Source organism: Streptomyces sp. NPDC049585, from assembly GCF_040675615.1.
GTDB classification, from domain to species: domain Bacteria; phylum Actinomycetota; class Actinomycetes; order Streptomycetales; family Streptomycetaceae; genus Streptomyces; species Streptomyces luteosporeus.
Map to the genome: position 1 here is coordinate 71,377 of NZ_JBFAPE010000006.1, position 57,671 is coordinate 129,047.

Consider the following 57,671-nt stretch of genomic DNA (forward strand, 5'->3'; position numbering starts at 1 on the left):
ACGACCCGGGCCCGGCCGCGGCTGGGGGTCCGGGGGTCAGCCCCCGGGAGATTGCAGCATCGTGGCGGGGGTGGAGCGCTCGGGGATCGACGACTGACGACCCGGGCCCGGCCGCGGCTGGGGGTCCGGGGGTCAGCCCCCGGGAGATTGCAGCATCGTGGCGGGGGTGGAGCGCTCGGGGATCGACGACTGAACGCGCGGCCTGTTCTGGGGGCCGCGGTGGCCGTGGGCGTGGCCGCCGCGCAGCAGGGCCGCGCCCAGGGGCGTGAGGGTGTGCATCACCGCGCTGCCGTTGCGCAGCGTCAGCACCAGGCCCGCCTCCCGCAGCACGCCGGCGTGCTGGCTCGCCGAGGCCGCCGACACCCCGACCCTGCGGGCCAGTTCGCTGGTGGTGCAGCCACCGCCGATCGAGCCCAGCACCGCCGAGCGGGTGTGGCCGACGAGCTTGCCGAGCGACTTGGGCGCGGCCGGCACCACCGGCGCCGTCTCCGACATGGTGCGCGCCGGGTAGACCAGCACGGGGGTCAGCTCCGGGTTCTGCAGCGCCACGGGGGTGCGGCGGCAGAAGAAGGAGGGCAGGAGCAGCAGCCCGCGGCCGCCCAGGTGCAGGTCGCGGTCGACGGGGTAGTCGACCTCCAGCACGGGCGCGTTCCAGCGCATCGTCGGCGGCAGCGAGGACAGCAGCGCGTCCGCGCCGCCGTCGAGCAGGGCCCGGCCGCGCACGGCGCGGTCGGCCTCGATCTGGGCCTGGATGTGCGACCAGTAGGGTGCGATGGCCGCGTCGTGGTACGCGTGGAGCGCGGCGATCAGCTTGCCGAAGGCGCGGGTGTCGCCGTCGGCGAGCGATCGTATCCAAGCCGGCAGGGTCCGCACGGTGGACAACCGCGACAACTCGTCGTGCACCCGCTCGGCCGGTGTGGCCCGCAGCGCCTGTATGCCGCAGTCGAGTCCCGCTAACCCTTCCGGAGGCGTCAGGAAGTCGGGGAAATATCCGCGGGGAGGTACCAGCGGCGCCAGTAGCCGAGTTTCACCATTCAACCGAGCCCGGGTTTCCGACCGCCAATCTCCGAAGATCGACTCGCCTTGTTTGTCCCGGAGCCGGTGCAGGCTCAATACGGTTTCCCAGAGCACGTCCGGGTCGCCGGCCAGGCGCAACCGGGCCAGATCGAGTCCAGTGAAATGGACACGCAGCACCAAACCCCCACATGAGACATCCGCGGCCACCCCCCGCTCACTGAGTATGCACACCGATACGAGGTGTTACCACGCCCTTTTGGCCACAGTTGAAAGGACTCGCGGCGAACATCGCACAAGCGAAATGCTATTCACGCACTCAGGGCCGCACCGCTCGTTCCCGTGGGGGGTGGCGAGCGAATAAGCGGACGCTGAGTACGCGAGTTGCCGCCCGAGCCGATGCGGGCGGCAACAACTCCCGGTGGGGGAGTAAAGAGGGGCGGCGCTCCCGCACGGGCGCCGCCCCTTCGCCATGCGCCGGGGCGCATCGCGCCCGTTACGAGGGGGTTTCGCCCCCCGTCGTGGCAAGCACAGGAGGGGCAGCCCCCCGCACGGGTGCTGCCCCTCCTCCCTACCGGAGCCGTCGGGGTCTGAGGGTCGAGGTCATCCCACACCGGCTCCGGAGCTTCAACTGCCCCGCACTCAGCGGCTGTCGCTGCCGCCCGCCGTGCCGTTCAGGGCCGCCGCCCGTCCCGCCTCCAGGCGGGCCACCGGGATCCGGAAGGGCGAGCAGGAGACGTAGTCCAGCCCCACCTCGTGGAAGAAGTGGACCGAGTCCGGGTCGCCGCCGTGCTCACCGCACACGCCCAGCTTCAGGTCGGGCCGCGTGGCCCGGCCGGCCTGGACGGCCGCCCGCACCAGCGAGCCGACACCGTCGCGGTCGATGGTCTCGAAGGGGCTGACGCCGAAGATGCCCTTCTCCAGGTACGCCGTGAAGAAGCTGGCCTCCACGTCGTCGCGGGAGAAGCCCCACACCGTCTGGGTGAGGTCGTTCGTGCCGAAGGAGAAGAACTCGGCGGCCTCGGCGATCTGACCGGCCGTCAGTGCGGCGCGCGGCAGCTCGATCATCGTGCCGAGCGGCAGCTTCAGGCCCGCGCCGCTGGCGGCCTCGACCTCGGCGATGACGCGCTCGGCCTCCTCGCGCACGATCTCCAGCTCCTGGACGGTGCCCACCAGCGGGATCATGATCTCGGCGCGCGGGTCGCCCTTGGCCGCCACCCGCTCGGCCGCGGCCTCGGCGATGGCGCGCACCTGCATGGCGAACAGACCGGGGATGACCAGGCCCAGGCGCACACCGCGCAGGCCGAGCATCGGGTTCTGCTCGTGCAGCTTGTGCACGGCCTGCAGCAGGCGCAGCTCGTTCTCGTGCGGCTCCTGCCGCGCCTCGGCGAGGGCGACGCGCACGGACAGGTCGGTGATGTCCGGCAGGAACTCGTGCAGCGGCGGGTCGAGCAGTCGGACGGTGACCGGCAGCCCGTCCATCGCCTCGAACAGCTCGACGAAGTCGGCCTTCTGCAGCGGCAGCAGGGCACTGAGTGCCTCGTCGCGCTCGGTGTCGGTGTCGGCGAGGATGAGTCGCTCCACAAGTTCACGGCGCTCGCCGAGGAACATGTGCTCGGTGCGGCACAGGCCGATGCCCTGGGCGCCGAACCGCCGGGCGCGCGCGGCGTCCTCGGCGTTGTCGGCGTTCGCCCGCACCCGCAGGCGGCGCATCCGGTCGGCGTACGCCATCATCCGGTGCACGGCCTGCACCAGTTCGTCGGCGTCGTCGGCGCCGGCGTGCATGCGGCCCTCGAAGTACTCCACGACGGGGGACGGCACGACCGGCACCTCGCCGAGGTAGACCTTGCCGCTGGAGCCGTCGATGGAGACGACGTCGCCCTCCTGGACGACCACGCCGCCCGGCGCGGTCATCCGGCGCTGCTTGGTGTCGACCTCCAGCTCCTCGGCGCCGCAGACGCAGGTCTTGCCCATGCCGCGGGCCACGACGGCCGCGTGCGAGGTCTTGCCGCCGCGGGAGGTCAGGATGCCCTCGGAGGCGATCATGCCGTCGAGGTCGTCGGGGTTGGTCTCGCGGCGGATGAGGATGACCTTCTCGCCCGAGCGCGACCACTTCACGGCGGTGTAGGAGTCGAAGACGGCCCGGCCGACCGCGGCGCCCGGCGAGGCGGCGATGCCCCGGCCGAGCAGCTCGGCCTTCGCCTTCTCGTCGAAGCGCGGGAACATCAGCTGCGCGAGCTGGGCGCCGGTCACCCGCTGCAGGGCCTCGGCCTCGTCGATCAGGCCCTGGTCCACCAGCTGGGTGGCGATGCGGAAGGCGGCGCCGGCGGTGCGCTTGCCGACGCGGGTCTGCAGCATCCACAGCTTGCCGCGCTCGATGGTGAACTCGATGTCGCACAGGTCCTTGTAGTGCGTTTCGAGGGTCTCCATGATCTGCATCAGCTGGTCGTAGGAGGCCTTGTCGATGCGCTCGAGCTCGGCCAGCGGCATCGTGTTGCGGATGCCGGCGACGACGTCCTCGCCCTGGGCGTTCTGCAGGTAGTCGCCGTAGACGCCCTGGTGGCCGCTGGCGGGGTCGCGGGTGAAGGCGACGCCGGTGCCGGAGTCGGGGCCGAGGTTGCCGAAGACCATGGAGCAGATGTTCACGGCCGTGCCCAGGTCGCCGGGGATGCGCTCCTGGCGGCGGTAGAGCTTGGCGCGGTCGCCGTTCCAGGACTCGAAGACCGCCCTTATGGCGAGGTCCATCTGCTCGCGCGGGTCCTGCGGGAACTCGCGGCCGGTCTCCTTGGCGACGATGCCCTTGAACTGCTCGACCAGGCCCTTGAGGTCCTGGGCGCCCAGCTCGACGTCGGTGGCCACGCCCTTGGCCCGCTTGGCCTCCTCCAGCGCCTCCTCGAAGAGGTCGCCGTCGACGCCGAGGACGGTCTTGCCGAACATCTGGATGAGGCGGCGGTAGGAGTCCCACGCGAAGCGCTCGTCGCCGGCCTGGTCGGCGAGGCCGGTCACGGAGGCGTCGGACAGGCCGATGTTCAGGACGGTGTCCATCATGCCGGGCATGGAGAACTTGGCGCCGGAACGCACCGAGACGAGCAACGGGTTGTCGGGCTGGCCGAGCTTCTTGCCCATGCGCTCTTCCAGGGCCGTCAGGTGGGCGCTGACCTCGTCGCGCATCGACGGCGGCTCCTGGCCCCCGTCGAGGTAGACCTTGCAGGCCTCGGTGGTGATGGTGAAGCCGGGCGGCACGGGCAGACCCAGGTTCGTCATCTCGGCGAGGTTGGCCCCCTTACCGCCGAGCAGGTCCTTGAGGTCCTTGTTGCCCTCGGTGAAGGCGTAGACGAACTTCTGGCGATCTTCGGTTACCGGCACGGGAATCGACTCCTCACTCGGGGCCTCCCGGGGACGCTGGGGGGAGGGCTGCCCTGACGGCGGGGAGCGTACCCAGATCGAAGGCGTCTAGGGAGGTCTACTCCGCCAACCTGTGGGCGTAAGCACCCGTCAGCCAGCAGATCGAAAGTCTTCCGCTCATCTGAGGTTTCAACCCGCTTCCTTCACTTCCTGAAGAGAAGATGACCGAAAACAATCGCCCCATCACACAGAGTCGAGAAAATCCGCCGTTCGGCGGAGCATGGCGTCGACTCTTGAAGGGAAAAAGGGTGGCACGCAGTGCCACCCCTACGAGAGATGCACCCCCGATCGGCGCGCTCATCTGAGCGCATCATGTATCAGAGGTGGCGAGAATCACTCGCCGTCCACCCCGGTTTCACCCGCCCGAAGTGTCGAGTTCCGCCTCCGCGCCGACGGTTGCACAGTCGTACGGGTCGTCCAGCCACCCGTCCGGAAGCACCACGCGATTACGTCCGGAAGTACGACCCCGGGGCCCGTCGGCACCGGCGGGCCAGGGCTGGTCCAGGTCGAGCTCGCTCAAAAGAGCGTCCAGTTCGTCCAGAGATGAGGCGATTGCCAGCTTCTTCCGGAGCTCCGAACCGACCGCGAAGCCCTTCGTGTACCAGGCCACGTGCTTGCGGAAGTCGATGACGCCGCGCTCCTCGTCCTCCAGCCACTCCGCGAGCAGCTGGGCGTGGCGCACCATCACCCGCGCCACCTCCCGCAGCGCAGGGCGCGCGCTCTGCTGCGTACCGCCCGTCTCGAAGGCGGCGACCAGGTCGGCGAACAGCCACGGCCGGCCCAGGCAGCCGCGCCCGACGACCACGCCGTCGCAGCCGGTCTCGCGCACCATGCGCACGGCGTCCTCCGCCGACCAGATGTCGCCGTTGCCCAGCACCGGGATCTCCGGCACGGCCTCCTTCAGCCGGGCGATCGCCTCCCAGTCGGCGGTGCCGCCGTAGTGCTGGGCGGCGGTGCGCCCGTGCAGGGCGATGGCGGTGACGCCCTCCTCCACGGCGATGCGGCCCGCATCCAGGTAGGTGATGTGGTCGTCGTCGATGCCCTTGCGCATCTTCATCGTCACCGGCAGGGCCCCGGCGTTGCCCACGGCCTCCCGCAGGATCGAGCGCAGCAGGTTGCGCTTGTACGGCAGGGCCGAGCCGCCGCCCTTGCGGGTGACCTTGGGGACGGGGCAGCCGAAGTTGAGGTCGATGTGGTCGGCCAGGTCCTCGTCCACGATCATGCGGACGGCCTTGCCGACGGTGACCGGGTCCACGCCGTAGAGCTGGATCGAACGGGGCTTCTCGGTGTCGTCGAAGTGGACCAGCCGCATCGTCTTGGCATCCCGCTCGACGAGCGCGCGGGTGGTGATCATCTCGCTGACGAAGAGCCCCTTGCCCCCGGAGAACTCACGGCAGAGGGTGCGGAAGGGCGCGTTGGTGATCCCCGCCATGGGGGCCAGGACCACCGGCGGCTGCACCGAGTGCGGACCGATCTGGAGCGTCATGGAGGGAGCTTCCTCGAAGTGGTGCGGAGGGTCGGGCTGACCGTTAATTGTCCCTCATTCGGCGCAGACCCCCCGTGGGTCGCCCGTCCCGGCCTCCTCGGCGAGCACCAGGGCGTGCAGGCGCCGCAGCCCCTCCCGGCTGTCCTCGTCGGCGGGCGTGAAGGCGATCAGCCGGGTGCCGGGGGTGGGCCCGGTCCACAGGCTGGTGTGGTTCAGCCGCAGCAGCCCCACCCGGGCGTGCTGCAGGATCGCCTGCCGCTGGTCGTCGACGGGCACGATCTCGTGCCGCGCCCACAGCTCGCCGAATTCGGGCGAGGCGTCCAGCAGCCGCTTGAGCAGGCACTTCCAGGCCGGCTCGGCGATGTGCTCGGCCATGGCGGCGCGGAACTTCGCGGCCATGGCCCGCCGCGCCTCCGCCCCGTTGAGCGCGGAGGCGCGCCAGACGGGATCGGTGAAGTGCAGCCACAGACAGTTGCGGTTCTCGGGCGGCAGGGCGTCGAGGTCGCTCATCAGCCGGCCGTAGCAGCGGTTGTGGGCCAGGATGTCGTAGCGCGCGTTCTGCACCGTGGCGGGCAGCGGCTCCAGCTGCTCCAGCATCTCGCGCAGCGCCGGGGTGATGCCGGCGCTGTCCGTGCCGGGCAGCGGGTCGACGGCGTTGGCCAGGGCGAAGAGGTGGCCGCGCTCGCCGCGGTCGAGCATCAGCGCGCGGGCGAGGGAGTCGAGCACCTGGGTGGAGACCTGGATGTCCCGGGCCTGCTCCAGCCACGTGTACCAGGTGACGCCGACGGCGGCGAGCTGGGCCACCTCCTCCCGGCGCAGCCCGGGCGTACGGCGGCGCGGGCCGCGCGGCAGCCCCACCTGCTCGGGCGTGATGCGCTCCCTGCGGGAGCGCAGGAAGGCCGCCAGCTCCCGGCGGCGTACGTCGTCCGCCGTAGGCACGGTTACCGCGGAGGGCTCGAACGTCATCGTCGTCATGCCCCCAGGGTGCGGCCCGCAACAGGCTGTTTCCAGGTACTGCAGGTACCAGGATAAGAACAATCTGGTACCAGGCTCCGACCGCTGCCATCGTCGTATCCGTGAGTGAACCCCGGATATCGTCGACAGCCCCCGTCACCGACCCCTCCCCCGCCCCGGCGCCCGCCGTCTCCCCGCCGCAGGCGGCCCCGGCCGACGCCGTCCTCACCCCGCTGGGCCTGGCGACCGTCCTGCTCGGAGCCGCCCTGCCGTTCCTGGACTTCTTCATCGTCAACGTCGCGCTGCCGACGATCGACCACGACCTGCACGCCGGCCCGGCGCTGCTGGAGATGGTGGTCGGCGGCTACGGCATCGCCTACGCGGTGCTGCTCGTGCTCGGCGGGCGGCTCGGCGACATGGTGGGCCGGCGGCGGCTGTTCGGCTGGGGCACGGCGGCCTTCGGCGTGACCTCCGTGGCCTGCGGCCTGGCGCCGGACGCCTGGACGCTGGTGGCCGCCCGGGTCGCCCAGGGCGCGGCGTCGGCGCTGATGCTGCCGCAGGTCCTCGCCACCATCCAGGCCACCACCAGCGGCCAGCGGCGCACCCGCGCGATGAGCCTGTACAGCGGCACGGCCGGCGTGGTCAGCGCGGTCGGGCAGGTGCTCGGCGGCGTCCTGGTCTCCGTCGACGTGGCCGGCACCGGCTGGCGCTCGATCTTCCTGATCAACGCCCCGATCGCCGCCGTGGCCCTGCTGCTGACGGCGCGGGCCGTCCCGGAGACCCGCTCGCAGCGGCCCACCGGCGTCGACGGCTGGGGCACGGTCCTGCTGTCGGTGACGCTCATCGCGCTGCTGGTGCCGCTGACCGAGGGCCGCGCGGCGGGCTGGCCGCTGTGGTCCTGGCTGCTGCTGGCCCTCTTCCCGGTGGCCGCCGTGGCGTTCGTCGTGGTGGAGGTCCGCCAGGAGCGGGCGGGGCGCACCCCGCTGGTGCCGCCGTCGCTGCTGCGGGTGCACGCGGTGCGCAGCGGACTGACGCTGATCACCCCCTTCTCCATCGGGTGGGGCGGCTTCATGTTCGTCCTCGCGGTGGCCCTGCAGGAGGGCCTGCGGCTGGGTCCGCTGGCGGCGGGGCTGGCGCTGGTGCCGATGTGCGTGACGTTCCTGGCCGGCTCCCTGGCCGGGCCGCGGCTGGCCGCCCGGTACGGCAGGGGTCTGGCGACGGGCGGCGCGCTGCTGCAGGGCGCCGGCCTGCTGATCGTGGCCGCGACCTTCTGGTACGGCTGGGACGGGCTCGGCCCCCTCGGCCTCGCGCCGGGGCTGGCCGTGCAGGGTCTGGGCCAGGGCCTGCTGATGCCGCTGACGATGCGGCTCGTGCTCAGCGAGGTGCCGGTGGACCGGGCGGGCGTCGGCAGCGGCGTCCTGGTCACCACGCAGCAGGCGTTCATGGCGCTGGGTGTGGCGACGATGGGCTCGCTGTTCCTGTCGCTGACGCCGTCGAACGGCATGCGGCAGGCGCTGGCGATCACCCTGGGCGTCCAGCTCGTGCTGGTGGTCGTGTCGGTGCTGCTGACGCTGCGCCTGCCCCGGTCGGTGCGCTGAGGGACCGAAGCCGGGCACTCACTCGATGGACTGACAGATATTGAAATCCGTCAGTCCATGTGTGACGCTGTACGGGTCCCCCTCCCCTGCCCGACCGAAGGAACCTCCCGTGCTGCACCGCACCCTCGGCACCACCGGCCCCCGGGTATCCGCGCTCGGCCTCGGCTGCATGGGCATGTCCGCCCTCTACGGCGACGCCGACCGCGCCGAGTCGATCGCCACGATCCACGCCGCCCTCGACGCCGGCATCACCCTGCTGGACACCGGCGACTTCTACGCCATGGGTCACAACGAGCTGCTGATCGGCGAAGCCCTGCGCACCGCCCCCGGCCATGCCCGCGAGCAGGCCCTGACCAGCGTGAAGTTCGGCGCCCTGCGCGGCCCGGACGGCGCCTGGCTCGGCTACGACGGCCGCCCCGCCGCGGTGAAGACCTTCGCCGCCTACTCGCTCCAGCGCCTGGGCACCGACCACATCGACGTCTACCGGCTCGCCCGCGTCGACCCCGCCGTGCCGATCGAGGAGACCGTCGGCGCCGTCGCCGAGCTCGTCCAGGCCGGGTACGTGCGCCACATCGGCCTGTCGGAGGCGGGCGCCGAGACCGTGCGCCGCGCGGCCGCCGTCGCGCCCATCGCCGACCTCCAGATCGAGTACTCGCTGCTCTCCCGCGACATCGAGCAGCAGATCCTGCCCACCTGCCGCGAGCTCGGCATCGGCATCACCGCCTACGGCGTGCTCTCCCGCGGTCTGATCAGCGGCCACTACTCCCGCGACCGGCAGCTGGCCGCGAACGACTTCCGCAGCATGAGCCCCCGCTTCCAGGGCGAGAACCTCCAGCACAACCTCGACCTCGTCGACGCCCTGCGCAAGGTCGCCGACGAGCGGGGCGCGAGCGTGGCGCAGATCGCCATCGCCTGGGTCCTCTCCCGCGGCGCGGACATCGTGCCCCTGATCGGTGCCCGCAGCCGCAACCGCCTCGCCGAGGCGCTGGGCGCGCTGGAGGTCACCCTGAGCGAGGCCGACATCGCCGCCATCGAGGAGGCCGTCCCACCCGGCGCCGCCGCCGGCTCCCGCTACCCCGAGTCCCAGATGGCGTACCTGGACAGCGAGCGGTAGCCCGCGGGCGGTCGCGCCGCTGCCGGTACGGTCGTAGGACCACCCGCTCCCCGGAAGGGACCCGCACCCAGATGCCGCCCGAGACGCTGACCCCCGACCGCATCCTCGAGGCCACGGAGGACGTGCTGCGCCGCTACGGCCCGGCCAAGGCCACCGTGGTCGACGTGGCCCGCGCGCTCGGCGTCAGCCACGGCAGCGTCTACCGCCACTTCGCCAGCAAGGCCGCCCTGCGGGAGGCGGTCACCGACCGCTGGCTCGACCAGTCGCACGCCGAGCTGTCCGCCCTCGCCGGCGCGGAGGGCCCGGCCGGGCCCCGCCTGCGCGACTGGCTCACGGCCCTCTTCGCCGCCAAGCGGCGCAAGGCCGGCGACGACCCCGAGCTGTTCGCGACGTACATGGTGCTGGCCGGCGAGAACAGCACCACCGTGGAGCGGCACATAGGGACGATGATCGAGCAGCTGGAGCAGATCATCGACAGCGGCGTGCGCCGGGGCGAGTTCGCCGTCGGCGACCCCGCGGCCACGGCCCGTGCCGTCTGGGACGCCAGCGGCCGCTTCCACGACCCGGCGTACGCGGCGCACTGGTCGGCGCCGGACATCGACGACGCCTTCGAGGCGGTGTGCGACCTGGTGCTGCGCGGCCTGCACGCCGGTGGCTGAGCCTCGCGAGGAAAAGCCCGAGGGCCCGGCTCACCGCGGTGCGGTGGAGCCGGGCCCTCGGGCGTTGTCAGGCGTTCGGTCGCGTCAGCAGCCGATGAGGCGGGCGGCCAGGTAGCCCTCGATCTGGTCGAGGGAGACGCGCTCCTGCTTCATCGTGTCGCGCTCGCGCACGGTGACCGCGTTGTCCTCGAGGGTGTCGAAGTCGACGGTCACGCAGAACGGCGTACCGATCTCGTCCTGGCGGCGGTAGCGGCGGCCGATGGCGCCGGCGTCGTCGAACTCGATGTTCCAGTGCTTGCGCAGGTCGGCCGCGAGGCCCTTGGCCTTCGGCGAGAGCTCCGGGTTGCGGGACAGCGGCAGGACCGCGACCTTGACCGGGGACAGGCGCGGGTCGAGGCGCAGCACGACGCGCTTCTCCAGCTTGCCCTTGGCGTTGGGGGCCTCGTCCTCGACGTAGGCGTCGAGGAGGAAGGCGAGCATGGTGCGGCCGACACCGGCGGCGGGCTCGATGACGTAGGGGGTCCAGCGCTCGCCGGCCTCCTGGTCGAAGAACGACAGGTCCTGGCCGGAGGCCTTGGAGTGGGCGCCGAGGTCGTAGTCGGTGCGGTTGGCGACGCCCTCGAGCTCGCCCCACTCGTTGCCGCCGAACTGGAAGCGGTACTCGATGTCAGCGGTGCGCTTGGAGTAGTGGGAGAGCTTCTCCTTCGGGTGCTCGTACCACCGCATGTTCTCCTCGCGCAGGCCCAGGCCGGTGTACCAGTTCCAGCGCTGCTGCATCCAGTACTCCTGCCACTGCTCGTCCTCGCCCGGCTTGACGAAGAACTCCATCTCCATCTGCTCGAACTCGCGGGTGCGGAAGATGAAGTTGCCCGGAGTGATCTCGTTGCGGAAGGACTTGCCCATCTGGGCGATGCCGAACGGGGGCTTCTTCCGGGAGGTCTGCTGGACCTGGGCGAAGTTGGTGAAGATGCCCTGCGCCGTCTCGGGGCGCAGGTAGGCGACCGAGCCGCTGTCCTGGGTCGGGCCGAGGTGGGTGGAGAGCAGGCCGGAGAACTGCTTGGGCTCGGTGAACTGGCCCTTGTTGCCGCAGTTCGAGCAGTTGACGTCGGCCAGGCCGTTCTCGGGCAGGCGGCCGTGCTTGGCCTCGTACGCCTCCTCCAGGTGGTCGGCGCGGAAGCGCTTGTGGCAGGAGGTGCACTCGGTCAGCGGGTCGGTGAAGGTGGCGACGTGGCCGGAGGCCACCCACACCTCGGAGGCCAGGATCACCGACGAGTCGATGCCGACGACGTCCTCGCGGGAGGTGACCATGTAGCGCCACCACTGGCGCTTGATGTTCTCCTTGAGCTCGACGCCGAGCGGCCCGTAATCCCAGGCGGCGCGCTGGCCGCCGTAGATCTCACTGCACGGATAGACGAAGCCACGGCGCTTGCTCAGGCTGACGATGGTGTCGATCTTGTCGGCGGCCACGGTGCTCTCTTCATTGCGACGACGAACAGCGAATGATTCAGGTTACCGGCGCTGTACCCCCTCTCATCAAATCGGCTCTGGCCTTGGCTTGACCGCACGCGCGGCCCACCCTGCAGTTGACAATCGTTTCCATTTTTGTTGAAAATGAGTGTCATGAACGTACGCCCGATTCGTCCGGCCCCGGGCCGGCGCCGAATATCCGTCGCCGCCGTCGCCCTCGCCGCGACGCTCGGCCTCGTGAGCCTCACCGCCTGCTCCGCCGTCACCGGCGGCGACGGCAAGAAGAACGGGAAACTGCAGGTCATAGCGTCGTTCTACCCGATGGAATTCCTGGCGCAGCAGGTCGGCGGCCGGCATGTCGACGTCACGGGGCTGACCAAGCCCGGCGTCGAACCGCACGACCTGGAGCTCACCCCCCGGCAGACCGGCTCCCTCGCCGACGCCGGCGCGATCGTCTACCTCAAGGGACTGCAGCCCGCCGTCGACGCGGCCATCAAGCAGTCCGGAAACAAGCACGTCGCGGACGCCGCCTCCTTCACCCACCTGGAGAAGCACGGCGCCGAGGCCGGCGGCCACGAGGACGAGGGCGCGGACGAGCACCACGACCACGACGGAGCGGGCACCGACCCCCACGTCTGGCTCGACCCCGTGCGCTACGCCCAGGTCGCCCGGGGCGTCGCCAAGACCCTCGGCGAGGCCGACCCCGAGCACCGGGCCGACTACGCGCACAACGCCGACGAGCTGGCGAAGAGGCTCGACACGCTCAACAATGACTTCGCGGCCGGTCTGAAGAACCGCGCCTCCGACACCTTCATCACCACCCACGCCGCCTTCGGCTACCTCGCCGAGCGCTACGGGCTGGTCCAGGAGGCCATCAGCGGCGTCGACCCGGAGTCCGAGCCCAGCGCCGCCCGCATGAAGCAGCTGCACAGGCTCGCCGAGGACCACCACGTCAGCACCGTCTTCTTCGAGACCCTCGCCAGCCCCGCCACCGCGAAGACGCTCGCGGGCGACCTGAAGCTGAAGACCGACGTGCTCGACCCTCTCGAGGGCATCACCGACGCCTCCAGGGGCCGCGACTACTTCGGCGTGATGAAGGCCAATCTGGCCGCCCTGCAGAAGGCCCTGGGAACCAAGTGAGCGGACAGGAGACAGCCATGGAGCAGCCCGTCATATCCGTGCGCGGGGCCACGGCATCGCTGGGTTCGCGCCCGGTGCTGCGCGGCATCGACCTGAGCGTGGGCCGCGGCGAGGTCGTCGCCCTGCTCGGCGCCAACGGTTCCGGCAAGTCCACCGCCGTGCGGGCCATCGTCGGCCAGGTCCCGCTGACCGGAGGCGAGCTGGAGCTCTTCGGCACCCCGCGGCGCCGCTTCCGCGACTGGGCGCGCGTGGGGTACGTCCCCCAGCGCACCACCGCCGCCGGCGGCGTACCCGCCACCGTGCGCGAGGTCGTCGCCGCCGGACGCCTGGCCCGTACGAAGCTCGGGCCGACCCGCAAGGCGGACCGCGAGGCCGTCGTACGGGCCCTGGAGCTGGTCGGCATGGCCGACCGCCTCAAGGACCCGGTGGCCGCGCTCTCCGGCGGCCAGCACCAGCGCGTGCTGATCGCCCGCGCCCTCGCCGGCGAACCCGAACTGCTGATCATGGACGAGCCGATGGCCGGCGTCGACCTCGCCAGCCAGGAGGTCCTCGCGAGCGCCCTGCGCGAGCAGGTCGCCCGCGGCGCGTCCGTCCTGCTCGTGCTGCACGAGCTCGGCCCGCTGGAGCCGCTCATCGACCGCGCCGTCGTGCTGCGCGACGGCTGCGTCGTCCACGACGGGCCCCCGCCCGAGGCCGTGGGCCAGCACGCGCTGCCCGGCCACGACCACGTACACCCGCACGCCGACCCGGCCGCGGAACCGATCCGGACAGGGCTGCTGAGCTGATGGACATCCTCGAACTCGCCTTCATGCAACGGGCGCTGCTCGCCGCGCTCCTCGTCGGCATCACCGCCCCGGCCATCGGCGTCTACCTCGTCCAGCGCCGCCAGGCGCTGATGGGTGACGGCATCGGCCACGTGGCCCTCACCGGCGTCGGCCTGGGCTTCCTGCTCAACACCAGCCCCGTGTGGATCGCCACGATCGTCTGCGTCGTGGGCGCCGTCGTCATGGAGCTCATCCGCTCCTACGGCCGGGCCCGCGGCGACATCGCGCTCGCCATGCTCTTCTACGGCGGCATGGCCGGCGGCGTCATGCTGATGAGCCTGGCCCCCGGCGGCTCCAACGCCAACCTCACCACCTACCTCTTCGGCTCGATCACCACCGTCTCGCCGCAGGACGTCACGGCCATCTGCCTGCTCGCCGGCTTCGTGATCCTCACCACCGTCGGCCTGCGCAAGCAGCTGTTCGCGATCTGCCAGGACGAGGAGTTCGCCCGCGTCACCGGCCTGCCCGTACGCCTGCTGAACCTGCTCATCGCCGTCACCGCCGCCGTCACCGTCACCGTCGCCATGCGCGTCGTCGGCCTGCTGCTGGTCAGCGCCCTGATGGTGATCCCCGTCGCCGCCTCCCAGCAGATCGCCCGCAGCTTCGCGGCGACCTTCTCGATGTCGGTGGCCATCGGCGTCCTGGTGACCCTCTCCGGCACCGTGACCTCGTACTACGTGGACGTGCCCTCCGGCGCGACGATCGTGCTCCTGGCCATCGGCCTGTTCGTCCTGCTGACCCTCCTGGCCACCCCCCTCGCCCGCCGCCGCGCCGCGGCGACGAAGGCCGCGGAACGCTGCACGGCGGTCACGGACGACGTCAAGGTCTGATCGCCTGGCACAATTGGCCTGCACCCCGTGCGACGAGTGTTCAGGCGAGCTTGAGGAGGCAACTGTGGCGACCGCCGGACCCCCGGTACGCGGCCGGGCCACCAAGCAGCGGGCCGCGGTCGCGGCCGCGCTCGACGAGGTGGACGAGTTCCGCAGCGCGCAGGAGCTCCACGACATGCTCAAGCACCGCGGCGCCTCCGTCGGCCTGACCACGGTCTACCGCACCCTGCAGTCCCTCGCGGACGCCGGCGAGGTCGACGTCCTGCGCACCAGCGAAGGCGAAGCCGTCTACCGCCGCTGCTCCAGCGGTCACCACCACCACCTGGTCTGCCGCCTGTGCGGCAAGGCCGTGGAGGTCGAGGGCCCGGCCGTCGAGAAGTGGGCCGACTCCATCGCCGAGGACCACGGCTTCGTGGACGTCGCCCACACGATCGAAATCTTCGGCACGTGCGGCGACTGCGCGGCGAAGCGGTAGCAGACACCCTGCAGTGAACGACAGGGGCGCCTCCGGAACAGTCCGGAGGCGCCCGACGCGTACGTGCGCGTCATCCCCCGGACGGCGACCCGCTCTCCACGGCTTTGCCACCCAGGCGCGGCACAAGGGGAACCGGCATGACGGCGAAGGCGAAGACGGCCTGGATCACAAGCTGGACCCACAGGACGACGGGTGTGCCTGCGAAGAAGAACCACCATGTCGGGAGCACGAGCAGGAGCAACAGCAGGAACCGGTGTTCCGTCCGGTCCGACCTGGTGTGGACGGACCCGAGCAGGAGAGCGATGAGGATCGAGGGCAGTCCCACGAGGATCAATGGGCCCACCGCGAGGCAGGACAGAACCAGGTCCCAGAACGGACGCCTCCATAAGGTCGGCTCACTCGACCACAGCGCTCCTCCAGCGAGCGCTTCGGCGGCCGTCCATCCGGTCGCGTTGGTGAGCACATAGCCGAACACACAACGTGCAAGGCGCTTCATCACAATCCGCACCGGGACTCGAGGCGGTCCACTCGTCTCTGACATCCCATGACACTACGTCGGCGCCACGGGTCACGCCCGAGGTGGCCAAGTCAGTGAACCTGACGACCGCCGCCTACCGCACCGGGCCGTCCACCGACGTTGCCATCAAAACGACAGAAGCCCCACCGGGAGAACATCCGGTGGAGCTTCTGCGCAACGACTCAAACTACCCGCTACCTCGGCAGCATGTCGGCCCCTGCTCAGCTAAGAAGCGAATCACGCAACCACTTCGGCTCGATCTCGGACAAGCGAAGACGAGCGCTCTCCGACATCGAATACTTCAACCGTCGGAGCGAGGAGACGAGGCACTCCACGGTTTGGGTGTCCGAGAGGTCACATTCGAGCAGGACATTCTCGATCGGCTTGGCCGCCTCAGATACCCCGGCAGCGGAAAGAGCGATTGCAGCCATGCACAAGTCCGGATTCCCATCCGCGATTGCTCCCATGAGCGATGGGACGCCGATATTGCTTCCCAGGTAAGTGAGCGCCGATGCCGACATGAGCTTCAAACTCTGGTCTTCCGCGTCCCGATATACGCGCTCCATAGGCTCAATCATCAGAGACCCGAACCGGCCAAGCCGCTCGAAGACCAGGAAGCGAGCCTCCTCGTCCGTTTCGAACACAGTAGCCACGCGAGCAGCGATGACGGACGAGCAAACCGCAAGCTCCTCGACCGCACCCACTCGGGATGCAAGGTCCTGTGAAGCGAGGCCGTTCAGCGCGCCCTCAAGCCTCTCTGGCAATTCCATTACCGAACCCTCGTGACCGTGTACGTATACTCGCCACCGAATTGCGTACCGCCCGGGAAAGTGAAAATTGAACCGTTCCCGGGATTCATCACGGGCCTCACCCCGTGATCGAAAGCGGCCTCCTGACTGAACTGGACCACATAGTTTTGCCTGTCCCCAAAGACGCCTATCCTACCAAGCTGCCCAGATGTGACGTCCCGCCCCAATGTCGTGGCAAACATGTCGCCGGAACCGGTGGCCATGACCCCATTCGCACCTTGCCCAAACTGCAGGCTATTCACCTTGACCGTCTGCCCAACAGACATTCCGCTAACGTCCACACCCGCAATTCCCTGCACGCCGTCAGCGTCAGTGAAGTGCGAGAAAATATCCCCTCCCCCGCTCGGGTCACAATTGTGAACCAGAACTGGGGTGGGCCCTGCCAGCACATAGTACGTGTGCTACGCGGTCCCTCTCTATTTGCGTATTCGCAGATCAGCGATGGTTTCGGGTTCCGCTGGTGTCCGTGGTTGTGCGGGGGAATCCGTGGGTGTTGCCGTCGCTACTGCCGTCAGCGACGCGGGCCGCACGGTCGCGCTACGGCTGATGCGGTGGCGGCGCAGAGGGACCCTACTGCCAGGCTCCGGGCTCGGCGCGGAGAATGGTGCGGGCGATCTGCTCGTACACCCCGTGGCCGGTGGTGGCGCAGTGTCCGGCGATCCAGCGGGTCAGCTCGTCCGGGGTGTGCAGGGTGCCGGAGGTGGCACCGCAGTTGTGTTCCTCGCCGGTGACGCAGACCGCTTCGAGGGTCGGCAGCGCCATGGGATCAGGGACGGTGGTGACGTGGTACTCGCGGACTCGGTAGCGTCCCCGTGCGGGGGTGCGGACCGTTGCGTCGGGGTTCGTGGAGTCAGGCATCGTCGTCCCTCTCGTCCTCTTCCGGGCCCGGGAGGCGCTGCCCACGCGAGTCAGCGACCCTGAGTGCGTCGGATAGGGCTTCGGTCAACCGGCGGGCCAGCCAGCGGTATTCGGTCGCCGACATGGCCTGCGCTCCGGGGGCCGTGGCGTCGCGGGCGTACTCCAGCAGCTCCGTGCCCATGCCGAGCTGGATCGTCTCGATGCTGTCGGCGAGAGTGGAGAGGTAGCCGTGACCGTCGGTGCTCAGGTAGCAGGGCTTCCCCTCGGCAGTGTTCCAGGGCAGCAGGCGTGGGCCCTCTGCCGCGGGACGCCCTGGCCACGGTGTCGCATGCTCGACCATCGTGTTGCCCTCTCCTCTGCTTGGCTCGGGGGTGTTGATCAGGGTCTCGCTGGTGTGGACCTTGCGGAGTAGCCAGCGTGTCTGCCTTTCTGTCTGCCAAGCTGGTGGAGTGCGGGAGACAGTCGGGGAACTGGTCAGGCGGCTGCGCGTGGCGCGTGGTTGGAGTCAGCGGCGGCTCGCCGAGGCGCTGGCCGAGGCTGCTCCTGGTCGCGTTCCTCCGACACGGAATGACGTGTCCCGCTGGGAGATCGGGACGCGGTCGCCGCGTGAGTGGCTGCCGTTCCTCGCGCGGGTTCTGGAGGTCCCGCGCGAGATGCTGGAAGCGGCGAAGGCCGTTCATCCTGTCGAGCTCACGCCGCCGGTGCGGTCGGTGGCCGACTTCCTACCCAAGGGCAACCCGCTCTCCCCGCTGCGTGCCCGTACGGGCCGGCAGATCGGGGCCAGGCAGGTGGCGGACCTGGCTCAGCGGGTGCACGGCCTGCGGCTGGCCGACGACGTGGTGTACGGCAAGGACCTGATCGGGCCCGCGCTGCGCGAGCTGCGGGCGGCGGTGAAGCTCTACCGCGAGGGCGTACACAGCGAAGCAGTAGGTCGCGAACTACTGCGATCCATTGGCGAGTTGGCGCAGATTGCCGGATGGGTGGCCTCTGATGCCGGGGAGCATGCCGAGGCGGAGCGGATCTACCGGCTCGGTATGAGCGCAGCGCAGGCCGCCGGGGACGGCGTGCTGTCCGGGAACGTGGCGGGTTCGCTGGCCTACCAATGGAGCAACACCGGGCGCACGACTGACGCGGTCGGCTTGGCCCACGCCGCACTGGAGGACGCCGGTCCGGATGCTCCCCCGAAGGCTCGCGCACTGTACCTGGACCGCGTGGCCTGGGCGCATACCCGTGCCGGGCAGGACCGCCCGGCGATGGCCGCACTGAGAGAAGCGGCCGAGGCTCTGGCCGAGGACTCCGCCGGCACTGAATCACCGACCTACCTGTACTGGATGGACGCCGGGGAGTTGCAGGTCATGGAGGCCCGCGTCTACACCGAGCTACGCCGTCCGCTGCGCGCCGTACCCCTGCTGGCGGACGTGCTCGGGCGCTACGACGCCAGCCACGCCCGGGAGTTGGCGCTGTACCTCTCATGGCTGGCTGTGGCCTACGCCGACGCCAACGAGCCCGAAGCCGCCGCCCAGACCGCGGGTCGCATGCTCGCCCTCGGGCAGAGCGGCAGCGAACGAACAGCAGAGCGGACACAGATCGTCCTGGACCGCCTGCGGGCCTTTCGCGACGTGCCCGAAGTCGCCGAACTGCTGGCGTCCTAAGCGCCCTCGGAGAAGACACTCACCGGCCAGGGCCAGCACCCGGCACGATCCGGGCCTGAGCGGGTGGGGGTCCCTCGTCGGTCGGGCAGCTTCGCCGTGCCAGGGTTCCCCGGGGGCCGCCAAGGCTCACACCGTGACGCATGCGCTCGGCCTTGGCGGCCCCCGGGGGTTCCTGGTACGCCTCCGGTGACCGGGCGGCGAGGGACCCCCACCCGCGGCCCCGAACCTCGCACCACGACGAAGCCGCTCCCAACACGTGGCCCCCTGCCCCTCGGAGGGAGGGCCGGGGTCTGGGGCGGAGCCCCGGAAAAGGTTGGCTGTGCTGGCTGTTGCGCGCCCGGACCGGCGGGGCCGTCGGCAAGCGGGGCGGAGACAGGAGCGGCAGGCGGGCCGGGCGCGCGCGGGCCGCGCCAGCGGGCCGCCTTGATCAAGTAAAGAAACTCTGAACAGCTCACTCAGCTGCGCGCCCGGGCGGTCCACCGGGTGCAGGTGGTTCAGCGTCGGCGTCTGCCTTCGTTCAGTCGGTCGCGTAGGCGCTGAGCACTGGCGGCGGTCTCCTCGGGCGTGTGGTTGCCACTGAGGCGCTTGCGTTGCTCCATGACAGCCCGCATGGCGTCACGGTGGGCGGTGGCGGCTTCGAACTCGGTGCTGGCCTTGATGAACCGTTCCTCGGCGGCAGCGAGTTCGGCGGCTACCTCGTCATCGGTCTTGCCGCTGAGTCGTACCGCTTCCTCGTCCGCCCGGCGCTGGACCACCATCTCCTCCAGCCCTTCGTTGTAGCGCTTGAGGAACTGATCGCGCGGGCTGAGCTGGCGGACGAAGACGCCCCGGCCCTGCACGGAGTAGACCAGCCCTTCCTCCTTGAGGACCCGCAGAGCGTTCTGCGCCGTGGAGTTGGCGATGCCGTACTGGGCTTGCAGATCCCGGGCGGACGGGAGCTTGGCACCCGGTGCGAGCCGGCCGTCCTTGATCTGCTTGCGGAGTTCGTCCGCGGTCCGCACGTACGGGGGGCGGGGATCGTCAAGGGGACTGTCGGCAGTCTGCCAACCACGCCGGAGGGTAGCGAGACCGGTGTACTCAGGATCGGACTCGCCGGGATCAACCTCGTCTTCCCCTGCCGCGTCCGCCTCCGTTTCGGTGGCCACAATCGGCTTTGGCGCGCGTACATAGCTACCCCGACCCAAGACGGAGTAGATCAGCCCCTCCTCCTTGAGGAGCCGCAGGGCGTTTTGGACCGTGGAGCTGGCGATGCCGAAGCGTCGTTGCAGCTCGCGCGCGGCGGGAAGCCGCTCGCCTGGGCGCAGCTCGCCGTCGTGGATGGCGGCACGCAGGACGTCGGCGGCCTGGACGTACGGCGGCCGGGGGTCCTCTCCCAGGGGCAGCTTCATGGCACGAGGGTAGCGGCGTCGGCACTCGCGGCACACCCGGGCGTCCTCGGCGTTCCAGCCGTATCGCTGTAGCGATACGAATCGAGTGTTGTGGGTGTAGCGAGTGTGCCGCTATGGTCATGACGAGTCGATCAAGCGACTCCATCGATCAAGGGATGTGATGGCATGGCCATGTCTCGAATCCGTGTTGCTCTGCTGCCGTCGGCGGTGTGCATCGCGGGCACCGAGCCGGTGCTGAAGATCAAGGACCAGCAGACCGGGGAGGTCGCCACCGACCGGGAGACCGGCGCGTCGCTGTACACCGTGACCGTGATGCTCATGGAGGAGGGTCGCGCCGAGGTCCTGAAGATCACGGTCCCGGAGACCGGCCTGGCGGCCGGGCTCAAGCCGGGGGCGATGGTGCGGCCGGTCGAATTGTTCGCGACCCCGTGGGCGCGGATCTTCAACGGTCAGCTCTCCGACGGCGTCGCCTACCGCGCCGCCCGCCTGGAGCTGGTGACGGTGGAGGCGAACCAGTGATCCGCTTCGAAGACCCCGCACGGGAGCGGGAGTTGCACCCACTCCAGCCCCTGCCGGGTACGGAGGGCAAGGCTACCTTCGCCGTCTCGGCCGCCGTGCTCGATCTGCTCGGCCTGAACCGGGAACCAGCGGCCCGCCTCGACCTGGACGACGTGTTCCGCCTGATACACGAAAGGGGGGCCTGACATGGACGCTGTCACGGGATACGCGTCGTACGCGCTGCCGATCGCTACGGTGCTGATCGGTGTGTGGCTGCTGGTGACGGTGGTGCGCTACGTCCGGGCGGACAAGGGCACGCGGGTCAGCATGCGGCAGGCCGCGCGGGTCCGCTGGGGCTGGGTACGGCTCGCGCGGATGGCCGGACTGACGGTCACCGATAAGACCCCGACCCTGCTCGCACAGATCACCTCACAGAAGGACGGCGCCACCCCCGCGCCCCGGGTCCTGACGCCGAAGATCAAGGTCAAGCCCGACCAGTTCGGAGTGATCGTCCGGGCGCACACTCTGCCGCAGGTCGGGTTGGAGGAGTACCAGAAGTCGGCCCGGTTCCTGGCGGACGCCTGGCGGTGCACGCGCGTGTCCGTGCTGCCGGATGGCCCCGGCAAGGTGGTGATCCGGGGCGTGCGCTCCGATCCGCTGACCACGCCGACCACCCACCGGCCCACCGGCCGACCACTCACGGACCTGACACGCTGGGAGCTGGGCGTGGACGAGTACGCCTCCCGGGTGTGCGTGTCCCTGGCCAACGTGCCCGGGGTGACGGTGGCCGGCGTCCCGGGCGCGGGCAAGACCTCGGGGGTCAACAAGTTCGTCTGCGACTTCGCGCCGTCGGCCGCCGTGCAGATCGCGACTGCGGACGGCAAGGTGTCACGGGCCTCGGAGGGCGACTACGCCGACCTGGTCAAGCGGATGTTCGCATTCTGCGGTGACGACCTCGATGAGGCGAACGCGCTGTTCAAGCGTCTGGTGGAGCTACGCAAGCGGCGCTCCGCGACCATCCGTGACGTACTGGGCGTGAAGAACATGTGGCACGTCGGCCCCTCTCCTGAATGGCCGCTCACGGTCCTGATCATCGACGCGGCGCACACGTACTTCCGCGAGTACAAGGGCAACGACGCCGAGACGAAACGTTTGGCCACGTTGACGGCGGAGAACGCCCGGCTGGTGGAGGACCTGGTCAAGAAGGGCCGCAGCGTCGGCATCCTGGTGATCCTGATCAGCCAGAAGACCACCGGCGACGCCATCCCCACCTCCATCCGCGACGTGTGCCCCATTGGGCTGTCCTTCGCGCAGAAGACGGTGGAGGCAGCGGTGGCCGCGCTGGGTGAGGACATCCGCAACTGGCCCGATGCCAGCCCGGTGACCTTGCAGGACCCCGCCTACGTCGGCGTTGCGGTGATGGCGATGCAGGGCCGCCCCGGCTACACCCGCATCCGCACCCCCTACGTCTCGGATGCCGACGCCACCCGCGTCGCGGACGCCACTTCGCACCTGACCGCTGACCCGGACCTGTGCCTGGACGCCCTCCTGCGCTCGACCGGCCGGACGGCACCGCCCGCGCCCTCACTCACCAAGTGATCCCGAAAAACCCACACCAGAAGGAAGGTTGAGATCATGGCGGAGGAACGGTTCACCCGGCGCACCGTGACCGTGGTCATGGCGGTCATCGCGACCCTGGCCTTCGTCTTCTCCTTCGGCAACGTCTGGGCGCTCGCCCTGCGGCTCGGTGTTCCCCGTCCGATCGCGCCGCTGATCGCCCCCGTGGTGGACCTGTCGGTCGTCGGGCTCCTGGTCGCGCTGCGGTTCCTGGCTCTGCGCGGGGTGTCCAAGGCGGAGTTGCGGGCCGGTACCAGGCTGCTGCACCTGTGCGGGCTGCTCACCCTCGCGCTGAACACCGCCGAACCGCTGCTGACCGGACGCTACGGACGGGCCTGCCTGGACACCGTCGCCCCGCTCCTGCTCCTCGGCTGGGGCCACGTCGGCCCCGCCCTCCTCGCCCAGTTCCACACCCCCACCGCCCCCACCCCGCATCTGGAGGACGCCACCACTCCCATCTCCGCTCCGGTGCCAGACGAAGCACCCGCACCCGAACCAGCACCCCCGGCCCCCGTCCCGGTCACTGTCGCCTCGCCGACCGAGGAACCGCCGACCGCCCCGGCTCCCGCCGCCGTCACCCAGACGGCCCGACCCGCCTCCGGGCCGGCCCTGCCTGCCGCCCTGCTGGACGCGGCCCGGCGCATCGCGGACACCCACCGTGCCGAGCACGGGACCCCGATCACCGCCGCCCACCTGGGCGCGCGCATGGGCATCGCCCTCCCGGTGGCCACCGCCGCACTCGCTCAGATCTGAGCCCCGGCCCTCACCGGCCGCATCCCCTCGCTCCACCCCACGCCCACCCGATGGGCCTGGTTCGTCATGCCCCGAGCAGCACCAACACGCCTTCCTGCCTGGCTGGGTGCTGCTCGGGGCCACCCACCCGACAGAAGGGACACGCCCCGAATGGTCACCCTGGACCTGCGCCACGTGGCAAGCCCCGCCGTGCGGGACCTGCTTCACCTGGTCAACCACCCCGACTTCGACCGCGCACAGCAGCAGATCGAACGCCTCGGCGGCTGCATCGAACCCGTCCGCCTGACCGGTCACACCACCACTGTCGATGCTACGACCGGTGAGGTGCTGCGCTCCTACACCGCCTCCGACGAGCCCACCGGCAGCCTGCTGACCACGTGCGGCAACCGCCGTGCCTCACGCTGCCCGGCCTGCTCCCGCCTCTACGCCGCCGACACCTACCACCTCATCCGCGCCGGCCTCTCCGGCGGCAAGACCGTCCCCGACACCGTCCGCACCCACCCCCGCGTCTTCGCCACCCTCACCGCGCCGTCATTCGGCCCCGTCCACAACCGTCCCGACGCCCGGCCCTGCCGCTGCGGCACCCGCCACGAACCCACAGACCCGCTGCTTGGTACGCCGCTCAACCCGGCGACGTACGACTACGCGGGCGCGGTCCTGTTCAACGCCCACGCCGGAGCCCTGTGGGCCCGCTTCACCACCTACCTGCGCCGGGAGATCGCCACCCGGCTCGGTATAACGCAGAAGGCCGCCCGCGCCGTACTGCGGGTGTCGTTCGCGAAGGTCGCCGAGTACCAGAAGCGTGGCCTGGTCCACTTCCACGCCGTGATCCGCCTCGACGGACCCGACGGCAGCACCCAACCCCCGCCCCCGTACGCCACCGTCGACGTGCTCACCGATGCCATCCGGGCCGCCGCACCTCGCGCCCGCATCTCCGTTACCTCGGACGCGGTCGGGGAGCGCGAACTCGGCTGGGGCCAGGAGTTCGACGTACGCGAGATCGCTGCCTTCGGCACCGACGCCGAATTCAGCGATCAGGCCGTGGCCGCCTACGTGGCGAAGTACCCCACCAAGTCCGCCGACGCCTCCGGCACCCTCGACCGCTCCCTGTTCTGCCGCCCCTGCCAGGGCCGCGGCGCCACCCTGCTGCCCCACGGAACCCCGCTGCCGTGCACCGCCTGCGATGGGACCGGACAGGCCCGGCCCCTGCCCCGCCTCGGCGTAGCCCGGCACGTGCGGCAGATGATCCGCACCTGCTGGGAGCTGGGCAGGCTGCCCGAGTTCGCCGACCTGAAGCTCTGGAAGTGGGCCCACATGCTCGGCTTCCGGGGCCACTTCTCCACCAAGTCCCGCAGCTACTCGACCACCCTCGGCGCGCTGCGCGCCGCCCGCCGCGCCTGGCACACCGAACAGGCGCACGCCCACGCCGGCCTGCCCCAGCCCGACCTGGACACCACGCTCGTCCTCGGCCACTGGACCTACCTCGGCACCGGCTACAGCCCCGGCGCCGCACTCCTCGCCGCCAACGTCTGGAGCCGCAGAGAACTCGAACGCCAGTTCGCGGCCGAGGAGGGCTGCGGATGATCACGCATGCGCCCGTCGCGCCCCGCCAGGGGCCGAGTACGCCGGAGGAGCTGCTGACGGTTCCGCAGGTCATGGCCCGCCTCCAGCTCGGCCGCTCCGCCGTCTACGACCTGCTCCGCACCCGCCAGCTCGCCTCGATCACCCTCGGCCGCGCCCGACGCATCCCCGCCGACGCCCTGACCGACTTCATCCGCACCCGCCTCGAACAGGAAGCCGCCCAATGACCACTCCCCGCGACAACTCCGCCTCCCGCCGCGTGCGCGCCAACGGCGACGGAACCGTCTACCAGCGCAAGGACGGCCGCTGGGAAGCCGCCGGATACGTCCTCGCCCCCGGCAACACCCGCCGCCGCGTCCGCGTCTACGGCACCACCCGCAAAGACGCCCTTGCCAAGCTCACCGAGAAGATCGCCGCCAGCAACCGCGGCCTCCGCGTTCCCACCGCACAGGGCAGCGTGACCGCATACCTGACGTACTGGCTGGAGAACGTCGCCGTACACCACCTCCGCGACAACACCCACACCCGCTACACCACCTGCGTCCACCGCTACCTCATCCCCGGACTCGGCAAGAAGAAGCTGACCAGGCTGACCGCCAAGGACATCCGCACCTGGCTCAACCAGCTCCGCACCACCTGCCAGTGCTGCACGCGCGGCATCGACGCCCGGCGCGACCAGCCCCGCTGCTGCGCCGCCGGCCAGTGCTGCCACAAGCTGCTCTCCCCGCTGACGCTCACCTACATCCACTCCGTGCTCAAGTCCGCCCTGGAGCACGCCGTCCGCGAGGAAGAGATCCCGCGCAACGTCGCCCGCAACGTCCGAACCGGCACACCCCGGCCCCGACGGTTCGAACCCCTCACCGCCGACGAAGCCCACCAGGTCCTCACAGCCGCAGGAGGTCACCGGCTGCACGCGCTGTTCGAACTCGCCCTCCACACCGGACTGCGCAAGGGCGAACTCCTCGGCCTACGCTGGGAAGATCTCGACCTCGACCGGGGCACCGCCGCCATCCGCCGCACCCTTCAGCGGACCGCCGCAGGCGGGCTCACCACGCTGCCCACCAAGACCCGGGCCTCCGAACGCCGTATCGCCCTCCCCACGCGGTGTCTCCAGTCTCTGAAGCTCCACCGCGAGCAGCAGCAGCGCGAGCGTGAGACTGCAGGCACGGCGTGGCAGCACAGCGGGCACGTGTTCACCACTGCGCAGGGCGGAGCGATCGACCCGACCAACCTCACTCGCGCCTTCACCACGCTCCTCCGCAAGGCCGGCGTCCGCCGAATCCGCTTCCACGACCTCAGGCACTCCACCGCCACCCTGCTTCTGGAACAGGGAGTCGAACTTGTCGTGATCAAGGAACTCCTCGGACACGCCCACATCGGCGTCACCGCCAGCGTCTACGCCCACGTAAGGCTCCGCCTTCAACGCGACGCCATCGACACCCCCAGTACCGCGCTCGGCAGCCAGGCGATCACCACGGGCAACGGTGACAACGACGAACCGCCGGCCTGCGCCATCGTCCGCTGACGTTGCCGTCATTTACTGCCGTCACCCCACACAGAAGCCCCGCCAGGACGCACCCGGCGGGGCTTCGTTTCGCTATCACGAACGGCTTCAGCAAAGGAAGCCTTCAGGAGTGAGTGGAGGTATAGCCTGCCAGTGATCAGTCCAGGCTCTCGGCAAGCTCAATCCAGCCTGCCACTTCCCTCTCCCAATGAGAAGGATCAGCAGCCTCAAGGAAGCCTGCCGCCGACCATCGATCCCACAACCCTTCGGAGGCAAGTAGATCTTGCGAAAGCCGTACGCCCAAACGCCTCTCAATATGCAGCAGCGCACCAAGGCACCACGGCTGGTTTCCTCGATTTTGCAGCTCGCTCAGACTGTGCTCCAGATAACGCTTCAACGCATACGCATCAGAGGGTTGACAGAACCGAGCCAGCGTGAAGGCAACGCCCTTTTCCGTGTGCCTGGCGCCCCCCTCCCCGATAAGCCTGTGCAGCTCGTCTCGAAATTCAGATCTCTGCGCAAATCCGATGAGCCAACACGCCGTAAGAGCCTCCCGCCAGTCGCCGCCCAGGAGCTGCTCCAGCTCGCTCGCCGACGCCTGCCGACCGTCATCCATCAAGGCCGCACCAAACTCAAGGGCCTGCTCACGGCCAGCCCTCATGAAGCTCCCGGAGAGGAGTTTCTTATACCTGTTCCCAGGCAAGCAATAGCGCGCAAACAGAGCACCCGCACTGGTTCCAGACACTCAAAACCCCTCTCCCGGACAGGACTACTTCGATTCCGTCACCTAAATGGCCCCCATTCACAGCTCACCTGGCAGCCTGTGACGCGACCCTCAATGAGGACTTCCAGCTCTTCGAGTCCTCGCTGGCCGGCAACTCTCATACGGCTTGGATCGATTGCACTGCGCGGAATCCTGAGAACCAGAGCCCCCGAACTACCGAACTCCTCTGAAAATTCTCGCGCTGTCTCAAGGTCAGGTGACCACGATGTGAAAACACTCTCCGTGTTGTCACCCGAGTGCGCCACAGGGTCGCTGTGGCCGCCGCGAGGTTCCGCAATGCCTGCCCTCGCTTCCGCGAGCTTGTAGTGATTGTTGGTAACTCCTCGATAGAGGTATTCACCACTGGAGTCGCCGAGTTCAGCGGCCCGCGCAAACACATCGTCGACCGACGGGTTGCAGTTGTGAACCAGGACCGGTGTGGCCCCCGCCAGCACATAGTACGTGTGCAGGTCGGCTACCGTCAGGTTGTTGACCGCTGCATTCTGAGTCCATCGCTTAACAGCAGAAACTTGAACCCAGGATCCGGAGCTGGTCTGGATCCAGTCGTGAGGCAGGAGTGCCTTGGCCTCTACCCACTGCCTTCGTTCCGGAAGCCAGAAGGGGTGGCCTTCTGTAGCAGTGACGGATTTTCCGCCCCCGAACAGATCCCCGGCACCGCTCAAGGAGATCTCGACGAGGTTCTTCCTGCCATTTCCCAGGATTTCCTTGGTGACCGGCTTCGAGGCGTTCCCGCCCGAGGCCGGGTCGGCGGCCAGCACTTTGTCTCCGACTTTTACGTCTTTGATCTTCTTGCGCTTGCCGTCCGCCATGAGGACTTCGGTGTCGGGCAGGAAACTGTTGCACTGTCTGGCTCGTGCCGCAGCCTTGATGCCTCTGGCGGCCTGCGCCCCCTTGACGTAAGGGTTGAGCCCCAGGACGACGTCGAAGCAGCGCATCTTGCTGCCGTTGGCGCAATCGGCAAGGGGCGCCACAAAGGTGATTTCCCCCAGGAAAGCGCCGACCACCCTCTGCTTCTTCGACGGCACGTCACGCCAGGACACGATGGAACTGTGCGACTTCGCGGTCATGCCATGGGATCTGGCAGCCCGTCCCCAGCTGTAGCTCACCGTCCTGGCGTTGGTGTCCGACCCGGTGGGGCTCGGGTACAACTGCTCGTGGCGGTAGCTCCAGCCTCCGTAGTCGTCGAGAAACCAGCCGCTGCCCGTCTGGCCGTGCTGTCGGTAGTACTCCTCGTCGTTGGAAGGCTTGCCCCCAGCCGGCCCCTCGGGACGCAGACCTGAGGCGTCGGAGAAAGTGGCCGGGTTGTTGTTCGCGTAGGTGTAGCCGTGCGTCTGCTGCGGATCGCTCAGATCCATTACCGGGTCGACGCTGACGAACCGGCCGATCGCCGGGTCGTACTCTCGGGCCCCGAGGTGCGTCAGACCTGTGTCGTGATCCTCCGTTCCGCCGACGAAACGCTTGTCTCCGGCCCAGCTGCCCGGCTGCGGGCCGCGGGGGGCACCGAAGATCGTGGTCTTTCTGCGGGTGATGGCCTGAGTCGCCGTGTCGATCTGTGCAGAGGTCGTGTTGTGCTCGTCCGAAACGAGGAAGGTCAGCCGGCCGCCGGTCCGCACGGCGATGGTCTTGGCACCGTTGGTGTAGTACCGGGTGCCGGAGACGGCCCCATCCTTCATGCGGAGTTCGGTCCCGCCGGGAAGGTAAAGAGTGGTGCCACTCGAGTCCTTGCGAAGGAGGCGCTGACCTTCGGCGTCGTAGATGTAGCTGTCCACCGTGTCGCCCTGCGTGACCTTCGAGAGGTGCCCTTCGGGGTCCCAATCGAGCGTCTGCGGGGCCGCTCCACCAATCTTGCGTACACGGGTGTTGCCCGCTTCGTCGTACGCGTACGTCTCCGCGCTCGCGCCGGCCGGAGCGGCTTCCGTGACCTGGGTCAGCAGGTGCTTTCCTGCTCCGGGAGCCTGGTACGTCCGTGTGATGTCGGCCGGCGGCCCGGAGGCCGTCTTGTGCTGAACTTCCGACTTGCGGTTCCCTACGGCGTCGTACGTGTACGTCGCCCAGTAAGCGTCAGGGCCACCTACCGTTGCGGGCGAGGGACCGGCCCCGCACTTGTCCGGTGTCGTCCAGGCTTCCGTGATGCGGCGCAGTGCGTCGGTGGTGAAGCACTGGGTGTCTGCCGTTCTCTGCTCGTCCTGCCCATAGGCAGTGGCGATAGAGGTGACATTCCCCGCCGGGTCGTAGGTGTACCGGGTGTCCTCGACGCGCCCTGGCGTGGCGTCCCGGTCGCTCGATGCCTTCGTCAGGGCGTTGGTGTGCTCGTCGTACTCGTAGGTGCCGTACAGGTGCTTGCCGAATTCACCGAACTCCTCCCTGACAACGCGGCCGTAGTGGTCGTACGACGTGGCGGAGACCAGCGGGTCGGTTCCCGCGGACAGTGACACCTGCTTGCCCGAGTTGTAGGTGTACCCAGGCGTCAGATCTTCCTGGAGGAGATCTCCGACAGCCGGCTGACGAGCCCACTTGACTTGGCCGGTGTGGTAGTAAGCGGTGGTCCATGTATAGGTGCCCGCTAGAGCACCCTCCTTGCCCGGGACCGTGACCTCGACCGTGGCAGGCTTGTACAGGCTGCTGTAGGCGGTGATCCTGCTGGTGTAAGCGGCGCCATCCGCATACCGCGTTGCGCTGGCGAGCTGTCCCTTGCCTCCCGCTGCAGAGTCGTAGGACCACTCGGCCAACTTGGTGCCGCCCTGCGTCAGGGCTGTCCGACGCCCGAGCATGTCGTACTCCGTGTGCAAGGCAACGCCCCGGGCGTCCTTCACATCGGTGACTCGATCACCCGAGTCGTACGTGGTGTCCGAGGCTCCCTTGTCCGGATCCTCGGCGTGAATCTTCCGGCCGCGCACGTCGTAGGTGTATTTCCATTGGGCACCTGACGGATCAGCGACTTTGGCCAGCCGCCCGTTCTTGTCGTAGTCGTACGTAGTGGACTGTGAAGCCTGGCGGTCCGCGTCGGTGTACTGCTTGAGTTCGACGGTCCGACCCCGAGCATCCGTCACCGTTGTCGTCGCCACACCGCCCCGCGGAGGCACCACGGTTGTGGTATCGCCTGTGTAGCTCGTGGTGCTCCGCTTGGTCTCGTCACCGAACTTCCGGGCGATGACGGCTGTGGGGCGCCCTGCTCCATCGAATTCGGTGTCGACGGAAGAGGGATACTTCGTTTCTTCCCCGGTCACCAGGACCGGTTCGGCCTTGCCGTCCGCGTAGTACGTTCCGGAGCTCCGCCATGCCTGTCCCCGGCTGTTGTAGAAAGTCTCCGTGACCAGCCGGCCGGCATCATCGGGCGACGGGACCTGCGTCTGCCGGGCGCGCAGCAATCCATCGTAGAAGGCGTATGACGTCTGGTAGACGTTGTTGAGGTTGAGCGACCTGGTCGTGACGATGTTCGGCGCATCGTTGCGAATGAGGTAGTCGAAAGCATGGCTCGGTGTATCGGCATTGGCTGTCGCCGGGCGGGCCGGGGTCCAGACCTTGGATACGCGCCCCAGTGGATCGTAGGCTGTAGTCGTCACCCGTGCATTGGCATCAGTAACCTGGATGGGCTGGTCCCTGAGAGGATCCAGCACTGTGGTGGCCTGATGACCGAGCGGGTTGGTGACCGTCGTCTTTGCGGCTGCCTCACCTGTAGCAGGGCTGTACTCGGTAACTGTGGTCTTGCCATAGGCATCACTGGCGGCAAGCTGCCGTCCGTAGATGTCATAGCAAAGTTTGTCCTTGGACGCTCCGCAGGTGCTGGGCGTGCTCACCAAGGTGTCGTAGCCGTTGCCTTGGCCGTTGATCTGCTCGGTCCTGCTGACGTCACCTCGTACCGGAGCGGCCGTAAGGTCGCCGGCCCCGTCGTAATAAGTTCGGGTATCGCTGGTGACGTCACCAGGCCTGGTGACGGCAGCGCCACAGGGCACAGCGACAGTCTCTGTCCGCGCAACTTTACTCAACAGCCACGAAGACATGCTGCGCACGTACGTGGTCGTGGTGCATTGCTCATCGCCACTCTTTGAGAGATCTCCCAGGTCGGAGACTTCTGTGACCATGCCGTAGCCGTCGAAGGATCGCGATACCGCTGTCCTGCGTTCTCCCCTCGAGGTAGTGGTACGGGTTTGCTCCTCCTTCGTACCGGTCAAATACGCCTGAAGGTCCGGTAGACCGGAGCGTGTGCGGGAGGCGGTGGCTGTTGAACGCCATGGTGTGTACGAGGTCGCAGAGACAAGAGGGCCACCGTCACCGATATAGGTTGCCCGCTCCCGGACCACGCCCGCGAACTGCTCGTGATCCGCGACAGCCACGCCGGCGGAGTCCTTGACCTCCTTGCCTTCGATACCGCGGAAGTATCTCGTCTCCGCCAACGTCTTGCCGTCCTGCGTCGTCCCCGTTCGGGTCTGCACCCGTCCATAGCCACGAGGGACTGAGTAGGTGCGATCCTGGGCATCGGTGAACTCGTCAGTGCTCTTCGTCCACGCCGCACCGTCGAGGTACGCGTATTCAGTGACCGTATCGGGGGTCTCGGCAAGGTTGTCGCCTTCCAGCACCCGGGTCACGACGTAGGAGTTGAACCAGTCCTGCTTTGCGGATTCGCCTTCGTAGGCCCATCTGACGGGGTAACAACGAGTGGAGTTGGTACCGTCCGCGGGCGGGAGGCCGGTCGCAGTGCAGTCCGGTTCCGAATAGTCGACTGCAACAGTTCCGCCTGCCTCTGTGGTGATCTGGTAGAGCCGTAGACGCACGAAGGGAGCCAGGCCGTCGCCCAGCTTGTCGACCCGGTTGGCTCTCTGCACGCCGGCAAACCTGACCGGCGGCAGGCTCTGGGAGCCGCCTGCCTTGCCTGTACGGGTGACGGACTTGAGCCACATGGGCGTCGAGACGCCGTCACCGGACGCAGGGAAGTCCTGCTCCAAGGCCCATGAATCGACGTCCTTGTACGAACCGCCGGTCAACACCCGGGTGCTGATGTTCGTGAGACGCTTCCGGCTCCAGAAGGTGGGCGAGTACTTGTCCTTACACTCGACACCATCCTTGCAGTACTGGTCGAACGGCGCGTCAGGCCAGTACTTGGCATGGTCTTCATCGAACGCACCGCAGTTCTGCAGGCAACGTTCGTCCACGCCGAACTGGACCTGCGCCATCGCCTTGGCCGCGTAAACCGAATCCGAACGCAGGCCGTAGTCGATGTGATCGAGCCATCCGCCTCTGATGTACGGCGTCGACGTCGCCTTGCCGGTCATCACATCGACATTGCGCCCGTAGTTGTTGGACTCGGTCTTCCAGAAGTACGCCATAGCGTTGCCGTGCGGATCCACGACGTAGTCGAGCTGCCAACGCCACGCCTGCTGGCACCATGAACCGGCGAAGGAGGAGCCGTAACAGGGTTCGCCGACGTGGTTACCGAACACAGGCACTGTCCACGCGGAGTGGGTTTCCGGCGTCGATGCATCCTTCCAACCAGGAAGGCGGTTCAAGCCGAAGAAGTACTGGACGCCGTCTGTCGTGGTGATCTTCCAGTGCTCGCCGTTGTTGTCACCGTTGTTGGCTCCAGTGAGCTTCTCGACCTTCTCACCGGCGTCGGACGCCGGGTGCCAGCCCTTGTCTTTGTCCTGCACAAGCTCGGTGGTCTTGCCGCCGAGCGACAAGATCGCATTGTCGTTGTACCAGCACAGGTCGCCGGTCTTGGACTTGTTCGTGCCGTCCTTGTCCTTGTTGCATGCCTTGAAACGACGCTCGATGAACCCCGGCTCCCAGGACCACCCGTCCCCTATCCAGCCGGGCTGGTTGTTCGACGCAGCGGTGCGCCCGTCAACAGTTTGCGAGGAGTAGTTCAGTGCAACCGACGGTTGCAAGCCGCCAGGAACAGCTGGGACATGGATGGGGTAGGACCAGTTGAAGGCTCCGGTCGAGCCACCGGCACTCCAGGAACCCGACGCCTCGAGCGGCGATGCCTTGTAGTCTCCCGTGGACCCCTGGGCATCCGCGGTCGCTGCCAGGACAGCGGGTCCGGAGGAAGTGCCGTTGCGTAGTCCGCGACCAGCTTGCAGGGCGGGGAGCTCCACCTCCGCTGAGAGATTGCCGAGTGTGGTGTCGTTGGCCGTGGGCAACGGATTCTTCAGCCGGCACTCGGTCTTCTCGGGAGTGGTCACCGCACAAGCCGGCAGCTGCACGAGCCGCAGCCGAGACGCCCAGTCACCGCCGTAAGCGGCCCGGAAGGAGGAGTAGTCCACCCGGACTTTCGCCCGTTTCGCACCAACGCCATCATCGGTGCGGCCCACCGACAGGAGCATGCCCTCGACCCCGGCGCGCCGGGCAGCCTCTCGATCGGCGACTGTCACCTGAACCTTGGTGGGTCCCGAGGCGGCACCGCTTGGTGTGGTACCTGCCGGAGCAACGGCGACCGGCAGGGTCCCAGCCTGCTTCATCGTCCCCTGCTGGGGCCAGCTCCTGGGAGCGCCACGCAGCCCGGTCAGTGAATCCAGCTCACCGGAATTTACGATTCCGGAATTCAGTGCGACCTCGGCTTTTCCTGCTGCAGGCCACTTCACGCCGGGAGGTTTCCACGAATTCTCACCGGCCGCATCAGGACGCCGACTGCCACCCGAAGCCGCGCGCTTCACCGGCACAGGCTTCGGCTGCTGCAGGGAAGGCAGACCCCTTCCGGAGCCACTGGACGACAGCGGCAGCGCTTGTGCCGGCAAGGTCGCTGTCAGTGCAGCTAACGCGACAGCGACAGCCAGCGAAGGTCTGAGTAACCGCCGCATGCCTCACCTCCTTGTTCGTTCCGAAATGACCGGCGAACAGTAACAGCGGGCCCACAGGCGACGTCAGCCTTCCGCAAAGGCCGGAAAAAACTTGGCCGAAAAATAATGCACGATGCTTATTTGGCTCGCGTATACAGTCGCGTTGGCTTTTCTCGATGAAGGGATCCGGCATGCACCGAAGACGCCCGCCCAGATACCCACTACCGCTCCCAAGAGCCGGGCTCATAGCCGTGGCGACAGTCAGCGCACTTGCCGTGCAGGGCACCGTCGTGCCTGCTGCCTCCGCCGCACGACACGCCTCCCCCCTGTCTCGGGCCGCAAGTGCTTCCGAGACCGACGACGGCTCCGTCAGTGAAGAGGACAAGGCGCTGCAGGAGGCCAAGTCCAGCGGTAAGCCGGTGGAGCTTCTCTCGGCCCGTACCGAGTCGACGGACACCTGGGCCAACCCCGATGGGGCCTTCTCCGTCCGGCGCTACGGTTCCCCCGTCCGCATCTGGCGGGGCGGCACCTGGGTGCCGACCGACCCCGCTCTTGTCTTCGCGAGCGATGGAACGGTGGAGCCCAAGGCCTCCAATGTGGCAGTGAAGTTCTCCGGTGGCGGCACGGGCCCCATGCTGTCCGGCATCAAGGATGGCCGGACCCTCACGCTCTCCTGGCCCACCCCGTTGCCCAAGCCAACACTCACCGGGAACGTGGCCACCTACGCCGAGATCCTGCCGGGCGTCGACCTCCAGCTCAAAGCTGAAGTCGAAGGCTTTTCACAGCTCATCGTCGTCAAGACGGCCGAGGCGGCGAAGAACCCGCAACTCGCCACGCTGAAGTTCAAGATGGCAACCGACGGTCTGGCTGTGTCGACGGACGAGGGCACAGGGAGCCTCACCGCTGCGAACCCGGCGGGGCAGACGGTGTTCACCAGTCCGACTCCGTTGATGTGGGACTCGGCCACGTCCGGGAGTTCGGTGGCAGCACGGTCACCTCGCGCCGCCGTCACCACCGGTGGGACGACGGAGCCGGGAGAGGTCTTCGAGCCCCCACCCGGCGCCAAGGACGCGCCGATGCCCACCAGCGTCAGCGGTGACACTTTGCAGATGACGCCGGACCAGACACTGCTCAACGGCACCAATACGAAGTACCCCGTCTACATCGACCCGTCATGGGCCTGGGGGCAGCGAGAGAACTGGGCGCGTGTCTACCGCAAATACCCGGACAATTCCTTCTGGAACGCCAAGGAGGTAGCGCGGGTCGGCTACGAGAACGAGACCTACGGGCTCTCGCGGTCGTTCTTCCAGATGAGCACCAGTGACTTCAAGGGTGCCGACATCCTCGACGCCACGTTCCGGATCAAGAACGTCTGGTCCTGGTCCTGCAATGCCCGGCCGGTGGAGCTGTGGCACACCGGGCCCATCTCCAGCAAGACCACGTGGAACCGGCAGCCTTCCAAGATATCGAAGATCGACACCGTCAATGCCGCCAAGGGCTGGCGAGGCAGTGACGACTGTCCGGCCGGGAACCTTGAGTTCAACGTGAAGAGCAAGGTGCAGGAGGCCGCTGCGAAGAAGTGGTCCAACATCACCTTCGGCATGTATGCCTCGGACGAGACCGACACGTTCGGCTGGAAGAAGTTCGACGCCAAGACGGCAGCCCTGGAGGTCAAGTACAACCACCCGCCGACCGTCCCGAGCAAGATCGGCACCAATCCCAGGACATCCTGCGACAGCGGCGGTTCCATCGGGAACACCCAGGTGAGCCTGTATGCCACCGTCGACGATCCGGATGCGGGCAACCTCACGGCTCAGTTCCAGCTGTTCCAGGCGGGCTCCAGTACACCACTGCTGGACCAGTCCCTCAGCGCGGCCAAGGGGCGTGCGGTGACCCTTCCCTTGCCGGACTCGAAGGTCCCGACAGGCGACTATCAATGGCGGGTGAGGGCGAAGGACCCGGACGGCGCCTACTCGCCCTGGAGCACCACGTGTAAGTTCTCGGTGACCAGGACCCGCCCGGCCAACCCTCCGAAGATCACATCCTCGGAGTTCCCACCCGGTGAGAACGGCTGGCCGGTCAACACTGGCAAGGCTCGTACAACCGGCCACATCTCGCTCTCACCCAACGGCGCCGGCGATGTCGTGCAGTACGGATGGTTCACGGACTACGACCCGGCCATCAAGTACATCGATGCGGCATCGGTCATCAGCTCACCACCAGCCTTCAAGCCGCCGGGCTTCGGGCCGCATTTCATCTACGCGTTCAGCATCGACAAGGCCAAGAACCGGTCCGACACAGCCACGTACCTCTACTACGCCGCGCGTTCGTCCGAACGTGACGGGCCGAACGATGTCAACGGTGACGCGAACAGTGACATCTGGAGCGTCGACACCAATGGCACTCTGCTGACCTACGCCGGGCAGGGAAACGGTCAGTTCTCCGCCGCGACCAACGGCGGCCAGGCGTTCGACGGCGCACAGATCGCCTTCCGCGGTGACTGGGGAGGCGACGGCTACAACGACCTCGTCGCCCTCGAGTACGACGCCGTAGCCAAACGCAAACGCCTCTGGGTCTACCCCAACAACGGATTCGGCATCGCCACCGTCGACTACAGCGATGGTAAGAGACCTCTCCAGGTGGCCTGCCCTGACAGGACACCCGGCACCGACGAGGACCCTGCGGGATGCGCGACAGGCGACGATCACTGGCAGGACGCCGACCAGATCGTCGCCCCCGGTGACATCAACGGCGACGGCAAGCCGGACCTCCTGGTCAAGGAGGGCAAACTCTTGTGGGCGTACTACGGCGACCGCGCTTCGAAGTTCCTGGACAAGGTGGAGCCACCGGTCCTGGTGGGAGGCAGCGACTGGGACAAGTTCACCATCATCGCTCCTGGTGATCTCAACGGCGACGGCCTGGCCGACCTCTGGCTGCGTGACAACAGCAACGGCGACATCCTGCGCGCGTACGGCAGGGAGGGAGAGAAGAAGGGCGTGCTCAACCCGACGACATGGGGGACGAGCAGCCGTGTGAAGGTCGGCTCAGGCGTGACCGTCGCGAGCTATCCCGTAGTCGGATCCTCAGGCGACATGAACGGAGACGGCATCCCCGACCTGTGGTCGCGCAAGTCCGACAACACTGTCATCGGCTGGGCCGGCGAGAAGACGGGCAGCGACTTCACCGGGTTCACCCGGGGCAACATCATCGACGGCGTCACCGGCGGCTCCCGGATCCCGGCCGGCACCACGCTGAATGCCGGCGACACCTTCACCTCCCGGTCCGCCAAGCTGACCATGCAGAACGACGGCAACCTTGTCATCACGTCCAATGCCGGCAAGCAGCTGTGGTCCACCGGCACGGGTAACAACCCCGGCGCCAAGGCGATCATGCAGAGTGACGGTGGCCTGAAGGTGTACAAGGCCGACGGCGCGACCGTCCTGTGGGACAGCAAGACATCGGGGGCCGGCGGCTACGCCCTGCTGCAGGACCGCGGGAATCTGGTGGTCAGCAACGCCAAGGGCCAGTCGTTGTGGAGCAGCGGCACCGCCATCCGGCACGACCACAACGGCGACGGGCGCAGTGACCTGGCCAGTTGGTACCACGTCGCAGACGGTCACGACATCATGAATGTCTACCCGACCGGGAGCGATGGCATCTTCAGGGAGCCTCGCCTGGCGTACAGCGCGCCGGCTGGCACCTGGGACGTTTCGAAACTTCGCTTCATCACGGGCGACTTCAACGGTGACGGGCGAAGCGACGTTGCGGCGCTCCGTGACGATGGTGACGGAAAGGCCAAGCTGTTCACCATCCTCGGCAAGGCGGACGGAAGCTTCGCCGAAGCATTCGCTTCATGGAGCGCCCCGGTCGGCTGGAACGCCGAACGGATGACCTTCGAGGCCGGAGACTTCAACGGAGACGGCCGCGACGACATCGCCGTCTGGTACAACGCCGCGGACGGCTCGGACCGCCTGTGGACGTTCACGGCCGATGTCCGGGGCGGCTTCAACGAACCGTTCGGCTCGTACGCGGCCCCCGACGGCCAGTGGGACGTGGCGAACATGAAGTTCGTCACCGGCGACTTCAATGGAGACGGCCGCGACGACATCTCGGTCCTGTACGGGTACGCCGATGGCACGATGAAGATGCACACCTTCGCCGCCGCCCCTGGCGGGGGATTCCTCAATCCGGTGACGTCCTGGAGTGCGGGCTACGACACCTGGGGATTCTGGGAAAACTACCGGCTCCACGCCGGCGACTTCAATGGTGACGGCAAGGACGACATCGCCTACTGGTACGCGTACCCGGACGGCCGCGGTGCGCTGCACACCATGCTCAACCGTGGCACGTCATCGGTGGCCTTCGCCGAACCGGTGAAGTCCTCCCAGAGCCCTGCGGGGCAGTTTGTCGCCAAGCGCATGCACATCGTGATCGGCGACTACGACGGCGACGGTCGTGACGACGTCGGCGCCCTCTACGGGCAGACCGACAACGGGCTGCGCATGTACACCTGGCTCGCGAAACCGGACGGCCGCTTCAACGACCCCACAGCCGGCTGGGGGCTGCCGGCGAACTCGATCACCTGGCCCATGCTCCGCGAGATCAACAGCTACAACAGCCACTACAGCTCCTTGCGCTAGCCCCGGTGCCGTTCCCCGGCGGTCCCGGACGTCTTCCGACGCCCGGGACCGCTGGTGCGTACGCCCGTCACACCCGCGGCAGCCGTGAGTCCAGCAGGGCGCGCAGCCGGTCGGTGTCGCCCGGGGTGGGCAGGCCGCGTTTGGGGAGGACGACGACGCAGTTGCTGCGCTTGTCGGGGCTCAGGAGGACGAAGACGTCGTCGCGCTCCGTGTAGCGACCGAAGGCCGGCCAGAGCATGCGCTGCGAGGTCAGGCTCGCCACGGTGGTCAGGCCCTCGGCGTCCGCCGTCGCGTGGGTGCGGCCCTGCAGGCTCAGGGTCTTGTGGACGGCGCGGGCCTGCAGGGTGGGCAGGAGAAGGATCACGGCCACGGCGAAGCCCATGAACGCGAGCGTGATCCAGTCCCGGCCCTCCACCCCGCCGGGCCCGTGCGGGGCGAGGACGGCGACGGCAAGCACGGCGTACACCAGGGGCAGCAGGATGCGCTGCCGCCGGACGCCGGGGACCGCGCGCATGCGGGCGGCGAGCGCGGAACGGACGTCCGCCAGGGTCAGTTCGAACTCGAGGGTCACCGAGCGCGCAGCCGACGGGGCCGCGAGCGTCTCACTCACCGGTCGCCGACTCCTTGGCGAGCTGCTCCTCGTTGGGGATCGCGCCGCCGAAGCGGCGGTCGCGCCGGGCGAACTCCAGGCAGGCGCGCCACAGGTCGCGGCGGTCGAAGTCGGGCCACAGGACGTCCTGGAAGACCATCTCGGCGTACGCGCTCTGCCAGATCAGGTAGTTGGAGGTGCGCTGCTCGCCCGAGGGGCGCAGGAAGAGGTCGACGTCCGGCATGTCCGGGTAGTAGAGGTACTTGGCGAAGGTCTTCTCCGAGACCTTCGACGGGTCGAGCCGGCCCGCCTTGACGTCCTCGGCCAGTGCCTTGGCGGCGTCGGCGATCTCCGCGCGGCCGCCGTAGTTCATGCAGAAGTACAGGGTGAGCTTGTCGTTGCCCTTGGTCTGCTCCTGGGCGATCTGCAGCTCCTTGGCGACCGAGCGCCACAGCTTGGGCATGCGGCCCACCCAGCGCACCCGGATGCCGAGCGCGTCGAGCTGGTCGCGGGTCTTGCGGATGAAGTCGCGGTTGAAGTTCATCAGGAAGCGGACCTCGTCCGGGGACCGCCGCCAGTTCTCCGTGGAGAAGGCGTACAGGGAGACGTTGCCGACGCCCATCTCGATGGCGCCCTGCAGGACGTCCAGCACCCGCTCGGCGCCGACCTTGTGGCCCTCGGTGCGCGGCAGGCCTCGGTCCTTGGCCCAGCGGCCGTTGCCGTCCATGACGATCGCCACGTGCTCGGGCACGAGCTCGCCGGGGATCTTCGGGGGCCGGGCGCCGGAGGGGTGCGGGTCGGGGGTGCGGTACTCGCGTCGGATGCCCAGAATCCCGCGTCGTGCCATGACTGCCACTTCTCCTTGGTCCCTGTCCTTGATCCCTGTGTGCCTATTGTTCGACGTAGCGCAGGGAGCGCAGGCCGCGCTCCAGGTGCCACTGCAGGTACGCGGCCACCAGGCCGCTGCCCTCGCGGACGTGGCGCGCCTCGCACGCGTCCGCGGTCGCCCAGTCCCCGGTCAGCAGCGCGCCCAGGAGCTCGATCGACTCCGAGGAGGGTACGACGCATCCCGGCACCCGGCACTCCCCGCACACCACGCCGCCGGCCGCGACCGAGAAGAACCGGTTCGGACCGGGCATTCCGCACTTCGCGCAGGCGCCGAAGCTGGGCGCGTAGCCGTTGACGGCCAGGGAGCGCAGCAGGAAGGCGTCCAGGACGAGGTGCGGGGCGTGCTCGCCGGAGGCGAGGGTGCGCAGGCCGCCGACGAGCAGCAAGTACTGCTGGACGGCCGGCTCGCCCTCGTGGTCGGTGAAGCGCTCGGCGGTCTCCAGCATGGCGGTGCCGGCGGTGTAGCGGGCGTAGTCGGTGACGATCGCCCCACCGTACGGGGCGATGGTCTCACTCTGCGTGCACAGCGGCAGGCTGCGCCCGACGAGCTCGCCGCCGCGGGCGAAGAACTGCACGTCGACGTGCGAGAACGGCTCCAGGCGGGCGCCGAACTTCGACTTCGTACGGCGCACGCCGCGCGCGACGGCGCGCACGCGGCCGTGGCCGCGCGTGAGGAGGGTGATGATCCGGTCCGCCTCGCCCAGCTTCTGGGTGCGCAGCACGATGCCGTCGTCCCTGAAGAGGGTCATCGCCCGCCCCCGGGGGGCTCCGGCCGGGGGTCCGGGGGTTGCCCCCCGGGAGACAACAGCTGGGTGCGCAGCACGATGCCGTCGTCGCGGAACAGAGTCATGGGGACATTGTCCCGTACGGGGGACGGCGCCCCGGCCACGGAGGGGGCGTACCGCCCCCGCCGCGGGCGCCTACGACGGTGTGCGGGCCGCGGCCAGGAGGCGGTCCGTGGCTTCGGGGCCCAGCATCAGGGCGCGGCCCACCGTGGCGAGGACCTCGCGTTCGGCGGGGCGGTAGGGGCCGTCGGCCAGGGCGATGCGGGCGCCCTGGAGGAGGATGGCCTCGCGGCCGGCCGGGGCCAGGTGCGGGGCGAGCGGTTCCAGGGCCTCGTGGAGCTCGATGACCAGCGCCGTGCCGCGGCTGTCGAAGCCGCCGGTCGGCGGGGCCGCGTAGCGGCCCGTGTCGGCGGCCAGGGCCTCGATGAGGGTGACGAGCTGCTCCTCGCTGCAGTCGGCGAAGCCCGCCGCCCGTACCGCCCCCACGGCGGCGCGCCGCACGGTGTGGGCCTGGGTGCCGCCGGCGGCCAGGACGGCCAGGGCGACGGTGTGCACGGCGTCGCGCAGCATCGCGGAGAAGCGGGTGGTGGTGGGGTGGTCGAGGGCGTCCATGGCGTAGCGGCCGCGGCAGGCGGTGCATTCCACGATGGGCCCGGCCTGTCCGCGCGGGAGCAGGGGGACGCCGAGGACGACGAGGCGGCGCCGGCCGGTGCGGCGGTGGTAGTTGCGGTCGCCGCCGCAACCGGGGCAGAAGAACTCGCCGTCTCCCACGGTGCGCCATACGGTGCGTACGCCCACCACACACCGGTCCGGGCTGTGTCGGCCTTGCGCGTGCATCACGGCGCACCTCCATAACGCCACGGCCTCGTCGCCGCGTTGACGTGATGTTAGCCACATCGTTGATGCGGCGTCAGTACCTCGGCCGTCCGTCCGCGGCCGCCGCAGGGGTGCGGCGGCCGCCGGGCCCACCGGATGTGGTCAACCGCGGTACGCGCGGTTGACCGCCGAGACGACGGCCTTGATCGAGGCGCGGGTGGTGTTGGGGTCGATGCCGATGCCCCACAGCACCCGGCCGTCGATCACGCACTCGATGTACGAGGCGGCCTGGGCGCTGGCACCCTCGCTCATGGTGTGCTCGGTGTAGTCCAGCAGCCGGGCGTCGACGCCGACGGCGGCGAGCGCGTCGAAGAAGGCGGAGATCGGGCCGTTGCCGGTGCCGGTCAGGGTCGTCGCCGTACCGTCGACGACGGCCTCGACGGTCAGCGCGTCGCGGCCCTCGCTGGTGGTGGAGGTGTGGGTGCCGCGCAGGGCGATGCGGCCCCAGGGGTTGTCGGCGGTCGGCAGGTACTCGTCCTGGAAGACCGCCCAGATCTCCTGCGGGGTGACCTCGCCGCCCTCGGCGTCGGTCTTGTTCTGGATGATCTTCGAGAACTCGATCTGCATCCGTCGCGGCAGGTCCAGCTTGTGGTCGTTCTTCAGGACGTAGGCGATGCCGCCCTTGCCGGACTGCGAGTTGACGCGGATGACGGCCTCGTACGAACGGCCGACGTCCTTGGGGTCGATGGGCAGGTACGGCACGGCCCACTCGATGGCGTCGACGGTTGCTCCGGCGGCGGCCGCGTCGGCCTCCATCGCCTCGAAGCCCTTCTTGATGGCGTCCTGGTGGGAGCCGGAGAAGGCGGTGTAGACCAGGTCGCCCGCGTACGGGTGGCGCGGGTGGACCTCCATCTGGTTGCAGTACTCGGCGGTGCGGCGGATCTCGTCGATCTGCGAGAAGTCGATCTGCGGGTCGACGCCCTGGGAGAACAGGTTCATGCCGAGGGTGACCAGGTCGACGTTGCCGGTGCGCTCACCCTGGCCGAACAGGCAGCCCTCGACGCGGTCGGCGCCGGCCATGACCGCCAGCTCGGCGGCGGCGACGGCGGTGCCGCGGTCGTTGTGCGGGTGGGCGGACAGGCAGACGAACTCGCGCCGCGAGAGGTTGCGCGACATCCACTCGAAGCGGTCGGCGTGCGTGGAGGGCGTGGAGCGCTCGACGGTGGCCGGCAGGTTCAGGATGATCTCGCGGCCGGACTCGGGCTGCCAGACGTCCATGACGCCCTCGCAGACCTCCAGCGCGAAGTCCAGCTCGGTGTCGGTGAAGATCTCCGGGCTGTACTGGTAGCCGAAGACCGTCCCGTCGCCGAGGATCTTCTCCGCGTACTCCATGACCAGCCGCGTGCCGTCGACGGCAATCTGCTTGACCTGCTCGCGCGAGCCGCGGAAGACCACGCGGCGGAAGACCGGTGCGGTGGCGTTGTACAGGTGCACGGTGGCGCGGTGGGCGCCGCGCAGCGACTCCACCGTCCGCTCGATCAGCTCCTCGCGGGCCTGGGTGAGGACGGAGATCGTCACGTCCTCGGGAATCGCGCCCTCCTCGATGATCGAGCGGACGAACTCGAAGTCCGTCGCCCCGGAGGAGGGGAAGCCGACCTCGATCTCCTTGTAGCCCATGCGCACCAGCAGGTCGAACATCTCCCGCTTGCGGGCGGGCGACATGGGGTCGATCAGCGCCTGGTTGCCGTCGCGCAGGTCGGTCGACAGCCAGCGGGGCGCCGCGGTGATGCGCCGGTCGGGCCAGGTGCGGTCGGGCAGGTCGACGGCGTCGTACGGGCGGTACTTGTGCACCGGCATCCCGGAGGGCCGCTGGGTGACGGTGGCGGCGGTGACGGGCGTGGGGCGGCCGACGGAATCGGCGTTCTGGGGCATCTGCGGAAGGCTCCTCGGAAGTCACGCGGACGGCCGACGGGGCTGCTGGCGACGAGGCACGGGCAGCACCGGACTCCGCGGGGAGGGGGTCGGCCTTCGCTACGGACCCTCGCCGCGGCAGCTAAGAAGAAGCAGCACGTCACGCATGGTGCACAGCACACTAGCCGAGACGCCGGTGGCCGGGCAGGGGCGTTCCACCATGCGGGACGAGCGCCCGGCGCGGGCGGTACGGGGCCGGAACCCGGCCACTCGTTTGTGTCAATCCGTGCACCGGCCGCTGACAAGGCGGGGAGCCGGTGCCAGATTCGGCCCATGACTACCCGGAACCAGAAACACGGGGTCTTCTGCGGCATCGTCCCGCCGCACGTGCTCGACCGGCTCGCCGAGTCCGAGGACCCCCGCCACCACGAGCCCGCCCGGCGCACCCTGGAGCACGACGGCGCGCTGCGCATCCGGCGCCAGGTCACGGCAGCAGCCCGCACCGCGTCGGGCGCGGCGGCGGGGGCCGCGTCCGACCACCCGCAGCGGACCATCTACGACACCCGCCACGGCACCACCCTGCCGGGCGCCAAGGTGCACTCCGAGAGCGACGGCCCGGCCAAGGACGCCACCGTCAACCGCGCCCACGCGGGGCTCGGGGCCACCTTCGACCTGTACTTCAAGGTGTACGGCCGGCACTCCATCGACGGTGCCGGAATGCCGCTGAACGCCAGCGTCCACTACGGGCAGGGCTACGACAACGCCTTCTGGGACGGCGAGCAGATGGTCTTCGGCGACGGCGACGGCGACCTCTTCCTCGACTTCACCATCCCCGTGGACGTCATCGGCCACGAGCTGACCCACGGCGTCACGCAGCACACGGCCAACCTGGAGTACTACGGCCAGTCGGGCGCGCTCAACGAGTCGGTCTCCGACGTCTTCGGCTCGCTGATCAAGCAGTACGCCCTCGGCCAGAGCACCGAGCAGGCCGACTGGCTCATCGGCGCCGGGCTGCTCGGCCCGGGCGTGGACAAGGGCGCCGCGCTGCGCTCGATGAAGGCGCCGGGCACCGCGTACCAGGACGACGTCCTCGGCACGGACCCGCAGCCGGCCACCATGGAGCACTACGTCCGCACCAGCCGGGACAACGGCGGCGTCCACATCAACTCGGGCATCCCGAACCACGCCTTCTACCTGCTGGCCACCGCCCTCGGCGGCAATGCGTGGGAGCGCGCCGGCCGCATCTGGTACCAGACGCTGACCGGCGGCGAGCTGGCCTCCGACGCGGACTTCGCCGCGTTCGCCCGGCTGACGGTGGCCTCGGCGAGGACGCTGTACGGCGAGGGGGACGCCGTCCAGGCCGTGCTCAAGGCCTGGAGCCAGGTGGGGGTCCCCACCACGTAGGACCGGCCTGGACCGCCGCGGACGGGGTAGGCGTCAAGCATGCGTATCGCCATCACCCGCACCGGCGGCTATGCCGGCATCGAGCGCCGGGCCGAGCTGGACACCTGCGGCCGGCCCGACGCGACGCACCTGGAGGCCCTCGCGCACCGCGCCCTCGCGCCGGGGCGCGAGGCGCCCGCCCGGGGCGTACCGGACGGCTTCCGCTACGAGATCAAGGTGAACGGCCGTTCGGTCCACCTCGCGGACCCCCACCTCACGTCGGAACAGCGGGAGCTGATCCGCACAGTGCTCAAGGAAGGGGCTTAGCGCCCCTGACGGGGCGCGGCGCCTAGAAGCCCAGCTTCCGCAGCTGCTTGGGGTCGCGCTGCCAGTCCTTGGCGACCTTCACGTGCAGGTCCAGGAAGACCGGCGTGCCCAGCAGCGCCTCGATGTGCTTGCGGGACTTCATGCCGACCTCCTTCAGGCGTGCGCCCTTGGGGCCGATGATGATGCCCTTCTGGCTGGGGCGCTCGATGTAGACGTTGGCGTGGATGTCCAGCAGCGGCTTGTCCTTGGGGCGGTCCTCGCGGGGGATCATCTCCTCGACCACGACGGCGATGGAGTGCGGCAGCTCGTCGCGGACGCCTTCGAGGGCCGCCTCGCGGATCAGCTCGGCGACCATGACCTGCTCGGGCTCGTCGGTGAGGTCGCCCTCGGGGTACAGCGGCGGGCTCTCCGGCAGCATCGGCGCGATCAGGTCCGCCAGCAGGGCGACCTGCTTGTCGCCCACGGCCGAGACCGGGACGATCTGCGCCCACTGGATGCCCAGCTCCTCGCCCAGCTGCTGGATGGCGATCAGCTGCTCGGCGAGGGTCTTGGAGTCGACCAGGTCGGTCTTGGTGACGATGGCGATCTTGGGGGTCTTCTTGATGCCCGCCAGCTCGCCCGCGATGAAGCGGTCGCCGGGGCCGATCTTCTGGTCGGCCGGCAGGCAGAAGCCGATCACGTCGACCTCGGCCCAGGTGGTCCGTACGACGTCGTTGAGCCGCTCGCCCAGCAGGGTGCGCGGCTTGTGCAGGCCGGGGGTGTCCACCAGGACCAGCTGGGCGTCCGGGCGGTGCACGATGCCGCGCACGGTGTGCCGGGTGGTCTGCGGACGGTTGGAGGTGATCGCGACCTTCGTCCCCACCAGTGCGTTGGTCAGGGTCGACTTGCCCGCGTTGGGGCGGCCGACGAAGCACGCGAAGCCCGCGCGGTGGGGGGCCTGGGAGGGGGAGGCGGCGTTGTCCATGCCTCACATTCTCCCCGATTCCCCGCTCCCCTCCGACCAGAGCCGCCCGCGGGCCGGGCTAGCCCGCGCTGACCACGGGCCCGGGGGTGCCGTCGGGCCCGGCCAGCAGGACGGGCGTCCGGGGCCCGCCCAGGTCGCCCACGGCGGCCCGGTCGGTGTCGGTGACGGCCTCGGCCTCGGAGACCACCGCCGCGGCCTCCAGGGACTTCGCCCCACTGGCCACGGCCATGGCCACGGCCGTCTGCAGGGCGCTCAGCCGCAGGGACGGCAGATCGACGGTGCCGGCGACGTACGTACGGCCCGTCTCGTCGCGTACGGCCGCGCCCTCCGCGACGGCGTTGCGGGCCCGGGTGGCCCGGGCGAGCGTGATCAGCTTGCGGTCTTCGGGGTGCAGGGTCTCCGTCATGCCTGGAGCATAGGCGCGGGGCGCCCGGCGCCGATCAGCCGGTGGCCGCGTCGGTCAGGGCGTACATGGCCTCGCGCCGGCCCTCCGGCGTGCACAGCCGGGCCACCTTCTCGGCGGTGCCGGTGTCGGGCACGGGGTTGTGCAGGACGATGGTCAGGTCGGGGCGGGCCGGGACGCGCAGCTGGGCGCTCTCCAGGTACAGGGTGCCGGTCACCGGGTGGTGGACCTCCTTGATCAGCAGTCCCCCGGGCTGCACGTCGCCACGTGCCCACAGCTGCCGGAACTCCTCGCTGGCCTCGGACACCTCGGCCACCACCGCCTCGAAGCCCTCGTCCCCGGGCCGCTCGGAGCAGGCCGCCCGGTACTGGGCGACGACCCTGCCCGCGTTGGCCTCCCAGTTGCCGGCGCGGGCGCGGTAGACGGGGTCGGTGAAGAAGTCGATGAGGCAGTTCTGCCGGGTCTGCTCGCGGAAGCCCAGGACGAGGGTGGCGGACTCGTTGTAGGCCACCAGGTTCCAGTACGGGTCCATGATGTGCGCCGGCGAGGGCAGCCAGGCGTCGATCAGCCGGCGCAGCCCGTCGCACAGGTACTCGGGGTCGTCGGCGGGTGCGGGCTCGGGCAGCGGCGGGTTGAGCCCGGCCAGGACGTACAGGTGGCGGCGCTCGGGGTGGTCCAGGCGCAGCACCCGGGCGACGGCGTCGAGCACCTGGGGCGAGACGGTGATGTCGCGGCCCTGCTCCAGCCACTGGTACCAGGAGGCGCCGACCCCGGCGAGGACCGCGACCTCCTCCCGGCGCAGCCCCGGCGTGCGGCGCCGACCCCCGCCGTCGGGCAGGCCCACGTCGGCCGGGGACACCCGGGCCCGACGGCTCATCAGGAACTCGCGCAACTCGTGGCGTCGGCGTACGGCCGTCAACTCTCCCCCTCTTCCCCCGCCGGAGGCGGCCCTGCGTGGCGGTACGGCCCCCACGATAAGGCGCGGTGCCTTCACCTCCTGCGGCGGTGCCGGCGGTCCACGGCCGCGAGCAGGAGGCCGCCCAGGACCGAGACGTTGCCGTAGAACGCCGCCCGGTGCTGCATCCGCCGGCCCGGGTCCGTCTCCTTCCAGAAGGCGTGACCGGCCAGCGTCGTCGGCACCAGGCTGGCGGCGAGCACCAGGGCCGACACACGTGGCAGGACGCCGCAGGCCAGTGCCGCGCCGGCGCCCAGGTGGACGGCGCCGTTCAGCCGTACCAGCGCCCGGGCGTCGCGCGGCAGCCCCGGCACCCGTCGGGCGAGGGGCAGCGCCACCGGCGCCGCGAGGGCCGCGAGGGCCTCGGGGTGGCGGACGGTCTGCAGGCCGCTGGTGACGAAGACGGACGCGAGCAGGGGGCGGGCGACGCTCCGGACGATTGCCACGCTCACCGCCTTCCCTCGCGGGGCCGGGGGGATGCCCCGGCCCCGCAAGGTTCGCCCGGTCGGACCCCGGGAGGGGTCAGGCGTCGCCGGCCGGCTGACGCACCGGCTCGACCAGCACCGTGACGATGCGGTTGCGCCGGCCCGCCGGGGCCTCGGCGGTCAGGCGCAGGGCCTGCAGGGCGGGGTCGATGCCCCGCTCGCCGATGGGCACCTCGGCCGTGGCGCCGGCGATGGGCACCCGGCCCAGGGACTTGGCCAGCAGGCCGCCGACGGTCTCGACGTCCTCGTCGTCCAGGTGTTCCAGGCCGTAGAGCTCGCCGAGGTCGCCCAGGTCGAGGCGGGCGGTGACGCGGTAGCGGCCCTTGCCGAGCTCCTCGACGGGCGGCAGCTCGCGGTCGTACTCGTCGGTGATCTCGCCGACGATCTCCTCGAGGATGTCCTCGATGGTGACGATGCCGGCCGTGCCGCCGTACTCGTCGATGACGACGGCGCAGTGGGTGCGCTGCTGCTGCATCTCGCGCAGCAGGTCGCCGGCGTTCTTGGTGTCGGGGACGAAGACGGCCGGCCGCATGGCGGTGGAGACCAGCTCGCTCTCGGCCTCGCGGTTGATGTGCGTCCTGCGGACGAGGTCCTTGAGGTAGACGATGCCGACGACGTCGTCCTCGTTCTCGCCGGTGACCGGTATCCGGGAGAAGCCGGAGCGCAGGGCGAGGGTCAGGGCCTGCCGGATGGTCTTGCCGCGCTCGATGACCACCAGGTCGGTGCGCGGCACCATGACCTCGCGCACGAGGGTGTCGCCGAGCTCGAAGACGGAGTGCACCATGCGGCGCTCCTCGTCCTCGATGAGGGACTCCTTCTCGGCGAGGTCGACCATGGCCCGCAGCTCGGCCTCGGAGGCGAAGGGGCCCATGCGGAAGCCCTTGCCGGGGGTGAGTGCGTTGCCCAGGAGGATCAGCAGCCTGGGCACCGGGCCCATGACGCGGGCCAGCGGCAGCAGCACGTACGCGGCGGCCGTGGCGGTGCCGAGGGGGTGCTGGCGGCCGATGGTGCGCGGGGAGACGCCGACTGCGACGTAGGAGACCAGCACCATGACGGCGATGGCGACGGTCAGCGCCTGCCAGGTGGCGTCGAAGGACTCCAGGCAGACGTAGGTGACGAAGACGCCCGCCGCCATCTCGCAGGCGACGCGCACCAGCAGGGCGACGTTGAGGTAGCGGGTGGGGTCGGCGGCGACGGCCATGAGCCGGGCGCTGCCGCGCCGCCCGAGCCGGAGGGCCTCCTCGGCCCGGAACCGGGTGGTCCGGGCGAGGCCGGCCTCGGCGCAGGCGGCGAGCCAGGCGACGACCAGCAGCAGGACCGCCGCGGCGATCAGGCGGCCGGTCACGTGAACGTGGGCGCCGGGGAGGGTCCCGTCAGGCCGTGCTCGGCGCGCCAGCCGTCGATGATCGCCGCCTGGAGGCCGAACATCTCGGCCTTCTCGTCGGGCTCCTCGTGGTCGTAGCCGAGGAGGTGCAGCACGCCGTGGACGGTCAGCAGCTGCAGCTCCTCGTCCATGGAGTGCCCGGTCGGCGCCTCCTCGCCCTGCTTCCTGGCAACCTCCGGGCACAGGACGATGTCGCCGAGGAGGCCCTGCGGCGGCTCGTCGTCGTCCTTGGCCGGCGGGCGCAGCTCGTCCATCGGGAAGGACATCACGTCCGTGGGGCCGGGCAGGTCCATCCACTGGATGTGCAGCTGTTCCATGGCCTCGGCGTCGACGACGATGACCGAGAGCTCGGAGAGCGGGTGGATGCGCATCCGGTTGAGGGCGTAGCGGGCGACGTCGAGGATCGCCTGCTCGTCGACCTCCGTGCCGGATTCGTTGTTGACGTCGATGGCCATGGGTTTCGCGGTTTACTTTCCGTTGCGGCTGTCGTACTTCTCGTACGCGTCGACAATACGGCCGACGAGCTTGTGCCGGACGACGTCCTGGCTGGTGAGCATGGAGAAGTGCACGTCGGGCACCCCGTCGAGGATCTCGCGCACCTGGCGCAGACCGCTCTTGGTGCCGCCGGGCAGGTCGACCTGGGTGATGTCACCGGTGATGACGATCTTGGAGTCGAAGCCGAGCCGGGTGAGGAACATCTTCATCTGCTCGGGGTTCGTGTTCTGCGCCTCGTCGAGGATGATGAACGCGTCGTTGAGCGTCCGGCCACGCATGTACGCCAGCGGCGCGACCTCGATCGTCCCGGCGGCCATCAGGCGCGGGATGGAGTCGGGGTCGAGCATGTCGTGCAGCGCGTCGTACAGCGGGCGCAGGTAGGGGTCGATCTTCTCGTAGAGCGTGCCCGGCAGGAAGCCGAGCCGCTCGCCGGCCTCGACGGCGGGGCGGGTGAGGATGATCCGGTTGACCTGCTTGGACTGCAGGGCCTGCACGGCCTTGGCCATGGCCAGGTAGGTCTTGCCGGTGCCGGCGGGGCCGATGCCGAAGACGACGGTGTGCTTGTCGATCGCGTCGACGTAGCGCTTCTGATTGAGCGTCTTGGGGCGGATGGTGCGGCCGCGGTTGGAGAGGATGTTCTGGGTGAGGACGTCGGACGGGGCCTCGACCGCGGCCCCCGCGTTCTCCTCGCGCAGCATGGCGATCGAGCGTTCCACCGCGTCCTCCGTCAGCGGTGCGCCCGTGCGGAGCACCAGCATCATCTCTGCGAAGAGGCGCTGCACGAGGGCGACTTCCCGCTCGTCCCCGGTAGCGCTGATCTCGTTCCCCCGGACGTGGATGTCCGTCGACGGGAACGCCTTCTCGATCACGCGCAGGAGCGAGTCCCCGGAGCCCAGGACCGTGACCATGGGGTGCTTGGCCGGGACGGTGATGCTCGTGCTCGCCTGCGGTCGTGTGGGTGTCTGAGTCATGGGCCGGCTCTAGGCCTGCTCATCCCTCTCTTTCCTGCATTCCTGTATCCGAAGAACCCTGGAATTCAAGGGTACGACGGCCCGGCCGGCGCGCCGAAGGGCTTTTACCTGTGCCGGAAGCCCAGCGTGGGCACGGCCCGGCGCAGCGGCCAGGGGCGGGGGGCCGCGGGCAGCAGGTCGTCGAGGAAGGCGTAGCGGCGCAGGGTGGCCGCGGACTGGTCGTCGAAGGAGCGCACGTGCTGCCACCAGGCGGCGACCTCCACCCAGCCGGGCGCGGAGAGCGAGCCGCCGAACTCCTGTACGGACAGGGCCGCGGTCAGCCCCGCGAAGGCCAGCCGGTCGGCCAGCGGCCACCCGGCGAGGGTGCCGGTGACGAAGCCGGCCACGAAGACGTCGCCGGCGCCGGTGGGGTCCAGGGCCTCCACGACGATGGCCGGGACCTCGGCACTCTCGCCGGTGCGCCCGTCCACGGCGTACGCGCCCCGCTCCCCCATGGTCACCACGGCCAGCGGCACCTTCTCCGCCAGCGCCCGGGCGGCGGCGCGCGGGCAGTCGGTGCGGGTGTAGCGCATGGCCTCCTCGGCGTTGGGCAGGAACGCCTCGCAGTGCTCCAGGCCGTCCAGGTCGGCCGGGTCCCAGCGGCCGGACTCGTCCCAGCCGACGTCGGCGAAGACCCGGCTGCCGGCGCGGGCGGCCCGGGCGATCCACTCCTGCGGCCGCCCCGGCTCCAGCAGGGCCACGCAGGCGCGGGCGGGCGGCGGACAGCCGGGGGGCTCCTCGGGCGGCGCCTCGTGGCCGTGGGAGACCATCGTGCGCTCGCCCTCGTAGGCCATGGAGACGGTGACCGGGGAGTGCCAGCCGAGGACCGTGCGCGACAGGCCCAGGTCGATGCCCTCGCCGCGCGAGAGCGCCTCCCAGCAGTACTCGCCGTACATGTCGTCGCCGAAGGCGGCCGCGAGCGAGGTGCGCAGACCCAGCCGGGACAGGGCGGTGGCCATGTTGGCGATGCCGCCGGGGCTGGAGCCCATGCCGCGGGCCCAGGACTCGGTGCCGCGCACGGGGGCGGAGTCCAGACCGGTGAAGATGATGTCGAGGAAGACGGTGCCGGTGAGGTAGACGTCGGTGGCCGGGTCGTCCGGGGCGCGGACCGCGGCGAGCGGGTCGAGGACGGGGGCCGCAGGCCGCTCCGGACGACATTCATGGGGCCCGCGCACCGTCATGTTCGCTCGCCACTCCTCTCGGGATGCACGAATGCGGTTCCGCACAGTGTGCCCGATGCTGAGGTACGTTCCGTCCCATGAGGCTGACCATTCTCGGCGGTGGCGGGTTCAGAGTGCCTCTGGTGCACCGCGCGCTGCTGGACGACGCCCGGCGGGACGCGCCCGGCCGCTGCACCGAACTGGTGCTGTACGACACCGACTCCGCCCGCATGGCCGTGATCGCCTCCGTGCTGGGCGCCCAGGCCGCGGGCGTTGCCGGCGCCCCCGCGGTACGGCTGGCCGCCGGCCTGGACGAGGCCCTGCACGGGGCGGACTTCGTTTTCTCCGCGATCCGGGTGGGCGGTACCTCCGGGCGCGTGCTCGACGAGCGGATCCCGCTGGCCGAGGGCGTGTTGGGCCAGGAGACCGTCGGCGCGGGCGGGGTGCTGTACGGGCTGCGGACCGTGCTGGTGGCCATGGACATCGCCGAGCGCGTCGCCGCCGTCGCGCCCGACGCCTGGGTCATCAACTTCACCAACCCGGCCGGCATGGTGACCGAGGCGATGTCCGCCGTGCTGGGTGAGCGCGTCATCGGCATCTGCGATTCACCCGTGGGACTGGTACGCCGGGCGGCCCGGGCGCTGGGGGTCGAACAGGCCGGTGCGGAGTTCGACTACCTCGGCCTGAACCACCTGGGCTGGCTGCGGTCCCTGCGGGTCGGGGGCGTGGACCTGCTGCCGGGGCTGCTGGCCGACGAGGCGGCGCTCGCCACGTTCGAGGAGGGCAAGCTCTTCGGGGCGCGCTGGCTGCGGGCGCTGGGCGCGCTGCCCAACGAATACCTGCACTACTACTACTTCCGCCGCGAGACCTTCGCCTCCCTGCGGGAGGCCCCGCAGACCCGGGGCGAGTTCCTCGACCGGCAGCAGGGCGACTTCTTCGAGCGGGCCACCGCCGAGCCGCACCGCGCGCACGAGCTGTGGCAGCACGCCCGGCTGCAGCGCGAGGAGACGTACATGGCCGAGAGCAGGGCGGCCTCCGGCGGCTGGCAGCGCGATTCGTGCGACCTGGACGGCGGCGGCTACGACCAGGTGGCCCTCGCCCTGATGCGGGCCATCGCCGGCGACGAGAGCACCCGCCTGATCCTCAACGTCCCCAACGGCTCGACCGTACCCGCCCTCGCCCCGCACGCCATCATCGAAACGGTGTGCGATGTCAGCGCAAAGGGCGCGCAGCCCCTGCCGAGCGCCCCCCTGCGCGAGGACCAGCTGGGCCTGATGCTGCAGCTGAAGGCCGTCGAACGGGCCACGATCGATGCTGCCGTGCACGAGGACCACGACGCCGCCCTGCGCGCCCTGGCGCTGCACCCGCTCGTCGACTCCCCGGCCGTGGCGGCCCGCATCCTGGAGCGGGCCGGCATCTGACGCCCCGTCCGCCGCCGTGTGCGGCTGCACGAGTGATGCCGCCCGCGCAACGAGGTGATTTGCGTAAGAGATGCTTCCGGTTCCGGTCAGTCCGGGGCCGATTCCGTCAAGGATTCGCATTGTTCACCCGAGTGAGTCCACCGCTTCACTCAGAGTTTCCCCAACGTCTGTGATCGTCCGAGCGCGCAGAGAGAGGGAGCAATGGAATCCATGCGCCACCTGGCCGCCCACTTGGGACTCGACCTGGTCGCCGTATGCCTGCTGACCTTCGCCATCTACTACCCGCGACACCGCCGCCGCGACCTCGTACCCGCCTACCTCGCCCTGAACGTCGCACTGTTCACCGTCGTGGCGGCCCTCGGCGAGCTCAGCGGCAACGGCGGCCTGGCGCTGGGCTTCGGACTCTTCGGCGTGCTGTCCATCATCCGGCTGCGCTCGGACGCCGTGCAGCACGAAGAAGTGGCGTACTACTTCACCACCCTCGTCCTCGGCCTGGTGTGCGGCCTGCCGCACCTCGCCCTGGGCATCGCCGCCGCCATGGCCGCCGTCCTGCTGCTGGTCGTCTACGGCGCCGACCACCCCCGGCTGTACGCCCGCTCCTGCCGCACCCTCGTCACCCTCGACGCCGTCCACGGCGACCCCGCCGCCCTGCGCGCCGACCTCGCCCGGCGGCTCGGCGAACCGCTGGACTGGACGGTCATGGAGGTCGACTACGTCCGCGACCTCATGGTCGTCGACGTCCGCTACCGCGCCCACGAACCGGGCACTCCCACCACCCCGCGGCAGGTGACCCCGCAGTCCGCCCCGGCCTGGGAGGCGGCGTGACCGCGCCCGCGCCCGCAGCCGTCACCGCGGCCGTGGGTGCCATCGGCACGGCCGCGGCCGCCGCGGCACCCATAACCCTGACGGAGGTCAACGAGCGGGCCGAACTGCTGACGCGCTTCGACCGCAGCTACCTGGTGCCCGCCGAAACGTTCTGCCACCTGGCCGCCCGCCTCACCGACCCCCGGCGCACCGGCGGCCCCTTCCGGGCCCTGACCATCGACGGCGTCCGCGCCTTCCGCTACCACTCCGTCTACTACGACACCCCCGGGCTGCGCAGCTTCCACGACCACCGCCAGGGCCGCCGGCTCCGCTTCAAGATCCGCGAACGCGTGTACGAGGACTCCGGCGAGCGGCAGTTCGAACTCAAGCTCAAGGGCCGACGCGGCGACACGGTCAAACACCGGCGGGCCATGGGCACCGGCGACCACCCCCTGGACGCACCCCACCGCGCCTTCCTCGATGCCACCCTCGCCCGGGCCTACGGCTTCCCCGCCCCGACGACCCTCAGCCCGTCGGTCAGCACCGACTACGTGCGCACGACACTCGTGGCGGACGGCGAACGCATCACCTGCGACGCGGGGCTCGTGTGCACGGACCTGCGGGGCGGGCGCGTGGTGCGGTGCGACAGCGGACTGGTGCTCGTCGAGACGAAGAGTGCGGGGCACTTGACGGAGGCGGACCTGTTGCTGCATGCGCACGGGGTGCGGCCGGCGGTCTTCACGAAGTACTGCGCGGCACTGGCGGCCCTGCGACCCACCCTCCCCGCGAACCGCTGGCGCCGAGCGGCCCGAGCCGCGTTCGCGGCGGGGTGAGACGGGTGCGCCTGCGGCGGGCGGTTCCCCCACCCCACCCTCTCCCCGTCTCCTAGCGGGGCTGCGCCCCCCAGCACCCCCGGACCGGGCTCCGCCCCCGGTTTCGGGAAGCCCCGAAGCTCCAGAGTAGTAGTTCTGGAGTGGTCGCCCGATGGTGGCAACGTCGCAGGTCACGGCGTCTCGGCAAGGTCTGTCCCCCACCGGGGGATGACAAACAGCAACCCGACCACGGGAACGGTGTTCGCCGAGACCCTGCGCGGGGTTCGGTGCATCCGCCTGTCGGTCCGCACGGACGAGACCACCAGCCCTGAGCGGCAGCGCGAGGCCGATGACATAGCCGCGGCATCCCTGGGGATCGACTTCGGCGAGGGTGACGCCCTGCGGGAAGCGGTCGACCTGGACGTGTCCGCGTCCAAGATTGGACCGTTTGATCGTCCGCAGCTCGGCGGGTGGCTCGCCCGTCCGGAGGACTTCGACGCCCTGGTGTGGTGGCGCTTCGATCGCGCTATCCGGTCCATGGCGGATATGCACGAGCTTGCGAAGTGGGCGCGGGCTCATCGCAAGATGCTCGTCTTCGCTGAGGGCATCGGCGGGGGCCGGCTGGTGTTCGACTTCCGCAACCCCATGGACCCCACGTCCGAGCTCATGATGATGATGATGCTCGCGTTCGCGGCCCAGGTGGAAACGCAGAGCATCAGCGATCGCGTCGCCGGAGCACAGGCAGCCATGCGCCGCATGGAACTGCGGTGGCGCGGTGGCGGCCGTCCCCCGTACGGCTACCTGCCCGCCCCCATGCCGAAGGAACACGGCGGGGTTGGCTGGACGCTCGTTCCCGACCCGGAAGCCGTGAAGATCATTGAGCGGATCATTGCCGAACTGATCTCCGGCAAGACCCTGCACGCCATCGCGCAAGGACTCAACGCGGACAAGATCCGCACGCCCGCCGAGCACTGGAAGGCGTACAAGGCGCGGAGCAAGGGCACCGCCGAGAAGGACACCCCGGACAGCACCGAGAGCGGCAAGCCGAAGAAGCGTCCCGCACAGTGGGTGTCGGAGACCATCCGCAGGATGCTCAAGAACCCGGCGCTGCTGGGCTGGAAGATGCACAAGGGCAACCCGGTCCGCGACGACCATGGCAACCCCGTCATGGCCACTGAAACCCCGATCCTCACCCGCGAGGAGTTCGACCAGGTGGGTGCCCTGGTCACGCCCAAGCCCACGGCGGAGAAGGCGCCGCGCCGCAAGGACTCGCCGGCACTGCTGCTGCGCGTCATCCACTGCGCCGGATGCGGGGGCCGCATGTACCTGAACACGTCATCCGGAAACTACGGATGCAGCTCCTACAAGTACGGCACGTACTGCCCGGCCCCGGCCACCGTGCGCGCCACCTGGGTGCACGAGTACGTCACGGACCAGTTCCTCCAGATGGCCGGACCGGTCCGGATCACCCGTGTCACTGAGATACCCGGGTACGACCCTCAGCCGGAGATTGACGCCACCGTGGCGGAGATGGAGGAGCACGACGAGCAGAAGGGCCGCCGGAAGTCCAAAGCCGGTATGGCTGCCTGGCAGCGCCGTGCGGATGCCCTGGAGGCCCGCCTGGCGGAGCGGGAAAGGCGGGAGAAGACCGAAGCCCGCCGCATCGTGGTCCCCACGGGTCGCACGTTCGCCGACGAGTGGCATGCAGCCGACACCGAGAGGCGCCGGGCCATGCTCGTGGACGCCGGGGCACGCCTGGACGTCAAGCGCGGAACCAAGGGTGGGTGGCGCACCCTCGATCTGCGGCGCGTGGAGTTCACAATCAGCGGGGACCTTGACCCGTGTATTGAAGAAGCTGTGACCGTGGCCGACGACTTGGCGGCCGAAGCACGCAACGACGCCCCGCCCACGCCGGGCAACATGGTTCGACTCCAGGATCCCGCAGGAGCGACGACGGAGCCCGAGCCCGTCCACGGGGCCGAGCCCGAAGCCGAGACCGTGCACGAGCATCGGGAACTCGCTCCCGTAGCGGTGCGCGAGCGCGTGCCCGCACTCGTCTAGCGCCTTGCGGCGGGGTCGCCGGACAGAGCATGACGGTATGACGATTTAGAGGGTGTTTTTGGTATCGCAATAAAAACTAAGAGGAAAACAAAAGAGACCCCGCAACCATCACGTCGTCACAATCAGCCGTCGGGCAAGGCTTGCACCCTACTCATACCGGGAGAAGCCAAGACCCCAACAGGAGGATGACACGTGATGTACGTACCCGACGAGCTAGACGACCGCGTCATAGCAATCACCGGCGCACTGTCCGAACAGGTCCGCGATCCATGGCACGACGAATCCTCACCTCAGATCGCACACGAAGCATGGGCAAAAGTTGTGGACGCCTATGACCGTATAACTGACCTAACTGACGCCTTCCGCGTCATCCCGCTGAAAGCCCGAGAAGCCGAAGTGGCGCGGCTGGCGGAGCATCGGGCACATGCCGCCGGCGGCCCCAAGCCCCGAGGAACGTTCAAACCTGTTGACGTTCAAGGCCAGCGCCAGGATGCCCTATTCGAGATAACCGCCGCCGCGGAAACAGCTCGACGGGCACGAGCCCAGTACGATGAGCTGGGCAACGACCCTGTGGTCCTCGCTGAATGGCGAGAGGCGTTGCTGGCCAAGTTCAACGGCATGCAGGATCGCGCTCGCGATGCAGTGCAGACTGCCGAACTTGCCTTCAAGGAATGGGCG

The 57,671-nt window shown here is 69.4% G+C and carries 48 protein-coding genes (1 of these 48 running past the window's edge); 23 read left to right on the forward strand and 25 right to left on the reverse strand.

Features of this window, described 5'->3' with window-relative positions; genetic code table 11:
- Positions 1–132: 132 nt before the first annotated feature.
- The 4 genes from AB0K17_RS09480 to AB0K17_RS09495 form a co-directional block, all read right to left on the reverse strand.
- A complete protein-coding gene (locus AB0K17_RS09480) occupies positions 133–1,194 on the reverse strand; it encodes a helix-turn-helix domain-containing protein (RefSeq protein ID WP_365967161.1) in 1,062 nt (353 codons plus the stop codon).
- 462 nt (positions 1,195–1,656) lie between these two features.
- The gene (gene ppdK / locus AB0K17_RS09485; protein WP_365982651.1) at positions 1,657–4,380 is read right to left on the reverse strand and encodes a pyruvate, phosphate dikinase; all 2,724 of its coding nucleotides are present in this window, start codon (positions 4,378–4,380) and stop codon (positions 1,657–1,659) included.
- A gap of 394 nt (positions 4,381–4,774) precedes the next feature.
- Positions 4,775–5,905 carry a tRNA dihydrouridine synthase DusB gene (dusB, locus tag AB0K17_RS09490; RefSeq protein ID WP_365967090.1) on the reverse strand — a complete coding sequence of 377 codons (1,131 nt, stop codon included), beginning with the start codon at positions 5,903–5,905 and terminating at the stop codon, positions 4,775–4,777.
- Positions 5,906–5,959: 54 nt separating this feature from the next.
- A complete protein-coding gene (locus tag AB0K17_RS09495) occupies positions 5,960–6,880 on the reverse strand; it encodes a helix-turn-helix transcriptional regulator (protein WP_365967089.1) in 921 nt (306 codons plus the stop codon).
- A 101-nt stretch (positions 6,881–6,981) separates the two neighbouring features.
- Here AB0K17_RS09495 and AB0K17_RS09500 point away from each other — a divergent pair, with 101 nt between their 5' ends.
- From AB0K17_RS09500 to AB0K17_RS09510, 3 genes are all read left to right on the forward strand, one after another.
- The gene (locus AB0K17_RS09500) at positions 6,982–8,457 is read left to right on the forward strand and encodes an MFS transporter (RefSeq protein ID WP_365967088.1); all 1,476 of its coding nucleotides are present in this window, start codon (positions 6,982–6,984) and stop codon (positions 8,455–8,457) included.
- A gap of 109 nt (positions 8,458–8,566) precedes the next feature.
- Positions 8,567–9,571 carry an aldo/keto reductase gene (locus tag AB0K17_RS09505; protein WP_365982652.1) on the forward strand — a complete coding sequence of 335 codons (1,005 nt, stop codon included), beginning with the start codon at positions 8,567–8,569 and terminating at the stop codon, positions 9,569–9,571.
- Between the two features lie 71 nt (positions 9,572–9,642).
- On the forward strand, positions 9,643–10,230 hold the full coding sequence (locus AB0K17_RS09510; RefSeq protein ID WP_365982653.1) for a TetR family transcriptional regulator: 588 nt from the start codon (positions 9,643–9,645) through the stop codon (positions 10,228–10,230).
- Positions 10,231–10,314: 84 nt separating this feature from the next.
- On the opposite strand, the gene AB0K17_RS09515 is transcribed toward AB0K17_RS09510, so the two are convergent.
- Positions 10,315–11,697, reverse strand: a complete 1,383-nt coding sequence (locus AB0K17_RS09515) for a glycine--tRNA ligase (protein WP_365967085.1) — start codon at positions 11,695–11,697, stop codon at positions 10,315–10,317.
- Between the two features lie 153 nt (positions 11,698–11,850).
- Here AB0K17_RS09515 and AB0K17_RS09520 point away from each other — a divergent pair, with 153 nt between their 5' ends.
- From AB0K17_RS09520 to AB0K17_RS09535, 4 genes are all read left to right on the forward strand, one after another.
- On the forward strand, positions 11,851–12,837 hold the full coding sequence (locus tag AB0K17_RS09520; protein ID WP_365982654.1) for a metal ABC transporter substrate-binding protein: 987 nt from the start codon (positions 11,851–11,853) through the stop codon (positions 12,835–12,837).
- Positions 12,838–12,854: 17 nt separating this feature from the next.
- Positions 12,855–13,622, forward strand: a complete 768-nt coding sequence (locus AB0K17_RS09525) for a metal ABC transporter ATP-binding protein (RefSeq protein ID WP_365982655.1) — start codon at positions 12,855–12,857, stop codon at positions 13,620–13,622.
- Positions 13,622–14,491, forward strand: coding sequence for a metal ABC transporter permease (locus AB0K17_RS09530; RefSeq protein ID WP_365982656.1), 870 nt, complete (start codon positions 13,622–13,624; stop codon positions 14,489–14,491). Before AB0K17_RS09525 ends, AB0K17_RS09530 begins: the two co-directional genes overlap by 1 nt.
- A gap of 64 nt (positions 14,492–14,555) precedes the next feature.
- Positions 14,556–14,966, forward strand: coding sequence for a Fur family transcriptional regulator (locus tag AB0K17_RS09535; RefSeq protein ID WP_365982657.1), 411 nt, complete (start codon positions 14,556–14,558; stop codon positions 14,964–14,966).
- Between the two features lie 70 nt (positions 14,967–15,036).
- On the opposite strand, the gene AB0K17_RS09540 is transcribed toward AB0K17_RS09535, so the two are convergent.
- The 4 genes from AB0K17_RS09540 to AB0K17_RS09555 all read right to left on the reverse strand — a co-directional run bounded on the left by AB0K17_RS09540 (position 15,037) and on the right by AB0K17_RS09555 (position 17,490).
- The gene (locus AB0K17_RS09540; protein WP_365982658.1) at positions 15,037–15,462 is read right to left on the reverse strand and encodes a hypothetical protein; all 426 of its coding nucleotides are present in this window, start codon (positions 15,460–15,462) and stop codon (positions 15,037–15,039) included.
- Between the two features lie 242 nt (positions 15,463–15,704).
- Positions 15,705–16,253, reverse strand: a complete 549-nt coding sequence (locus tag AB0K17_RS09545; protein WP_365982659.1) for a hypothetical protein — start codon at positions 16,251–16,253, stop codon at positions 15,705–15,707.
- 609 nt (positions 16,254–16,862) lie between these two features.
- A complete protein-coding gene (locus tag AB0K17_RS09550) occupies positions 16,863–17,150 on the reverse strand; it encodes a hypothetical protein (protein ID WP_365982660.1) in 288 nt (95 codons plus the stop codon).
- Complete coding sequence (locus AB0K17_RS09555; RefSeq protein WP_365982661.1) at positions 17,143–17,490, reverse strand: hypothetical protein; 348 nt, start codon at positions 17,488–17,490, stop codon at positions 17,143–17,145. Before AB0K17_RS09555 ends, AB0K17_RS09550 begins: the two co-directional genes overlap by 8 nt.
- Before the next feature lie 232 nt (positions 17,491–17,722).
- Here AB0K17_RS09555 and AB0K17_RS09560 point away from each other — a divergent pair, with 232 nt between their 5' ends.
- Positions 17,723–18,802, forward strand: a complete 1,080-nt coding sequence (locus tag AB0K17_RS09560) for a transcriptional regulator (RefSeq protein ID WP_365982662.1) — start codon at positions 17,723–17,725, stop codon at positions 18,800–18,802.
- A gap of 494 nt (positions 18,803–19,296) precedes the next feature.
- Here the strand turns inward: AB0K17_RS09560 and AB0K17_RS09565 are convergent, their stop codons facing one another.
- Positions 19,297–20,190: a GntR family transcriptional regulator gene (locus AB0K17_RS09565; RefSeq protein ID WP_365982663.1), complete on the reverse strand. Its 894-nt coding sequence runs from the start codon at positions 20,188–20,190 to the stop codon at positions 19,297–19,299.
- A gap of 165 nt (positions 20,191–20,355) precedes the next feature.
- Between AB0K17_RS09565 and AB0K17_RS09570 the strand changes: the two genes are divergently transcribed.
- The 7 genes from AB0K17_RS09570 to AB0K17_RS09600 all read left to right on the forward strand — a co-directional run bounded on the left by AB0K17_RS09570 (position 20,356) and on the right by AB0K17_RS09600 (position 26,164).
- A complete protein-coding gene (locus tag AB0K17_RS09570) occupies positions 20,356–20,709 on the forward strand; it encodes a hypothetical protein (RefSeq protein WP_365982664.1) in 354 nt (117 codons plus the stop codon).
- Positions 20,706–20,894: a hypothetical protein gene (locus AB0K17_RS09575; protein ID WP_365982665.1), complete on the forward strand. Its 189-nt coding sequence runs from the start codon at positions 20,706–20,708 to the stop codon at positions 20,892–20,894. The genes AB0K17_RS09570 and AB0K17_RS09575 overlap by 4 nt, the downstream gene beginning before the upstream one ends.
- A 1-nt stretch (position 20,895) precedes the next feature.
- Complete coding sequence (locus AB0K17_RS09580; protein ID WP_365982666.1) at positions 20,896–22,287, forward strand: cell division protein FtsK; 1,392 nt, start codon at positions 20,896–20,898, stop codon at positions 22,285–22,287.
- Between the two features lie 36 nt (positions 22,288–22,323).
- The gene (locus AB0K17_RS09585) at positions 22,324–23,058 is read left to right on the forward strand and encodes a DUF2637 domain-containing protein (RefSeq protein WP_365982667.1); all 735 of its coding nucleotides are present in this window, start codon (positions 22,324–22,326) and stop codon (positions 23,056–23,058) included.
- A gap of 150 nt (positions 23,059–23,208) precedes the next feature.
- The gene (locus tag AB0K17_RS09590; protein ID WP_365982668.1) at positions 23,209–24,642 is read left to right on the forward strand and encodes a replication initiator; all 1,434 of its coding nucleotides are present in this window, start codon (positions 23,209–23,211) and stop codon (positions 24,640–24,642) included.
- Complete coding sequence (locus AB0K17_RS09595; RefSeq protein WP_051673780.1) at positions 24,639–24,866, forward strand: helix-turn-helix domain-containing protein; 228 nt, start codon at positions 24,639–24,641, stop codon at positions 24,864–24,866. The genes AB0K17_RS09590 and AB0K17_RS09595 overlap by 4 nt, the downstream gene beginning before the upstream one ends.
- Entirely contained in the window at positions 24,863–26,164 is a 1,302-nt protein-coding gene (locus AB0K17_RS09600; RefSeq protein ID WP_365982669.1) for a tyrosine-type recombinase/integrase, read from the forward strand. The genes AB0K17_RS09595 and AB0K17_RS09600 overlap by 4 nt, the downstream gene beginning before the upstream one ends.
- Before the next feature lie 136 nt (positions 26,165–26,300).
- On the opposite strand, the gene AB0K17_RS09605 is transcribed toward AB0K17_RS09600, so the two are convergent.
- Both AB0K17_RS09605 and AB0K17_RS09610 read right to left on the reverse strand, forming a co-directional pair.
- Positions 26,301–26,888, reverse strand: coding sequence for a DUF6000 family protein (locus tag AB0K17_RS09605; protein ID WP_365982670.1), 588 nt, complete (start codon positions 26,886–26,888; stop codon positions 26,301–26,303).
- A gap of 38 nt (positions 26,889–26,926) precedes the next feature.
- Positions 26,927–33,721: a polymorphic toxin-type HINT domain-containing protein gene (locus tag AB0K17_RS09610; RefSeq protein ID WP_365982671.1), complete on the reverse strand. Its 6,795-nt coding sequence runs from the start codon at positions 33,719–33,721 to the stop codon at positions 26,927–26,929.
- 230 nt (positions 33,722–33,951) lie between these two features.
- Here AB0K17_RS09610 and AB0K17_RS09615 point away from each other — a divergent pair, with 230 nt between their 5' ends.
- A complete protein-coding gene (locus AB0K17_RS09615; RefSeq protein ID WP_365982672.1) occupies positions 33,952–38,340 on the forward strand; it encodes an FG-GAP-like repeat-containing protein in 4,389 nt (1,462 codons plus the stop codon).
- Positions 38,341–38,407: 67 nt separating this feature from the next.
- On the opposite strand, the gene AB0K17_RS09620 is transcribed toward AB0K17_RS09615, so the two are convergent.
- From AB0K17_RS09620 to leuA, 5 genes are all read right to left on the reverse strand, one after another.
- Positions 38,408–38,950 (reverse strand): YcxB family protein, encoded by a 543-nt coding sequence (locus AB0K17_RS09620; protein ID WP_365982673.1) that lies wholly within the window; start codon positions 38,948–38,950, stop codon positions 38,408–38,410.
- Positions 38,943–39,776, reverse strand: coding sequence for an isoprenyl transferase (locus AB0K17_RS09625; RefSeq protein ID WP_365982674.1), 834 nt, complete (start codon positions 39,774–39,776; stop codon positions 38,943–38,945). The genes AB0K17_RS09620 and AB0K17_RS09625 overlap by 8 nt, the downstream gene beginning before the upstream one ends.
- A gap of 43 nt (positions 39,777–39,819) precedes the next feature.
- A complete protein-coding gene (gene recO / locus AB0K17_RS09630; RefSeq protein ID WP_365967078.1) occupies positions 39,820–40,566 on the reverse strand; it encodes a DNA repair protein RecO in 747 nt (248 codons plus the stop codon).
- A gap of 171 nt (positions 40,567–40,737) precedes the next feature.
- Positions 40,738–41,439, reverse strand: a complete 702-nt coding sequence (locus AB0K17_RS09635) for a TerB family tellurite resistance protein (RefSeq protein ID WP_365967077.1) — start codon at positions 41,437–41,439, stop codon at positions 40,738–40,740.
- A gap of 141 nt (positions 41,440–41,580) precedes the next feature.
- Positions 41,581–43,350: a 2-isopropylmalate synthase gene (leuA, locus tag AB0K17_RS09640; RefSeq protein WP_365967076.1), complete on the reverse strand. Its 1,770-nt coding sequence runs from the start codon at positions 43,348–43,350 to the stop codon at positions 41,581–41,583.
- A 312-nt stretch (positions 43,351–43,662) separates the two neighbouring features.
- Between leuA and AB0K17_RS09645 the strand changes: the two genes are divergently transcribed.
- Together AB0K17_RS09645 and AB0K17_RS09650 are read left to right on the forward strand one after the other, a co-directional pair.
- Positions 43,663–44,733, forward strand: a complete 1,071-nt coding sequence (locus AB0K17_RS09645) for a M4 family metallopeptidase (RefSeq protein ID WP_365982675.1) — start codon at positions 43,663–43,665, stop codon at positions 44,731–44,733.
- Between the two features lie 39 nt (positions 44,734–44,772).
- Complete coding sequence (locus AB0K17_RS09650) at positions 44,773–45,039, forward strand: protealysin inhibitor emfourin (RefSeq protein WP_365967074.1); 267 nt, start codon at positions 44,773–44,775, stop codon at positions 45,037–45,039.
- A 22-nt stretch (positions 45,040–45,061) separates the two neighbouring features.
- Here AB0K17_RS09650 and era read toward each other — a convergent pair whose 3' ends face one another.
- The 8 genes from era to AB0K17_RS09690 form a co-directional block, all read right to left on the reverse strand.
- A complete protein-coding gene (gene era, locus AB0K17_RS09655) occupies positions 45,062–46,003 on the reverse strand; it encodes a GTPase Era (protein WP_344434913.1) in 942 nt (313 codons plus the stop codon).
- 58 nt (positions 46,004–46,061) lie between these two features.
- Positions 46,062–46,409, reverse strand: a complete 348-nt coding sequence (locus AB0K17_RS09660) for a cytidine deaminase (protein ID WP_365967073.1) — start codon at positions 46,407–46,409, stop codon at positions 46,062–46,064.
- 34 nt (positions 46,410–46,443) lie between these two features.
- Positions 46,444–47,283, reverse strand: a complete 840-nt coding sequence (locus AB0K17_RS09665; RefSeq protein ID WP_365982769.1) for a helix-turn-helix transcriptional regulator — start codon at positions 47,281–47,283, stop codon at positions 46,444–46,446.
- 113 nt (positions 47,284–47,396) lie between these two features.
- Positions 47,397–47,807 (reverse strand): DoxX family protein, encoded by a 411-nt coding sequence (locus AB0K17_RS09670; protein WP_365967072.1) that lies wholly within the window; start codon positions 47,805–47,807, stop codon positions 47,397–47,399.
- Positions 47,808–47,883: 76 nt separating this feature from the next.
- Complete coding sequence (locus AB0K17_RS09675; RefSeq protein ID WP_365967071.1) at positions 47,884–49,191, reverse strand: hemolysin family protein; 1,308 nt, start codon at positions 49,189–49,191, stop codon at positions 47,884–47,886.
- A complete protein-coding gene (gene ybeY, locus AB0K17_RS09680; RefSeq protein WP_365967070.1) occupies positions 49,188–49,685 on the reverse strand; it encodes an rRNA maturation RNase YbeY in 498 nt (165 codons plus the stop codon). Before ybeY ends, AB0K17_RS09675 begins: the two co-directional genes overlap by 4 nt.
- Positions 49,686–49,697: 12 nt before the next feature.
- Positions 49,698–50,696, reverse strand: coding sequence for a PhoH family protein (locus tag AB0K17_RS09685; protein ID WP_365967069.1), 999 nt, complete (start codon positions 50,694–50,696; stop codon positions 49,698–49,700).
- 104 nt (positions 50,697–50,800) lie between these two features.
- Positions 50,801–51,916, reverse strand: a complete 1,116-nt coding sequence (locus AB0K17_RS09690; protein WP_365967068.1) for a PfkB family carbohydrate kinase — start codon at positions 51,914–51,916, stop codon at positions 50,801–50,803.
- A gap of 77 nt (positions 51,917–51,993) precedes the next feature.
- Here AB0K17_RS09690 and AB0K17_RS09695 point away from each other — a divergent pair, with 77 nt between their 5' ends.
- The 5 genes from AB0K17_RS09695 to AB0K17_RS09715 form a co-directional block, all read left to right on the forward strand.
- Complete coding sequence (locus AB0K17_RS09695) at positions 51,994–53,316, forward strand: 6-phospho-beta-glucosidase (protein ID WP_365982676.1); 1,323 nt, start codon at positions 51,994–51,996, stop codon at positions 53,314–53,316.
- 201 nt (positions 53,317–53,517) lie between these two features.
- Entirely contained in the window at positions 53,518–54,141 is a 624-nt protein-coding gene (locus AB0K17_RS09700; protein WP_365967066.1) for a DUF4956 domain-containing protein, read from the forward strand.
- The gene (locus tag AB0K17_RS09705) at positions 54,138–54,953 is read left to right on the forward strand and encodes a polyphosphate polymerase domain-containing protein (RefSeq protein ID WP_365967065.1); all 816 of its coding nucleotides are present in this window, start codon (positions 54,138–54,140) and stop codon (positions 54,951–54,953) included. Before AB0K17_RS09700 ends, AB0K17_RS09705 begins: the two co-directional genes overlap by 4 nt.
- A 207-nt stretch (positions 54,954–55,160) precedes the next feature.
- Positions 55,161–56,993 carry a recombinase family protein gene (locus AB0K17_RS09710; RefSeq protein ID WP_365982677.1) on the forward strand — a complete coding sequence of 611 codons (1,833 nt, stop codon included), beginning with the start codon at positions 55,161–55,163 and terminating at the stop codon, positions 56,991–56,993.
- Positions 56,994–57,188: 195 nt separating this feature from the next.
- On the forward strand, positions 57,189–57,671 hold the 5' portion of the coding sequence (locus tag AB0K17_RS09715) for a hypothetical protein (RefSeq protein ID WP_365982678.1). The gene runs 402 nt beyond the window's last position; 483 of the gene's 885 nt are visible here — the first part of the coding sequence; it begins with the start codon at positions 57,189–57,191; the stop codon falls past the right edge of the window.

Coding starts and splice junctions, on each gene's coding strand:
- leuA (WP_365967076.1), bottom strand. CDS start 43,350: ATGCCCCAGAACGCCGATTCCGTCGGCCGCCCCACGCCCGTCACCGCC.
- AB0K17_RS09695 (WP_365982676.1), top strand. CDS start 51,994: ATGAGGCTGACCATTCTCGGCGGTGGCGGGTTCAGAGTGCCTCTGGTG.
- AB0K17_RS09590 (WP_365982668.1), top strand. CDS start 23,209: ATGGTCACCCTGGACCTGCGCCACGTGGCAAGCCCCGCCGTGCGGGAC.
- AB0K17_RS09595 (WP_051673780.1), top strand. CDS start 24,639: ATGATCACGCATGCGCCCGTCGCGCCCCGCCAGGGGCCGAGTACGCCG.
- AB0K17_RS09570 (WP_365982664.1), top strand. CDS start 20,356: ATGGCCATGTCTCGAATCCGTGTTGCTCTGCTGCCGTCGGCGGTGTGC.
- AB0K17_RS09645 (WP_365982675.1), top strand. CDS start 43,663: ATGACTACCCGGAACCAGAAACACGGGGTCTTCTGCGGCATCGTCCCG.
- AB0K17_RS09600 (WP_365982669.1), top strand. CDS start 24,863: ATGACCACTCCCCGCGACAACTCCGCCTCCCGCCGCGTGCGCGCCAAC.
- AB0K17_RS09635 (WP_365967077.1), bottom strand. CDS start 41,439: ATGCACGCGCAAGGCCGACACAGCCCGGACCGGTGTGTGGTGGGCGTA.
- AB0K17_RS09555 (WP_365982661.1), bottom strand. CDS start 17,490: ATGGTCGAGCATGCGACACCGTGGCCAGGGCGTCCCGCGGCAGAGGGC.
- AB0K17_RS09525 (WP_365982655.1), top strand. CDS start 12,855: ATGGAGCAGCCCGTCATATCCGTGCGCGGGGCCACGGCATCGCTGGGT.
- AB0K17_RS09565 (WP_365982663.1), bottom strand. CDS start 20,190: ATGAAGCTGCCCCTGGGAGAGGACCCCCGGCCGCCGTACGTCCAGGCC.
- AB0K17_RS09690 (WP_365967068.1), bottom strand. CDS start 51,916: ATGACGGTGCGCGGGCCCCATGAATGTCGTCCGGAGCGGCCTGCGGCC.
- AB0K17_RS09540 (WP_365982658.1), bottom strand. CDS start 15,462: ATGAAGCGCCTTGCACGTTGTGTGTTCGGCTATGTGCTCACCAACGCG.
- AB0K17_RS09580 (WP_365982666.1), top strand. CDS start 20,896: ATGGACGCTGTCACGGGATACGCGTCGTACGCGCTGCCGATCGCTACG.
- era (WP_344434913.1), bottom strand. CDS start 46,003: ATGGACAACGCCGCCTCCCCCTCCCAGGCCCCCCACCGCGCGGGCTTC.
- AB0K17_RS09660 (WP_365967073.1), bottom strand. CDS start 46,409: ATGACGGAGACCCTGCACCCCGAAGACCGCAAGCTGATCACGCTCGCC.
- recO (WP_365967078.1), bottom strand. CDS start 40,566: ATGACCCTCTTCAGGGACGACGGCATCGTGCTGCGCACCCAGAAGCTG.
- AB0K17_RS09650 (WP_365967074.1), top strand. CDS start 44,773: ATGCGTATCGCCATCACCCGCACCGGCGGCTATGCCGGCATCGAGCGC.
- AB0K17_RS09610 (WP_365982671.1), bottom strand. CDS start 33,721: ATGCGGCGGTTACTCAGACCTTCGCTGGCTGTCGCTGTCGCGTTAGCT.
- dusB (WP_365967090.1), bottom strand. CDS start 5,905: ATGACGCTCCAGATCGGTCCGCACTCGGTGCAGCCGCCGGTGGTCCTG.
- AB0K17_RS09710 (WP_365982677.1), top strand. CDS start 55,161: ATGACAAACAGCAACCCGACCACGGGAACGGTGTTCGCCGAGACCCTG.
- AB0K17_RS09625 (WP_365982674.1), bottom strand. CDS start 39,776: ATGGCACGACGCGGGATTCTGGGCATCCGACGCGAGTACCGCACCCCC.
- AB0K17_RS09665 (WP_365982769.1), bottom strand. CDS start 47,283: ATGAGCCGTCGGGCCCGGGTGTCCCCGGCCGACGTGGGCCTGCCCGAC.
- AB0K17_RS09550 (WP_365982660.1), bottom strand. CDS start 17,150: ATGCCTGACTCCACGAACCCCGACGCAACGGTCCGCACCCCCGCACGG.
- AB0K17_RS09495 (WP_365967089.1), bottom strand. CDS start 6,880: ATGACGACGATGACGTTCGAGCCCTCCGCGGTAACCGTGCCTACGGCG.
- AB0K17_RS09545 (WP_365982659.1), bottom strand. CDS start 16,253: ATGGAATTGCCAGAGAGGCTTGAGGGCGCGCTGAACGGCCTCGCTTCA.
- AB0K17_RS09685 (WP_365967069.1), bottom strand. CDS start 50,696: ATGACTCAGACACCCACACGACCGCAGGCGAGCACGAGCATCACCGTC.
- AB0K17_RS09520 (WP_365982654.1), top strand. CDS start 11,851: ATGAACGTACGCCCGATTCGTCCGGCCCCGGGCCGGCGCCGAATATCC.
- AB0K17_RS09510 (WP_365982653.1), top strand. CDS start 9,643: ATGCCGCCCGAGACGCTGACCCCCGACCGCATCCTCGAGGCCACGGAG.
- AB0K17_RS09530 (WP_365982656.1), top strand. CDS start 13,622: ATGGACATCCTCGAACTCGCCTTCATGCAACGGGCGCTGCTCGCCGCG.
- AB0K17_RS09585 (WP_365982667.1), top strand. CDS start 22,324: ATGGCGGAGGAACGGTTCACCCGGCGCACCGTGACCGTGGTCATGGCG.
- ybeY (WP_365967070.1), bottom strand. CDS start 49,685: ATGGCCATCGACGTCAACAACGAATCCGGCACGGAGGTCGACGAGCAG.
- AB0K17_RS09700 (WP_365967066.1), top strand. CDS start 53,518: ATGGAATCCATGCGCCACCTGGCCGCCCACTTGGGACTCGACCTGGTC.